Origin of the sequence: Massilia glaciei (assembly GCF_003011895.2) — a bacterium.
Classification (GTDB): Bacteria; Pseudomonadota; Gammaproteobacteria; order Burkholderiales; family Burkholderiaceae_D; genus Telluria_A; species Telluria_A glaciei.
Map to the genome: position 1 here is coordinate 1 of NZ_PXWF02000155.1, position 57533 is coordinate 57533.

General features: G+C 65.6%; 48 protein-coding genes and 1 pseudogene. 31 read left to right on the forward strand and 18 right to left on the reverse strand.

Annotated features, from left to right (window positions below):
* The 3 genes and pseudogenes from C7C56_RS28725 to C7C56_RS10310 all read left to right on the forward strand — a co-directional run.
* Positions 1-365 (forward strand): annotated as a pseudogene (locus C7C56_RS28725) (hypothetical protein); the annotation flags it as partial.
* A 117-nt stretch (positions 366-482) separates the two neighbouring features.
* The gene (locus tag C7C56_RS10305) at positions 483-2132 is read left to right on the forward strand and encodes a VRR-NUC domain-containing protein (RefSeq protein WP_106757375.1); all 1650 of its coding nucleotides are present in this window, start codon (positions 483-485) and stop codon (positions 2130-2132) included.
* Positions 2111-4408, forward strand: coding sequence for an ATP-dependent DNA helicase (locus C7C56_RS10310; RefSeq protein ID WP_106757332.1), 2298 nt, complete (start codon positions 2111-2113; stop codon positions 4406-4408). Before C7C56_RS10305 ends, C7C56_RS10310 begins: the two co-directional genes overlap by 22 nt.
* Here C7C56_RS10310 and C7C56_RS10315 read toward each other — a convergent pair.
* From C7C56_RS10315 to C7C56_RS10335, 5 genes are all read right to left on the reverse strand, one after another.
* Positions 4398-5126: a LytR/AlgR family response regulator transcription factor gene (locus C7C56_RS10315; protein ID WP_106757333.1), complete on the reverse strand. Its 729-nt coding sequence runs from the start codon at positions 5124-5126 to the stop codon at positions 4398-4400. The genes C7C56_RS10310 and C7C56_RS10315 overlap by 11 nt on opposite strands.
* Before the next feature lie 3 nt (positions 5127-5129).
* Positions 5130-6197: a sensor histidine kinase gene (locus C7C56_RS10320; RefSeq protein WP_106757334.1), complete on the reverse strand. Its 1068-nt coding sequence runs from the start codon at positions 6195-6197 to the stop codon at positions 5130-5132.
* Positions 6197-6901, reverse strand: a complete 705-nt coding sequence (locus C7C56_RS10325; RefSeq protein WP_106757335.1) for a LiaI-LiaF-like domain-containing protein — start codon at positions 6899-6901, stop codon at positions 6197-6199. The genes C7C56_RS10320 and C7C56_RS10325 overlap by 1 nt, the downstream gene beginning before the upstream one ends.
* Complete coding sequence (locus C7C56_RS10330) at positions 6891-7226, reverse strand: LiaF transmembrane domain-containing protein (protein ID WP_229458566.1); 336 nt, start codon at positions 7224-7226, stop codon at positions 6891-6893. Before C7C56_RS10330 ends, C7C56_RS10325 begins: the two co-directional genes overlap by 11 nt.
* 324 nt (positions 7227-7550) lie before the next feature.
* Complete coding sequence (locus tag C7C56_RS10335; protein ID WP_106757337.1) at positions 7551-9851, reverse strand: isoamylase; 2301 nt, start codon at positions 9849-9851, stop codon at positions 7551-7553.
* Between the two features lie 385 nt (positions 9852-10236).
* Here C7C56_RS10335 and C7C56_RS10340 point away from each other — a divergent pair, with 385 nt between their 5' ends.
* The 5 genes from C7C56_RS10340 to C7C56_RS10360 all read left to right on the forward strand — a co-directional run bounded on the left by C7C56_RS10340 (position 10237) and on the right by C7C56_RS10360 (position 14867).
* Positions 10237-12342 carry a hypothetical protein gene (locus C7C56_RS10340; RefSeq protein WP_106757338.1) on the forward strand — a complete coding sequence of 702 codons (2106 nt, stop codon included), beginning with the start codon at positions 10237-10239 and terminating at the stop codon, positions 12340-12342.
* A gap of 317 nt (positions 12343-12659) precedes the next feature.
* Positions 12660-13004: a hypothetical protein gene (locus tag C7C56_RS10345; RefSeq protein WP_106757339.1), complete on the forward strand. Its 345-nt coding sequence runs from the start codon at positions 12660-12662 to the stop codon at positions 13002-13004.
* A complete protein-coding gene (locus C7C56_RS10350) occupies positions 13001-13339 on the forward strand; it encodes a hypothetical protein (RefSeq protein ID WP_146204399.1) in 339 nt (112 codons plus the stop codon). Before C7C56_RS10345 ends, C7C56_RS10350 begins: the two co-directional genes overlap by 4 nt.
* A gap of 12 nt (positions 13340-13351) precedes the next feature.
* Complete coding sequence (locus C7C56_RS10355) at positions 13352-14155, forward strand: hypothetical protein (protein WP_106757341.1); 804 nt, start codon at positions 13352-13354, stop codon at positions 14153-14155.
* A 13-nt stretch (positions 14156-14168) separates the two neighbouring features.
* A complete protein-coding gene (locus C7C56_RS10360) occupies positions 14169-14867 on the forward strand; it encodes a hypothetical protein (RefSeq protein WP_146204400.1) in 699 nt (232 codons plus the stop codon).
* A gap of 98 nt (positions 14868-14965) precedes the next feature.
* Here the strand turns inward: C7C56_RS10360 and C7C56_RS28730 are convergent, their stop codons facing one another.
* Complete coding sequence (locus tag C7C56_RS28730; protein WP_181373109.1) at positions 14966-15133, reverse strand: hypothetical protein; 168 nt, start codon at positions 15131-15133, stop codon at positions 14966-14968.
* A gap of 252 nt (positions 15134-15385) precedes the next feature.
* The gene (locus C7C56_RS28735) at positions 15386-15544 is read right to left on the reverse strand and encodes a hypothetical protein (RefSeq protein WP_181373110.1); all 159 of its coding nucleotides are present in this window, start codon (positions 15542-15544) and stop codon (positions 15386-15388) included.
* A 377-nt stretch (positions 15545-15921) separates the two neighbouring features.
* Here C7C56_RS28735 and C7C56_RS10365 point away from each other — a divergent pair, with 377 nt between their 5' ends.
* Positions 15922-17589 carry a hypothetical protein gene (locus tag C7C56_RS10365; protein WP_146204401.1) on the forward strand — a complete coding sequence of 556 codons (1668 nt, stop codon included), beginning with the start codon at positions 15922-15924 and terminating at the stop codon, positions 17587-17589.
* A 156-nt stretch (positions 17590-17745) separates the two neighbouring features.
* Here C7C56_RS10365 and C7C56_RS10370 read toward each other — a convergent pair whose 3' ends face one another.
* On the reverse strand, positions 17746-18387 hold the full coding sequence (locus C7C56_RS10370) for a glycoside hydrolase family 19 protein (protein WP_106757344.1): 642 nt from the start codon (positions 18385-18387) through the stop codon (positions 17746-17748).
* A gap of 678 nt (positions 18388-19065) precedes the next feature.
* Between C7C56_RS10370 and C7C56_RS10375 the strand changes: the two genes are divergently transcribed.
* The 15 genes from C7C56_RS10375 to C7C56_RS10445 all read left to right on the forward strand — a co-directional run bounded on the left by C7C56_RS10375 (position 19066) and on the right by C7C56_RS10445 (position 35955).
* Positions 19066-20967 (forward strand): polysaccharide biosynthesis protein, encoded by a 1902-nt coding sequence (locus C7C56_RS10375; protein WP_229458568.1) that lies wholly within the window; start codon positions 19066-19068, stop codon positions 20965-20967.
* A 111-nt stretch (positions 20968-21078) separates the two neighbouring features.
* Complete coding sequence (locus C7C56_RS10380; RefSeq protein WP_106757345.1) at positions 21079-22407, forward strand: nucleotide sugar dehydrogenase; 1329 nt, start codon at positions 21079-21081, stop codon at positions 22405-22407.
* 89 nt (positions 22408-22496) lie between these two features.
* The gene (locus C7C56_RS10385; RefSeq protein ID WP_106757346.1) at positions 22497-23558 is read left to right on the forward strand and encodes a Gfo/Idh/MocA family protein; all 1062 of its coding nucleotides are present in this window, start codon (positions 22497-22499) and stop codon (positions 23556-23558) included.
* A 149-nt stretch (positions 23559-23707) separates the two neighbouring features.
* Entirely contained in the window at positions 23708-24304 is a 597-nt protein-coding gene (locus C7C56_RS10390) for an acyltransferase (protein WP_229458584.1), read from the forward strand.
* Positions 24305-24327: 23 nt separating this feature from the next.
* Positions 24328-25563 carry a DegT/DnrJ/EryC1/StrS family aminotransferase gene (locus C7C56_RS10395; protein ID WP_106757348.1) on the forward strand — a complete coding sequence of 412 codons (1236 nt, stop codon included), beginning with the start codon at positions 24328-24330 and terminating at the stop codon, positions 25561-25563.
* Positions 25560-26810: a lipopolysaccharide biosynthesis protein gene (locus C7C56_RS10400; protein WP_106757349.1), complete on the forward strand. Its 1251-nt coding sequence runs from the start codon at positions 25560-25562 to the stop codon at positions 26808-26810. The genes C7C56_RS10395 and C7C56_RS10400 overlap by 4 nt, the downstream gene beginning before the upstream one ends.
* 5 nt (positions 26811-26815) lie before the next feature.
* Entirely contained in the window at positions 26816-28093 is a 1278-nt protein-coding gene (locus C7C56_RS29765; protein ID WP_229458586.1) for an O-antigen ligase family protein, read from the forward strand.
* Between the two features lie 10 nt (positions 28094-28103).
* Positions 28104-29099 carry a glycosyltransferase family 4 protein gene (locus C7C56_RS10410; protein ID WP_229458570.1) on the forward strand — a complete coding sequence of 332 codons (996 nt, stop codon included), beginning with the start codon at positions 28104-28106 and terminating at the stop codon, positions 29097-29099.
* Positions 29086-29793, forward strand: a complete 708-nt coding sequence (locus tag C7C56_RS10415; protein ID WP_106757352.1) for a hypothetical protein — start codon at positions 29086-29088, stop codon at positions 29791-29793. The genes C7C56_RS10410 and C7C56_RS10415 overlap by 14 nt, the downstream gene beginning before the upstream one ends.
* 31 nt (positions 29794-29824) lie before the next feature.
* Complete coding sequence (locus tag C7C56_RS10420) at positions 29825-30517, forward strand: hypothetical protein (RefSeq protein WP_106757377.1); 693 nt, start codon at positions 29825-29827, stop codon at positions 30515-30517.
* On the forward strand, positions 30514-31299 hold the full coding sequence (locus C7C56_RS10425) for a hypothetical protein (RefSeq protein WP_106757353.1): 786 nt from the start codon (positions 30514-30516) through the stop codon (positions 31297-31299). The genes C7C56_RS10420 and C7C56_RS10425 overlap by 4 nt, the downstream gene beginning before the upstream one ends.
* A gap of 9 nt (positions 31300-31308) precedes the next feature.
* The gene (locus C7C56_RS10430; protein WP_106757354.1) at positions 31309-32538 is read left to right on the forward strand and encodes a glycosyltransferase family 4 protein; all 1230 of its coding nucleotides are present in this window, start codon (positions 31309-31311) and stop codon (positions 32536-32538) included.
* Between the two features lie 82 nt (positions 32539-32620).
* Positions 32621-34069, forward strand: a complete 1449-nt coding sequence (locus tag C7C56_RS10435) for a DegT/DnrJ/EryC1/StrS family aminotransferase (RefSeq protein WP_106757355.1) — start codon at positions 32621-32623, stop codon at positions 34067-34069.
* Positions 34066-34656 carry a sugar transferase gene (locus C7C56_RS10440; protein ID WP_106757356.1) on the forward strand — a complete coding sequence of 197 codons (591 nt, stop codon included), beginning with the start codon at positions 34066-34068 and terminating at the stop codon, positions 34654-34656. Before C7C56_RS10435 ends, C7C56_RS10440 begins: the two co-directional genes overlap by 4 nt.
* Positions 34657-34752: 96 nt before the next feature.
* The gene (locus tag C7C56_RS10445; RefSeq protein WP_106757357.1) at positions 34753-35955 is read left to right on the forward strand and encodes an acyltransferase family protein; all 1203 of its coding nucleotides are present in this window, start codon (positions 34753-34755) and stop codon (positions 35953-35955) included.
* 324 nt (positions 35956-36279) lie between these two features.
* Here the strand turns inward: C7C56_RS10445 and C7C56_RS10450 are convergent, their stop codons facing one another.
* The 4 genes from C7C56_RS10450 to C7C56_RS10465 all read right to left on the reverse strand — a co-directional run bounded on the left by C7C56_RS10450 (position 36280) and on the right by C7C56_RS10465 (position 44849).
* On the reverse strand, positions 36280-38613 hold the full coding sequence (locus C7C56_RS10450; RefSeq protein ID WP_229458572.1) for a choice-of-anchor Q domain-containing protein: 2334 nt from the start codon (positions 38611-38613) through the stop codon (positions 36280-36282).
* Positions 38614-38987: 374 nt separating this feature from the next.
* Entirely contained in the window at positions 38988-41273 is a 2286-nt protein-coding gene (locus C7C56_RS10455) for a polysaccharide biosynthesis tyrosine autokinase (RefSeq protein ID WP_106757359.1), read from the reverse strand.
* Between the two features lie 98 nt (positions 41274-41371).
* Entirely contained in the window at positions 41372-42511 is a 1140-nt protein-coding gene (locus C7C56_RS10460; RefSeq protein ID WP_106757360.1) for a polysaccharide biosynthesis/export family protein, read from the reverse strand.
* A gap of 379 nt (positions 42512-42890) precedes the next feature.
* A complete protein-coding gene (locus C7C56_RS10465) occupies positions 42891-44849 on the reverse strand; it encodes a TonB family protein (protein WP_106757361.1) in 1959 nt (652 codons plus the stop codon).
* 141 nt (positions 44850-44990) lie between these two features.
* On the opposite strand from C7C56_RS10465, the gene C7C56_RS10470 reads away from it, so the two are divergent.
* A complete protein-coding gene (locus C7C56_RS10470) occupies positions 44991-46223 on the forward strand; it encodes a metal-dependent hydrolase (RefSeq protein ID WP_106757362.1) in 1233 nt (410 codons plus the stop codon).
* A gap of 18 nt (positions 46224-46241) precedes the next feature.
* On the opposite strand, the gene C7C56_RS10475 is transcribed toward C7C56_RS10470, so the two are convergent.
* The 4 genes from C7C56_RS10475 to C7C56_RS10490 all read right to left on the reverse strand — a co-directional run bounded on the left by C7C56_RS10475 (position 46242) and on the right by C7C56_RS10490 (position 49963).
* Positions 46242-47012, reverse strand: a complete 771-nt coding sequence (locus C7C56_RS10475; protein WP_106757363.1) for a ParA family protein — start codon at positions 47010-47012, stop codon at positions 46242-46244.
* An 83-nt stretch (positions 47013-47095) separates the two neighbouring features.
* A complete protein-coding gene (locus C7C56_RS10480; RefSeq protein ID WP_106757364.1) occupies positions 47096-48277 on the reverse strand; it encodes an acyltransferase family protein in 1182 nt (393 codons plus the stop codon).
* Positions 48278-48314: 37 nt separating this feature from the next.
* On the reverse strand, positions 48315-49367 hold the full coding sequence (locus tag C7C56_RS10485; protein ID WP_106757365.1) for a hypothetical protein: 1053 nt from the start codon (positions 49365-49367) through the stop codon (positions 48315-48317).
* Complete coding sequence (locus C7C56_RS10490) at positions 49364-49963, reverse strand: sigma-70 family RNA polymerase sigma factor (RefSeq protein WP_229458582.1); 600 nt, start codon at positions 49961-49963, stop codon at positions 49364-49366. Before C7C56_RS10490 ends, C7C56_RS10485 begins: the two co-directional genes overlap by 4 nt.
* Positions 49964-50167: 204 nt before the next feature.
* Here C7C56_RS10490 and lplT point away from each other — a divergent pair, with 204 nt between their 5' ends.
* Positions 50168-51418, forward strand: a complete 1251-nt coding sequence (lplT, locus tag C7C56_RS10495) for a lysophospholipid transporter LplT (protein ID WP_106757366.1) — start codon at positions 50168-50170, stop codon at positions 51416-51418.
* Positions 51419-51457: 39 nt separating this feature from the next.
* Here lplT and C7C56_RS10500 read toward each other — a convergent pair whose 3' ends face one another.
* Complete coding sequence (locus C7C56_RS10500; protein WP_106757367.1) at positions 51458-52000, reverse strand: hypothetical protein; 543 nt, start codon at positions 51998-52000, stop codon at positions 51458-51460.
* Between the two features lie 166 nt (positions 52001-52166).
* Complete coding sequence (locus tag C7C56_RS30480) at positions 52167-53237, reverse strand: adenylate/guanylate cyclase domain-containing protein (protein WP_106757368.1); 1071 nt, start codon at positions 53235-53237, stop codon at positions 52167-52169.
* A 435-nt stretch (positions 53238-53672) separates the two neighbouring features.
* Between C7C56_RS30480 and C7C56_RS28740 the strand changes: the two genes are divergently transcribed.
* The 5 genes from C7C56_RS28740 to C7C56_RS10525 all read left to right on the forward strand — a co-directional run bounded on the left by C7C56_RS28740 (position 53673) and on the right by C7C56_RS10525 (position 57415).
* Positions 53673-54038: a hypothetical protein gene (locus C7C56_RS28740; protein ID WP_181373111.1), complete on the forward strand. Its 366-nt coding sequence runs from the start codon at positions 53673-53675 to the stop codon at positions 54036-54038.
* A 34-nt stretch (positions 54039-54072) separates the two neighbouring features.
* Positions 54073-54852, forward strand: a complete 780-nt coding sequence (locus C7C56_RS10515; protein ID WP_146204404.1) for a hypothetical protein — start codon at positions 54073-54075, stop codon at positions 54850-54852.
* A gap of 3 nt (positions 54853-54855) precedes the next feature.
* The gene (locus C7C56_RS28745) at positions 54856-55005 is read left to right on the forward strand and encodes a hypothetical protein (RefSeq protein ID WP_181373112.1); all 150 of its coding nucleotides are present in this window, start codon (positions 54856-54858) and stop codon (positions 55003-55005) included.
* Between the two features lie 28 nt (positions 55006-55033).
* Complete coding sequence (locus C7C56_RS10520) at positions 55034-55984, forward strand: TAXI family TRAP transporter solute-binding subunit (protein WP_106757371.1); 951 nt, start codon at positions 55034-55036, stop codon at positions 55982-55984.
* Positions 55985-56116: 132 nt separating this feature from the next.
* Positions 56117-57415 (forward strand): metal-dependent hydrolase family protein, encoded by a 1299-nt coding sequence (locus C7C56_RS10525; protein ID WP_106757372.1) that lies wholly within the window; start codon positions 56117-56119, stop codon positions 57413-57415.
* Positions 57416-57533 lie beyond the last annotated feature (118 nt).

A 57533-nucleotide genomic window follows, 5' to 3' on the forward strand; every position in this document is an offset into this window, starting at 1 on the left:
GCGTTATGGCGCCGGTCGCCTTGGCCGCCATCGCGCCGGCGCCGCGCCCCCCGGCAAATCCGGCCCGGGCCGCCCCGCGCGAGCTTGCCGCCTTCGCGCCGGCGCGCGCGTCGCGCACGGCCAAGGCGCACCCGCCCCGCTTCAAAAGACGCAAGGCGACGGTGGCGCCGGAACCGGTCGAAACCGACAGCGACGTGGCCCTGCTCACGGCCCTGATCGAGTTCGGCGGCAACCCCGGCCACGCCGCCACGCCCGGGGCCGACGCCGGCCCGGCCTGCGTCGGCCCCGGCGCCCACGAGCCGGGCAAGAAATGCATCACGCGCGCCGCCAAGCTGCTGCACGTGATGCGAAAAACCACAGACTGAGGCACCGCCCGCCCCGCGTCGCCCGGTTTGCCGGGTGTTTGCCATCCGAATGCGATATACTGTACAAAAGCACAGTTAAATCAATCGGCGAGGCAAGCAGGGATGTCGGGCGACACCATGATCAAAGAGCTTGAGAATCCGTTTTACTACCTCGACAATTTCGAGCGCGTACTGCACTGGATCGGCGAGCGCTACACCGATTTGCTCACAGAGCAAGAACACGCGTTCATGCGCGGCTTTGCCGGCCTGCCGCGGCCGTCGCGCGCCCTGCTCGTGCGCATGGTCATGCGCAAGGGTAAATACTTCCGCACCAGCAAGCTAAACTATGCCGAAATCGGCTGCGCGCGCGAGGCCGCCCTGCACCTGCTGCCGACCGGCTGGATCGAGAACGATCCCCATCTGACGCTCGAACAATTGTTCGAGCTCCTGTCCAAGCCCGAGATCGGAACCGTTTTCGGGCTCGCCGCGCACCAGAAAAACGCGCGCAAATCCGAGCAGCTGGCCGCGCTGCTGCCCGTCTTCGGCGACGAGCGCCCTTTCTCCGACTGGTACCGCGACGCCGGCGACAGCGTCGTCGCGATCCTCATCAAACCCCTGTGCGACCGTTTGCGGCTGATATTTTTCGGCAACTTGCGCCAGGACTGGACCGAATTCGTGCTCTCCGACCTTGGCGTCCACAACTACGAGCAGGTGGCGTTTTCGGCGTCCTCGCGCGGCTTTCGCTCGCGCGCCGACATCGACCACTACCTGGCCCTGCACAGCTGCAAAGAACGCTTCCTGGCCGACGAGCCGGCCGACGAGGTGCTGCGCGACCTGCCCGCCCCCAGCGCCGGCAACGAATGGCTCGCCGGCCGGCGCGAGCGGCTCCTGTTCGAGATCGCGCGCCGCTACGAGCGCCAGCAGAACTGGCGCAAGGCCTACGAGGCATACGCCGCGTGCCGCTTTCCGGGGGCGCGCGCGCGCGCCGTGCGCGTGCTCGAAAAAAACGGCGAGTTCGGGCCCGCCTACGCCCTGCTGCGCGAGGCCCAGGCCGATCCCGAGAGCGACGCCGAGCACCAGCAGTTGCTGCGCATCGCCCCGCGCCTGATGCGCCAACTGGGCCATGCCCGGGCGGGCCCGCGCCCGGCGGCCAGCGTGCCGCGCTTCGACCTGGCCCTGCCCATGCCGGCGCCGCCGTGGTGGGTCGAGGGCGTGGTGCGCGACCATCTGGCCAGCCCCGAAGCGCCCGTGTTTTACGTCGAGAACACCCTGATCAACGCCCTGTTCGGCCTGCTAAGCTGGGACGCGATTTTCAGCGCGATACCGGGCGCGTTCTTCCACCCGTTCCACCGCGGTCCGGCCGACCTGCACAGCGCCGACTTTTTCGCGCGACGCGAGACGCAGTTCCGGGCCTGCCTCGACCAGCTCGACAGCGGCGAATACCGCGCCACCATCACGCGCAATTTCCGGACCAAGCAGGGCATTCAGTCGCCCTTCCTGGCGTGGGATTTCATCGGCCAGGAATTGCTCGACATGGCGCTCGACTGCATCCCCGCGTCCCACCTCAAAAAGTGGTTCGGGCGCATGTTGCTCGACATCAAGGCCAACCGCAGCGGCTTTCCCGACCTGATCCAGTTCTGGCCGGCCGAGCGGCGCTACCACATGATCGAGGTCAAGGGCCCGGGCGACCGCCTGCAAGACAACCAGTTGCGCTGGCTCGCCTATTGCGCCGAACACCAGATGCCGGTCTCCGTGTGCTACCTGCAATGGGCGGAGCCGGCCCCTTGAGCTACGTCGTGGCCGTGCGCGCCCTGTGCGAATTCACCGCCCGCGAAGGCGACCTCGACTTGCGCTTCACCCCCTCGCCCAGCGCGCGCGACGGCATCGCCGGCCACGCGCTGGTGGCCGGCCGGCGCGGCCCCGGCTACGAGAGCGAGGTGAGCCTGTCGGCCGCGCATGGCGCGCTGCAGGTGCGCGGGCGCGCCGACGGCTACGACCCGTTGCAAAACCTGCTCGAGGAGGTCAAAACCCACCGCGGCGAGCTGGCCGCGATGCCCGCCAACCAGCGCCAGCTGCACTGGGCGCAGGCGCGCGTGTACGGCCACCTGCTGTGCCTGGCGCGCGGACTGGCCGAAGTCGAGCTCGCGCTGGTCTACTTCGAGCTCGGCGCCGAGACCGAAACCGTGCTGCGCGAACACTGGCGCGCCGAGGCGCTGGCCGCCTTGTTCGCGCAGCAGTGCGAGCGCTTCCTGGCCTGGGCCGGACAGGAGGCGCGCCACCGCAGCGCGCGCGACGCCGCGCTGGCCACGCTCGCCTTTCCGCACGCGGCGTTCAAACCGGGCCAGCGCGCGCTGGCCGAAACCATTTTCAAGGCCAACAGCGCCGGACGCTGCGTGCTCGCGCAGGCGCCGACCGGGATCGGCAAGACCGTCGGCGCGCTGTTTCCCACGCTTAAGGCGGCGCCACGCCACGGCCTCGACAAGGTGTTTTTTTTGGCCGCCAAGACCCCCGGACGCCAGCTCGCGCTCGACGCCCTCGCCACCATCGCCGACAGCGCGCCGGGCTTGCCGCTGCGCGTGCTCGAGCTGGTCGCGCGCGACAAGGTCTGCGAGCATCCCGACAAGGCCTGCCATGGCCAGTCCTGTCCGCTCGCCAGGGGCTTCTACGACCGCCTGCCCGCGGCGCGCGAGGCGGTCGCGGCGCAGGGCGCGTTCGCGCGCGGGCAGATGCGCGAGGTCGCGCTCGCGCACCAGGTGTGCCCGTATTACCTGGCCAGCGAAATGGCGCTCTGGAGCGATCTGGTCGTGGCCGACTACAACTATTACTTCGACCGCGGCGCGATGCTGTACGCGCTGACGGCGGCAAGGCAATGGCGCGTGAGCGTGCTGGTCGACGAGGCCCACAACCTGGTCGCGCGCGCGCGCAAGATGTATTCGGCCGAACTGGACCGCGACGCCTTGCGCGCCGCCGGGGCCGGCGCGCCGGCGCCGCTCAAAAAGGCGCTAACGCGCGTGGCGCGCGCCTGGGGCGCGCTCGAACGCGAAAGCGGCGCCGCGTACGAGGTGTTGCCGGAACCGCCGGCCAGGCTGCTGGCCGAGTTGCAGGGGGCGACGAGCACGATCACCGATTTTTTGGTCACCAATCCCGCACCGATGGAACCTGCCCTCCAACGTTTCTACTTCGACGCGCTGCAGATGGCGCGGCTGGCCGAGTCGTTCGGCCCCCATTCCCTGTTCGACATCACGCGCCCCGGGGGCGGCGGCTCGCGCCTGTGCGTCCGCAACATCGTGCCGGCGCCCTTCCTCGCGCCGCGCTTCGCGGCGGCGCACGCGAGCGCCCTGTTTTCGGCCACGCTCAGTCCGTGGCACTACTACAGTGATTCGCTCGGTCTGCCCCTTGATACCGTGTGGATCGACGTCGAGTCCCCCTTCGACGCCGGGCAACTGGCGGTGCATGTGGTCAGGGATATCTCTACCCGCTTCCAGCACCGCGACGATTCACTGGCCCCGATCGCCGACCTGATCGCGCGCCAGTACGCAAAGCAGCCGGGCAACTACCTCGCTTTTTTCAGCAGCTTCGACTACCTGGAACAGGTGGCCGCCACCTGCGCGGCGCGCCACCCGGCGCTGCCGCTGTTCCGGCAGGAGCGCGCGATGGACGAGGCGCGGCGCGCGCAGTTCCTGGCGCGCTTCACGCCCGACGGCCGCGGGGTCGGCTTCGCGGTGCTCGGAGGCGCCTTCGGCGAAGGCATCGACCTGCCCGGCGCGCGCTTGATCGGCGCCTTCATCGCCACGCTCGGACTGCCCCAGATCAACGCCGTCAACGAGCAGGTCCGGCAGCGCATGCAGGCCAGTTTCGGCGCCGGCTACGACTACACCTACCTGTATCCGGGGATCCAGAAGGTGGTGCAGGCGGCCGGGCGCGTGATCCGCACCGGGCAGGACGTGGGCGTGGTCTATTTGATCGACGACCGCTTCGCCCGCCCCGAGGTGCGCCAATTGCTGCCGCGCTGGTGGAGGCTCGACATCGATATCGATATCGATAACCCCGGCGTCACTGGATGATGCTTTTGACCTTCTGGTAACCGCTGCGGCTGATCGGAATGCGGGTGTCGTCGAGCAGGACGGCGGTGTGGCTGTCCTTGCCGCTCGGCTCGATGCGCCGGATGCAGGCGATATTGAGCAGGTACGAGCGGTGGATCCGCAGGAACACTGCGGGATCGAGCTGGCTTTCGAGTTCCGACAGCGGCTGGTTCTTCAGATACGATTTGCCGTCCGAGCGGATCTGCACATAGTCGTCCTGCGCCTCGATGTAGGCGATGCTGGCGGCCGCGATCACGTGCACCCTGGCGCCGTCGCGGATCAGCACCCGTTCGAGCGGCTTGTTGCGCAGCGCCGTTGCGCGCACCACCGCCTCGAGCGCCGAGGCGTTGCCCAGTTGCGTGCGCGCGTGCGCGAGCGCCTCGTCGAGCCGTTGCTGGCTGAACGGCTTGAGCAGGTAGTCGACCGCGTGGATCTCGAACGCCTTGATCGCATACTGGTCGAACGCGGTCACGAACACATAGCGCGTCTTGCTCCCGGCCAGTTCGACCACCTCGAAGCCGTTCAGCTTGGGCATCTGGATATCGATGAACACCAGGTCGGGGGCGAGTTCGGCGATCGCCTTGACGGCCTCGAAGCCGTTGGCGCATTCGGCCACGATACTGATGTCGGCATGGCTGCCCAGATACTCGCGCAGCACGGCGCGGGCCAGCTCCTCGTCGTCGACGATAATGACGCGCATGGTTCAGGACTCCGTCGTTTGGGCGGGCAGCGTGATGCTGACCCTATATAGTTTATCTTCGAGCGCGCAGGCGACGCTCGCCTCGTGGCCGTAGGCTGCGGCCAGGCGCTGGCGCACGTTCGCCAGGCCGATGCCGTTGCCGGGCGCGCCAGGCTGGTCGTCGTCGACATCGTTCTCGACGCTGATCCGCAGCACCGACCCGGTGCGCCTGGCGGCGACGCGCACCGCGCCGCCCGCGACCAGGTTGCCGATACCATGTTTGACCGCGTTCTCGACCAAAGGCTGCAAAATGAGGGGCGGCAGCAGGCAGGGGCCGGCGTCGTCGGCGATGTCTTGTTCGACCGTCAGGCGGGAGCCGAAGCGCACTTTTTCGATCGCCAGGAAATGGCGCGCCAGCGCGCACTCGGCCTCTAGCGTGACCTTGGTGTGCGCCTCGAGCCCGAGGCTCAGGCGGAAAAAATCGGACAACTGCAAGGTCATCTGGCGCGCGGCGGCCGGATTGCTCCCGGTCAGCGCGCTGATCGAATTGAGGCTGTTGAACAGGAAATGCGGATCGATCTGGGTGCGCAGCATGCGCAATTCGGCCTCCTGCGCGAGCAGCTTGGACTCGAGCTCGCGCCGTTCGGCCAGGCGCGCCTTGCCGAATTCGATGGCGAGGTAGTGCACCGCGGCCGACAAACCGTACAACACCACGCCGAGCCCGAAGATCATGGCTTTGAGCGGCGCCGTGATCTCGACCCCGGCCCACGCCACCTCGGCCGCCTGCAGCAGGCCGTTCCAGGCCAGGCCGATGGCCGCCAACAGGGCCGCCGACACCACGGCGCTCAGACACAGCACCGTCAGGATCGAAAACGGGGGTTTTTCGGCCAGCGGGTAGGCGCGGCACACATAATAGGCCGAAAACCCGGTCGCGAAGCAATACACCAGCGTGACCGGGATCGCGAACAACAGGCCGTTGCTCCACGCGGCGCCAACCGTGTTCACGACGAGCGCGCCCATCACCAGGCCGAGCAACAGCGAGGCGGCCAGGTAGAGGGCGGCGCCGCGGCGCGTGGAGAACGGCCCCTGCATCAGTTGCGCACTTCCACACCGCCCATGATGGCGTAGCCGGTGATGATCAGGCGCTTGTTGGCATTGGGCGGCTTGGCCGTTTTCTCCTCGAAGCCGCCGAGGATCGGGGTGCCGTGCAGGATGACGGTCCAGTCGGGCGGCGTCTTGAGCGTGATGCCGCCCAGCACCGCGACCACATTGAGCACCGCTTCGCCCTCGATCGAGGCCTCGCGCAGATCGAGCTCGCAGCCACCCATGATCGCCGTCGCTTCGCCGCCGCGGAAATTTTGGGTCGTGATGCGCCGTTCGAAGCCGCCCAGGATCGCGGTGGCGTCGATCACCGAATCGTCGGACACCGAACCGTCCGGCATGCCGGTGGCGATCCGGCTGCGCCCCTTGAGCGCCTTGTAGATGACCGAGGCGCCAAGTCCGATCAAAATGAGCGGCCACAGCGAGCGCAGGTTGAAGTAAGGCAGGCCGAGCTTCCTGAGCACCAGGAAGACCCCGATCGCGATGAGCGCGGCGCCGAACAGATAGCCGTTCGGCGCTTTGGTGTCGAACAGCTTGATCACGCCGAAGACGATCAGCGCGATCGGCAAGATCCCGACCTCGTTGCGGAAACTGATGATGCCCAGATTATCGAGCAGGTACAACACCCCCACGCCGACGACGGCGATGCCCAGCATTACCTGTCCAGGCAGGCTCTTGTTGATTTCAGTTTTCATGGTCGGACTCCGGATTTTCTGGGAAACGTGCTTTGATAAATGGTTCGAGGATCATGCCGATGCCGTAGGCGATGATCACGAAGGGCCAGCTGTTTTTCAGGGTGAGGCCGAACAGGCCTTCGAACGTGAAAAACAGCCAGACCCCGATAAACAACGTCCACAGCCCGCTGGTAAAATGGCGCGCCGTCGGGAAACCGATCATCTTGTTGACGCCGATGACGACCAGCACCAGCGGCCAGTAATGCCACAGGTCCCAAAAGTGCAAATATCCAATTATGTGGAGAAAAATGGCCGCGCCCAACCCGACCAGCAGCAGGCCCCACAAAAGTTGCCTGCGCCACGCATATGATGAACCAGTACCCACAATGCCTCCTATTAACGCGATTTACGAGCGGCGGCGCGCGCAGCGCCGCTTACAACCTTACCGCCGATCTGACGGACAGATGGAAGATACAGGGGGAGCGGCGGGGGCGGAAGCGGTTTTCGGCCAGTGGCCGATGGGAACCGGCGAATGGCGAACGATTCGGTGAAACGCGCCGTTCGGCGCCTTGCGGAGGGCAATGCGGGGTGAGGCGGGCGCGCCGGTCGGCACACCCGCCTGACTTGCTTGTTTACCTACTTTTACCTAATTACCAGCTTGCTTACGTGCCTACTTGGCGATCAGGAGCAGCGTGCCGCGTCCGCACACGCCGTAGACGGTCGACTCGCCGCCGACCGCGTCCTCGAGGCCGGGCGCGCGCACCTGGGTCGCGCCCTCGGCCCAGTTGCAGGTGTCGGTGACGCGGTACCAGCTCTTGCCGGTGCCCGGCCATGGCAACGTGAAGTTCACTTGCGCGCTCCATGCGTTGTGCGCCACGTAGATCGCCGAGGCCGTGTCGCCGAACTCGCTGCCATCGATGCGCCAGGCCAGCGCGTGGTTGTTGGCATTGCCCATGTAGGCGCCGTCGGCCACGCCGCCGTCGGGTTTAAACCAGCGCAACTGCTCCATCACATTGCCGTTGTTGTCGCTGCCGGAATAAAAATTAAGCGGGCGCAGCGCGGGATGGGCCTTGCGGAACGTCATCATGCCCTTGGCGAACGCCTGGAAGTTGCTCTCCGCGGCGCTCCAGGTCCAGTCGAGCCAGTTCGCGCTCGAATCGAGGTTGTAGGGATTGTTGTTGCAGTTGATGCCGCGCAGCGCCTCGTCGCCTCCGACGATCATCGGCACCCCGCCCGACAACATCATCAGGGCCATGCCGTTGCGCGCGGCCTTGCGCTGGTCCGCCGCGATGCCGCCCTGGTCCCAGCTGACATTGTGGTCTTCGCCGCCGTCGCTCGGGCCCATCGGCCAGGGCTGGTTGTTGTTCTTGCCGTTGCAGCTGTACAGGTCCTTGAGCGTGAAGCCGTCATGGGCGGTGATGAAATTGACCGAATGCCACGGCCGGCGGCCGTCGTCGCCATACAGGTCGCTCGATCCGGCCACCCGGCTGGCGAGCTGGCCCGGCGTGACGGCGACCGAACCGAGCCTGTTTTGCAGCGGTCGCATGGTGTCGCGGTAGGAGCCGTTCCATTCGGCCCAGCCGGCCGGAAAATTGCCGACCTGGTAGGAGTTGCCGCCGATGGCCCAGGGCTCGGCCACGTGGTCGGCGCCGGTGCCGCCCGCGGCCGGCCTGGGGGGCAATTCGCGCACGATGCGGTTGAGCGCGGTGTTGGGATCGAGCTTGTCGTAGTTGAAGCAGCCGTGCTCGCAGCTGTTGCCCAGCACCGAGGCCAGGTCGTAGCGGTAGCCGTCGACGCCGAGCGTGTTGCGCCAGTAGGCGAGCGAGTCGACGATCAGGTTCTGGGCGACCAGATTGCGCGTGTTGTAGTTGCCGCCCACGCCGGTGTTGTCCCACGAACTCTGGCGGTCGGCGGTCAGCGAGTAGTAGGTCGGGTTGTCGAGCCCGCGCATGCCATAGATGTTGTAGGTGGTCTTGTCGGCCGGATTCCACACCCCGCCCTCGCCCGTGTGGTTGTAGACCACGTCGATCAACACCTTGATGCCCTTGTCGTGGAAGGCCTTGACCATGGCCTTGAACTCCTTGGTCGGGCCGCCCGGCGCCTTGTCGTAGGCGTAGCGGCGGTCCGGCGCGAAAAAGCCCAGCGTCATGTAGCCCCAATAATTGTCGCCCGCAGTGTCGGTCGGGACCAGCTCGTTGGTGTCGTTCTGGGTTTCCTGGAGCGGCAGGAACTCGACCGCCGTCACGCCCAGGCCGGCCAGGTAGGCCGCCTTCAGGCCCGCGCCCTTGTAGGTGCCGCGGTAGGCGGCGGCGATGCTGGTGTCGTTCATGGTCAGACCGCGCACGTGCACCTCGTAAATAATGTCGTCCTTGAGCGCGCGCGTCGGCTTGGTGCCGGTCAGCACCGTGTCGGGGGCGATCACGATCGCCTTCGGCGCGACCGATCCGGTGTCCTGGTTGCGGTACAGGGCGCCGCTGGCGTACACGGTGCCGTTGCTCATGGTGGGGGTCAGCGGATCGTGGCTGAGCTCGCGCGCATACGGGTCGACCAGCAATTTGTTCGGATTGAAGCGGTTGCCGGCGGCATCGACGTCGCTGGCGAAGCCGAGCGCGCTGCCCTTGGTCCAGCCCGCGTTGTAGGGCCAGTTCGGGCCCCAGGCGCGGTAGCCGTAGTACACGGTGCCGGTCACCCCGTAGCCGCCGAGGGTGGCGACGGGAATTGTCAGGCTCCAGACGCCGCCCGTGCCCAGCGTCATGACGCGCCTGGCCTTTTCCTGGGTGCCGCTGGCGCTGCTGTATAGAAATAACTCGATCCGGCTGGCGCGGCTCGAATAGATTTTGAAGGTGACGTTGGTTTTGGTGGCGTCGTAATCGGCGCCGAGCCCGCTGGCGTTGATCGCGGCCTTGCTGGCGGGGCTGCCCAGCAGGGCGAAGGCGATCAGCGCCACGATCATAAGTCGGTGAAGTTGCATTGCATGTCTCCTGATTTTTTCCGCGCCCCCTTGTCCGCCCCCGGCGCGGGCAAGGGCATGGACGTGTTCGTCCAGCGCCGGCTTGCGCGTTCAAGATTGGGTGGGATGCGTCTCGTTTGATTGCCCCGTTTGCCGGGGTCGTGTTTAGGTGATGCGAAATATTACTACCAAATCTAGCGCGACAGCTGCGTGATGCGCATTAATTATGGAGAGCCGATTCTGCGCTTATGGAATTTTAATGTCAATAAAATAAATCGATCTCTGTATCAAAACTACCAAGTTACTTAACGGCAGCCGATAAAGTTGGTCGAAAATAAATGTATGTTTATACTTAACAAGTAGTGCTACTATAAGTTTCCCTTGTTCTTTGAATGTGGATGCCAATATGGACAGCCCCGCCAGAAATTTCCGCCCGCCCGAGCCTTGGATCATCAATTCGGTCAATATGAACGCGCGGGATTGGAGCCGATGTGCGCCGATCGGCAACAGCGAGATCAAAGACTTCCTCGAGCCGCGCTTCGCGCATCAAAAAAGCATCCTGGTTGCGCGTAAGGGCTATGGCAAGAGCTACATTTTGGTGGCAAAAGCACAACTTATGCACCAGGCGCAGCACGCTAACACCACCACCAAGATCTACCCTCCCGCTGCGCACGGCGGGCGCACCAACTGGGTTGAGAAACTTAGCCTGGCCGCCGATTGGAATACGTTTGCCCAAGCCAATTCGATATGGCGTGACGGCGACTGGTGCACGGTCTGGATGATCGCCATTGCCAGCGTCGCCATGCGTCTGCTGGTCGACCCGGAGGACCTTTGGCGCGATGGGAAGGGCGAATCGAAGGAATCGAAGGAGTTTTGGAAAGAGTTCTTCCTCGAGGAAGAAAAGCATCTGGCGGTCGATGGGCTGTCCCAACTGATCAGCACACACCTCGAACGGGTCATGGCAGTCGACCCAGACATCAGGGAAAACTGGATAGGTAAAATCCGCAGCAACTTGCTCACCCCGCTCGGCAGTCGTTTGGGGGGGCGTAACTTGGTCATTTTTTTCGACAATCCGGACGAATTCCTTCGCATGGCCGAGCAGCAGGAGCGCAAATTGGGCGGCAGGGCCGACCCCGCATCCGAATCGGACGAGACGCCGCTGACCGCCTCGCGCATCTATCCGAATGTCTGGACCTTGGCCCAGCACGGCCTGGCCGCCGCGATTGCCGAGCTTAAGCTCCATGCCCCGAGCCTATACGTGTACACGTCGATCCGCCAGGAGGCCAGCGCTAAAATCGACCCACAGCTCGAGGATTCCCTGCTCCGCCTTGACTACACCCCGGAGCATCTGCAGGCGATCTTCGAGCAAAACATCCTGTTGTGCGCCGATGATAGGTTGCGCTTCCCCCATGAAAAGGCCGGCAACCCGCTCAAGGCTTTCTTCGGGTCGAATCTGTTGCCGCACCCTAGGCTCAAGATCAATGGCGATGACTACCCGGAGCAGATCTTTCATGCGCTGTTGCGGCATAGTCTGATGTCGCCGCGCGACCTGATGTATTTCGGGAAGCGGCTGTACACATTGGCACCAGCGGCGCGTCTGGAACAAACGGCTTTCGACACGATCAAGGCGACTACATGTGAACGACTGGAGAATTTTTTCCTGTACAGCGTCCCCTTCTGGGAGGACGAAAATATGGAATTTTTGGCGAAGATTACCTCGAACCGACTCACCGGCGCGGAGATCAATGCGCTCGAAGCCACCATGCCGAGCTCCGACCGCGCACGCCTACCGGTGTCGCAATATCTGATCGCGCACGGTTTGCTGGGGACGGTCAAGTCGAATGACGGCGGCAAGAACAAATATCAAGCCTTCTCCGTGGATATGTCAATTACGCCGGAGAGCCCCTACCTGTTCGATGATGCAAAGGAGTACCTGGTCCATCCCGCGCTCGACGAATACATGATGCAACAGAAAAAAAAGGTCAAATCCAATTACCAGCCGGAAAAGCACTTGCTCGTGGGTTACGACCTGCCCTACCCGACCAAGCACTATTTCAATTTTGCAGTCAGGATTGTCGGCGGCGAATTGGTCGCCTACACCGGAAACACGCCGTTGTCGGATAAATTGAGCCGCAGAAAAACAGAATACAACTGCTTCCTGCTGCTATTGTGTTGCGTCGCGAAATACAAACAAAATACGATTTCACATGACAAACTCAAGCTCGTGGTGGAAAAACTTTCGACATTCGGTTTGACACGCGTTCACGCCGACAATTGTTGCAAAACAGAAACTTGGGTATCCGTCCGCCGCATCTTGGCGTCCTTAATGGTCACCGAGAAGGTGTTGGCGGAGGAAATGGCTTCGTCGAACGTCGTTTCCCGGGAGCGCGTTCCGATAATCAGCACCATATCGGGACCTTCACCGGAGCACGGCTCGGTCAAATTGGAGCGTTGCACGCCGCGCGACATTTGGATCGCACCGGATTTGCAAAGCCAGTTCCTCGCAGACTAGTCCTCCGGGTGGCGGCGAGCGCCGCGACCCGGCCGTATCGGCGGCCGTCCAACACCCTGCCCGGCGCCCCGCCGGGCGGCCGCGTCGCGCAGAATCCAATTGACATCAAACAACTTGCATCGACAGTCGGACCGGCGCCCGCGTCTGCGGCGGACGCGCACAACTTCCCGCCCCGACAAATAAATCCCCCCCCCGATTTTCGCCGGTAGACTTTTCCACATGGACTTCTTTCCTTCAAGACGAGGAAAGCTGGCTTACCGGGTCGATGGATCCGATCGATCCCCTCGAAACTGCAAACAGTCACCATAGGAACCACCATGAAAACGAAAATCACCAATGCACTGGTAGCACTCCTGGTAGCGGGCGCATCGGGCGGCATCGCGATGGCCCAGTCGACATCGCGCGGAGAGGTCAAGGACGCTTCGGTAAAGGTCAGCATCAAAAACAGCAACCTGACGACGATCTCCGGCCAGGGCACGGCATCGATGGTCATGCGCGGCATGCAGGCCGAGCTCGGCAAGGCCAACATCGAGGTCGGCAACATCACCGCGTGCGGCGGCTCGAAGGTGGCCAACGTCAATGTCGATGTCAAGCTCGACCAGTCGAACTTGACGGCCACCGGTTCGACCCGCATCGGCAACGTCTCTGCGGGCTGCAATTGAAGCCGGCCGCCATGTTTTGCGTGGCGGCCGTGACCTGCGCCGCGGCCGCAACGGCCGCCTCGCAGGCGCTCCCTGTCCCCGACTTCGCGCCGCCGTCCACGCTGACCCCGTCCGACCCCGTCAAAAGCCCGGGCCAAAGCGCATATGGCAACGCGCTCGCGGCCCGCCAGCAGTTGCGGGCGACACGCAACGGTACGCCAGAAGCCTGCGGCCACTACGGCACCGTGCGGCCGATGAACGCGCCGCCGTGCGCCAGCGACAACGCGGTGGGCAACGTCACACTGGGCAAGGGCAGCATGGTGTTCGCGCCGATTGTTATTTCGATCAAAAAATAGAGGGGGAAGACGATGTCGATCATCCATAACTGCAAACGCACGGCATTGCTGCTGTGCCTAGGCGCCGGCACGCAAGCGGTTCCGGCAACTGCGGCACCGCACATGCGCGCATCGGCGCCGTCGCCGCCGTTCCTGCGCACGCTCCAAAGCTGCCTGCACCAAGCGATCCAGAACCAACGCCTGGCGGGCATGATGGTCGTGGTCGGCCGCTTCACCTCCGAGGCGACGGGCGGCCAGTACATTCGCGGCTACCCCCAGCCCTACTTCGAAACCCATGCCGCCGCCGTGTTGGCCGAACTCGGTCTGATGCCCATCAAGCTGGAACAGAACGAGTCGGCCGCAGATTTCAAGGTGAAACATAGGCCGAACCTCGTCGTCAGCGGCACCCTGGTCGGCTTCGATCCGTTGACGTCGCGCGAAACGGCGTCTTCGGATGGCGGGGTCGGCTTCGGCGGCGGCCGCGGCCTCGCCAGTCTCGGTGGCGGTGCCAGCCACTCGCGGGCGAAAGGGCAGGTCACCGCCACCGTCAATATCGAGTCGCCGGTCCAACGCCTGGCGCCATCGAACGGACCTGCGGCCGCGCCGGAGCCCTTGTACGCGATCACTGCGACGGCCACCGCAAGTGCGGAATTTCAAATGGACCAGAACAACAGCCAAGGGTCAGGCAGTGTTGCGTTCGGCATCGGCGGAGGTTTTGCAAAAGAAAGGATCAGCGTGGCCGACGTCCAAAGCACCTCGCTGTCGGCTGTTCGCCTGACAATTTTGCTGGCCGTCGCCAGCGCCCTGAAATTGAGCACCCCAAGCTGCAGCAATTAAAAAGGAGAATGACATGAATACCAGTAAACGTCTCGTCTTGAAATCGACCGCACTGCTGGCCGCTCCGCGCCTGGCGTTTCCAGGCGCGGGGGGCGGCCCGGCGGTCGGCGGCCTCGCGTTGGCAGTGAGCAGTGTCCTCGTGTTGCCGCGCGCGCAAGCGAGTCCGATTGCGCTCGGCCTCTTGGTGGCCGAGTTGCTTGGCCGCGCATTCTTCAATTTTAGTCTCAGCCGCACGTTCCTCGATGCGGTGGGCGCGGCGCCGGTGCGCAAGGCGAGCCTTGACAACAGCTTCCACGACCAGTTCAGCGACCCGCTTGCGCTGGTGGTCAACGAAGCGTATCGCTTCGATCAAGGAAAACTGGTCGGCGTTGCAGGCGCGGCTTACGCCGGGCGCTCCGACATCGGCCCCAAAGCGTCTTCCTACAACCTGGCGGAACTCAAGACCATCGCACACGAATTTACACTCAAACAATACGGTGCGCTGACCCCGATCTCGGCCCGCATCGCCATCACCCCGGAGCTGCGCGAAGGTTACCGGAAGGTGCTGGCAATGACGCGGCGCGAGCGTGATGGCGACATGCCGGCTGCGGCGTACGCACGGCAATTCCGCGACCTGAAGTCGGGCGACACGGGAACTGTCGGAATCTTCGGAAAAACCAAGGACGGCGCCATCCAAGTGGCATGGGTCGACGCGGACGATATCCGCCTCTAGCCCGTCCTTTGAAACCTCCCGCCGCAGCCGGCACAAGCGGATCCGTCGAAAAAAAAGCCGCAGCGTCACCGCTGCGGCTTCTTCTTTTTCGTTCTTGCTCAGCCAGCAGCCGGCTTCGGTGCTTGTTTCTTGACCTGGTTGTGATACTTGCTGGCGGCGACGGCGCGTTTGACCGACTCGCGGGCGATGTTGTCGCGCTTGTTGGCCAATTTTTCTTCCTTGCTGCGAAGCTGGGCCTGGTCCTTGTTTCCGATACGTTTAGTCATAACAATCTCCTTGTATGGTTCCACTGCATTATCCTGGCGGGCGGGAGCGCGCACCTATAGGACCAGGCATTGCCGCCGTGTAGGACTTGACGATGTCTGTTCTTCAACTTGTGCGCGCAGGCGGGCCAGGCAAGGATTGACGGGAAGTCAGGAAGACTGGTGGGACTGGGAAAGCCCGGACGGGCAGAGGGCGGCGCGGTTCGGCGCGTGGCGTTGCGGAAATGGCGGCGCCGGGCGCGCCGCGCATGGGATTCAGGCCGGCACTGGAAGCGATTTCGATTTGGACGAGGCGATTGCCCAGCCGAGCTCGCGGCGGATGTCTTTGGGGCTTGGCGGCGGCGCGGCATCGCGCGAACGGCGCAGCAAATAGGCGCGCACCTGGTCCTTGGTCGGGTGGGTAAATACGGGCATTTTAACCTCCGCTACCAGCTTGATTCCGGCAAGCGTATGTGGCACACGCCTGGACAATAATTTGGTGCCGATACTCGAGGCGACCGGCTAACCTGTTGAGAAAAGCGACTACCTCGCGGCTTTCACCGTCCACCTTTTTGCTCACACAACTGCATCATATTTGGGACTTCGCCGCACCACTGTTCGGTGCCGCACCTTCGCCAAAAAAATTGATTCTCTGAATTTATGCATGTCGGGAAAATTGACATTGCGGCATGCGCGGGCGCCGGGCAAAGTCCCGCCTCCGCAGCCGCAGGCGGCCGGGCACGCTTCATGCGTGCCCGTTCCAAGGGCCATCGACCGCTTGGCGCCGACAGGTCCGGATCCGGGAGAGCCGCATGAAAACCACGCACCACCTCGCAGCATTGCTGTTGGCCTTGCCTGGCGGCGCCGCGTGCGCGCAGCCGCAGCCGGGGGCCATCGAATCGGTGCTGCCGCCCGCGCTGGCCAGCGCCCCGCTAAGCGAACTGGCAACGCGCGCGCGCGCCGCCGCGCCGCGCGCCCGGCGCGCCGTGTTTTACCTGCGGATGGTGCGACCGGAACCGCGCGCGCGCGCGGCACTCGCGGCGCCGACGGCCGACGCAGGCCACAACGGCGTGCCGGACAACCCCGCCGTGCCGGGCATGCCGCGCGTGAGCACCGGCGGCACCGTGCTCAACTTCGACGGCGTCGGCGCCGGGACGGCGGCCCCGGCCAACGTCAACGCCGCCGTCGGCGAGACCCAGTATGTGCAGGCGGTCAACGACCAGATCGCGGTCTACCGCAAGCGCGACGGCGCCCTGCTGCTCGGCCCGATCGACAGCAATGCCGTGTTCGCCGCGTTCGGCGGCAGCGCCGGCGCCGAAGCCTGCCGCCGCAGCGCGCAAGGCAGTCCGATCGTGCAATACGACAAGGCGGCCAGGCGCTGGATCGTGAGCCAGACGGCGGCCGGGGCCGGCGCCGTCCTTTACCAATGCATCGCCGTGTCGCGCTCGCCCGACGCGACGGGTAGCTATTGGCGCTATGCGCTCGCGCTGCGCGGCGCCGGCCAGGCCGCGCTGGCGGGCGAGGCGTTCCGGCTGGCGGTCTGGCCCGACGCCTACTACCTGAGCCTGGTCACGTTCGACCCCGCCGGCGACGCCTACCGCGGCGCGCGCGTGTGCGCGCTCGGGCGCGCCGCGCTGCTGGCGGGCGCGCGCGCGGTGGTGCGCTGCCGCGACCTCGGGCCGGCCTTCGGTCCCGCGCTCGCGGCCGACCTCGACGGCGCGGGCGCACCGCCCAGGGACAGCCCGAATTACCTGATCGCGCTCGACTTCGGCGCCGACGGCCGCGGCGAGCATCTGATCCTGTGGCGCCACTCCTTCACCCGCGACACGCTCGGCGCGCCGGTCCGGATCCCGGTCGCGCCGTTCACGATCGCCTGCCCCGGCAGCATGGGCGGGGCCTGCATCGAACAGGCCGGCGCCGAACGGCTGGGCGCGCTCGGCGACCGCCTCATGCCGCGCCTGGCCTACCGCAACTTCGGCAAGCGCGCCTCGCTCGTGGTGAACCATTCGGTGCAGCAACCCGGCGCCGCCAGGGACGGCCCGGTGGGCGTGCGCTGGTACGAGTTGCGCGACGAGGCCGGCGCGCTCGCGCTCTACCAGCAAGGCACCCACGCGCCCGACGCGAACAGCCGCTGGATGGGCAGCATCGCAATGGACAGGATGGGCAACATCGCGCTCGGCTACAGCGTCGCCGGCGGCGCCACCCCGGCCGGGGTGCGCTACACGGGACGGCTGCGCACGCAGGCGCCCGGACGGCTCGAACGCGAGGAGGTGGTCGTCAACGGCACCGGGGTGCAACATGGCGCGGCCGGACGCTGGGGCGACCAGAGCGCGATGACGCTCGATCCGGTCGACGACTGCACCTTCTGGTACACCCAGCAATACATTCCGACGACCGGCCGTTTCACCTGGCGCACCCGGATCGCCAATTTCACCTTCAACAATTGCAGGGCCGGGCCGCCGGCGCCGCCAGGCCGCTAGGAGGCTGTCGGTCCCAGCGGGTCGGAGCGGGAAAAAGGGCTGGACGAGGACGGATTTTGACGATCTCGCTGTGCCAATAGCGAACTAGCGGCCGGTAAAGCGGCGAAACTTGGACCGTCCGGCGCCGTTTGCAGACGACGATCCTACGACAGGCTGCTAGCCCCAGCTGCGCTTGGTGCGCAGCAACCAGGTGCGCACCGCGGGCACGCCGTCGGTGCCGCCGTTGATGCGCTTGGTGATGTCGGCGAGGCGGTCGGCGTCGGCTAGCGCGTTGCACTCCATCGCATGCCAGGCCGCGGCCGCCACCGCCAGGCACCAGGGGGGCTCGAGCACGGCGTCGGGCGCGGCGCAGAAATCGGGCACGCAAGGCGACGCCGCGCGCAGCTGCGCGGTGGCGCGGGCGTAATTAGCCTTGCCGGTCAGCTGCAGCAGGCCGCGCCCGCGGAACAGATAACCGTCGTCGGGCCCCTCGTTACCCATGCGCCCGCCATAGACCTCGTTGGCCAGCTTCTGCGGATTGTTCGCGTATTGCGCGGGATCAAGCGGACCTTTCGGCTGGAAGCGCGAGGGCCAGACCACCGGCAGGCGCTTGGCGCTGTAATTGAGGTTTTCGTATTGCAGTGTCAACGCGGCCGACTCGTGCAGCACCTGCGCCATGAAGTGGGCCACCCGCAGCGGCGATGCCGAGATGGCGTAGCGGTCGAACAGCGGCTGGCCCGCGCGGAAGGCGTCGCTGTAGTCCACGCGCACGCAAGGCGCGAGCGCGGCGATCTGGTCAAGCGTGACGAGGACGTGCATTGCGGCTCCTTCGCATTGTCATGAATACATCTTATTAAGCGACCGCGCGCGCGGTTCCACCCGCGTCAACAAGTGCGGCGATAAAACCACGCAATCAGCGAAAGCGCCGGCGCCACCCGCCGGCGCGAGCTGCCGCAAGCTGGCCCGATCGGATACCGCGGTGCGCAATCGCGGAACTGTCGCGATACCGCTGACTCAAACGATGGCTACTGATCCATATACTTTTTCATCTCATCACTATTTTTAAGAAGCAATAAACAAGAAAATATATACCAGAAAAAACGTTCCAATTATTGCCGCCATACATAACGTGTGTAAATAAATGTCATTCGCCAGAAATTAAAATAATTTCTCTATGAAAAATTAATATCCATGAGAATAACCAGGCCGCCACAATTGATGGCAATCAAACCAAATTCGCTCAACAACACAGATAATAAACTTAAATTTTCAGGGCCGCTCTAAGCAGCCTAAAAACTTATTTCAAAGCATAAACATAAACAATAAAAACACATCCCCAGAAAAAACATATACCGCATTTTTCACCATTCGACCCCGACGCCAGTTATTCCATGCCGATTATCTAACCTAGCTGCATATCCCGCCATGTCGACGCCAAACATCAACCTCCTGAGCCAATTCTGTGCCGATATGGTGTCCATCCATAAGCTGGCCAAAATGGCCTTAATGGTGACGGTCGACCTGTTCGCCCTGCCCGCCTGCTTCCTCGTCGCCATGCTGCTGCGCCTCGGCGACTTGTCGCTGGCCCTGCAGTACGGCCCGGCCCCGTTCGTGCTGGTGCCGCTGGCAACCATCGCCGCGTTCTCGATGTCCGACCTGTACCGCGCCGTGATCCGCTTCATCGACAAGCGCCTGCTCACCGTCACCGGCATCGCGCTGGCGCTGTCCTCGCTGTGCGTCTACACCGGCCTGCTGGCCCTGCACGGGCGCTCCTTCCCCGGCAGCGCGCTGGCCATCTACTGGTTCGTCGCGTTTTCGTACGTCGTCGCCTCGCGCATCAGCGTGCGCAACTTCCTGCGCAACCACACCAACCAGCGCCCCGCGACCGACAACACGGTGGCCATCTACGGCGCCGGCGAACCGGGCGCCCAACTGGCCCTGACCATGCGCGCCAGCCGCGAATACCGGCCGGTGTGCTTCTTCGACGAAAAACGCGCCCTCAACGCCCGCACTATCGCCGGCCTGCGCGTGTTCCACACCGACCGCCTCAGCGAAATGGTCGACAGCCTCGCGATCCGCTCGATCATCATCGCGGTGCCGTCGGTGTCGCCGGCGCGGCTGCGCTCGATCACGCGGCGCATGACCGAGGCCGGCATCACCACCCGCATCCTCAGCGGCCTGCTCGACCTGGCCGACGACACCGACAAGGCGCCCGAGCTGGCCATGCGCACGCTCAAGCTCGAAGAACTGCTCGGGCGCGCGCCGGTGCCGCCGCGCACCGACCTGTTCGCCCGCTGCGTGCGCGGCAAGACGGTGCTCGTGACGGGCGCGGGCGGCTCCATCGGCAGCGAGCTGTGCCGCCAGATCGCCACGCTCGGCCCGCTGCGCCTGCACCTGCTCGACCATTCCGAATTCGCCCTCTACACGGTCCGCCAAGAGCTGCTCGCGCGCGCCCCCGAACTGCGCATCGAGGCCCACCTGGGCTCGGTGTGCAACGGCGCCCTGGTCGAACGCATCATGCAGAAGGGGGCGATCGACACCGTCTACCACGCGGCCGCCTACAAGCATGTGCCGCTGGTCGAGGCCAACTATGTCGAGGGCCTGCGCAACAACGTGCTCGGGGCCCAGTGCATCGCCAACGCGGCCGCGCGCTTCGGCGTGGGCACCTGCGTGCTGATCTCGAGCGACAAGGCGGTGCGCCCGTCCAACATCATGGGCGCGAGCAAGCGCATCGCCGAACTGATCTTCCAGGCAGCCGCCAAGCAGCCCGCCGGCACCACCTTCTGCATGGTCCGCTTCGGCAACGTGCTCGGCTCGTCCGGCTCAGTGATCCCCCTGTTCCAGCGCCAGATCGCCCAGGGCGGCCCGGTCACGATCACCCATCCCGAGGTGGCGCGCTACTTCATGCTCATCTCCGAGGCCGCGCAACTGGTGATCCAGGCCGGCGCCATGGCCAAGGGCGGCGACGTGTTCGTGCTCGACATGGGCGAGCCGATCCGCATCGTCGACCTGGCCCGCACCATGATCGCGCTGTCGGGCCTGACCGAAAAAACCGCGCAGCGCCCGGACGGCGACATCGAGATCAAATTCGTCGGCCTGTTCCCCGGCGAAAAGCTCAACGAGGAACTGCTCACCGACGGCGAGGCCTTCCCGAGCGAGCACCCGCGCATCAAGACCATGCGCGAGCCGGCCCTGCTGGCCGGCATCCTCGACACCTACATCACCTGCCTGATGATGGCCTGCGACACCAACGACCGTCCCATGATCGAGTCGATGGTCAAGGCCATCGTGGCCGACTACACGCAGCAGAACGCGCGCGCCGCGCCGGACGCGCCCGGGCCCGAGCCGGCCGCCCCCAAGCTGCCGGTGCCGGTCCAAAAAATCGAGTACCGCAGCTAAGGCCCGCCAGGCCACCGTTACATCCGTTACACCGTACACCGCTCACCGTACACCGCACACACCCCGGCGCGCGCCGGGCCAGGTTTTTTCATGCTCGAGAAAAGGTAAGCCATGCGTGACCAACATACCCCCGACCACCTGATGCAACTCATCTCGCGGCTCGAAGACCGCAGCGCCGTGATCGGCATCGTCGGCCTCGGCTACGTCGGCCTGCCGCTGATGCTGCGTTACGCCGCGGTCGGCTTCAAGGTGCTCGGCATCGACATCGACCCGGCCAAGGTGGCCAAACTCAACAGCGCGGGCAGCTACATCGCGCACATCAAGCCGGAACAGATCGCGCGGGCGCGCGCGGCCGGCTTCGAGGCCAGCGCCGACTTCCTGCGCGCCGGCGAGTGCGACGCCCTGATCATTTGCGTGCCGACCCCGCTCAACGCCTACCGCGAGCCCGACCTGAGCTACGTGCTCGGCACCAGCGAGGCGCTGCTGCCGCACATGCGCGCCGGCCAGATCCTCTCGCTCGAGAGCACCACCTACCCCGGCACCACCGACGAGGAGCTCAGGCCGCGGCTCGAGTCGCGCGGCTTGGCCGTGGGCCGCGACGTGTTCCTCGTGTTCTCGCCCGAGCGCGAAGACCCGGGCAACCCCAACTTCGACACGCGCACCATCCCCAAGGTGTGCGGCGGCACCACCGCCGCCTGCCTGCAGGCGGGCATGGCACTGTACGGGCCGGCGATCGACCGCGTGGTCCCGGTCAGCTCGACGCGCGCGGCCGAACTGACCAAGCTGCTCGAAAACATCCACCGCGCCGTCAACATCGGCCTGGTCAACGAAATGAAAATCATCGCCGACAAGATGGACATCGACATCCACGAGGTGATCCGGGCCGCCGCCACCAAGCCGTTCGGCTTCACAGCCTACTATCCGGGCCCGGGCCTGGGCGGGCACTGCATCCCGATCGACCCGTTCTACCTGACCTGGAAGGCGCGCCAATTCGGCCTGCACACGCGCTTCATCGAACTGGCCGGCGAGATCAACTCCGACATGCCGCACTGGGTGATCGGCAAGCTGGCCGACTCCCTCAACGAGCGCCGGCAGTCGGTCAAGGGCAGCCGCGTGCTGGTGCTCGGCATCGCCTACAAAAAAGACGTCGAGGACATGCGCGAGTCGCCCTCGGTCGAACTGATGGAGATCCTGCGCGCCAAGGGCGCCGAGGTCGACTACTCCGACCCGCACGTGCCGGTGTTCCCGGCCATGCGCGAGCACCGCTTCGAGCTCTCGAGCGTGGCGCTCGACGCGGCCAGCATCGCGTCCTACGACGTGGTCCTGATCGCGACCAATCACGGCGCCTTCGACTACGCCCAGATCGCCCAGAACGCGCGCCTGATCATCGACACGCGCGGGGTCTATCTGTCGCCGCTGGCCAACGTGGTCAAGGCTTGAACCGGCGGCCGGGGCCGTCCCCGTTTTGCGAACAAGCCTGGAACAAGGCCGGAACCGGCCTGGAACAAGACCGACAACAAGGAGACAGCATGCGCAACTTCGCCCCCGCCGTGACCGATCGCAAGATCCGCTTCGCCCTGGTAGGCTGCGGCCGGATCGCGGCCAACCACTTCGGCGCCATCGCCCAGCACGCCGGGCGCTGCGAGCTCGTCGCCGTGTGCGACATCGACGCGCGCGCGGCCGCGGTGGCGGCCGACGGCACCGGCGCGCGCCAGTTCAACGACCTGGCGCGCATGCTGGCCGAGACCGAGGCCGACGCCGTCATCGTGGCCACGCCCTCGGGCATGCACTCGGAGCAGGCGATCCAGATCGCGCGCGCCGGGCGCCACGTGATCACCGAAAAACCCATGGCCACGCGCTGGGAGGACGGCAAGCGCATGGTCGCCGCCTGCGACGCGGCCGGCGTGCGCATGTTCGTGGTCAAGCAAAACCGGCGCAACGCGACCCTGCAACTGCTCAAGAACGCGGTCGAAAAAAAGCGTTTCGGCCGCATCTACATGGTCAACCTGAACGTCTTCTGGACCCGGCCCGACGCCTACTACAACAGCGCCAAATGGCGCGGCACCTGGGAGTACGACGGCGGCGCCTTCATGAACCAGGCCAGCCACTACGTCGACCTGCTCGACTGGATCGTCGGCCCGGTCGAGAGCCTGCAGGCCTACACGGCCACGCTGGCGCGCGACATCGAGGTCGAGGACACCGGGGTGCTCAGCCTGCGCTGGCGCAACGGCGCGCTCGGCTCCATGAACGTGACCATGCTGACCTATCCGCGCAACCTCGAGGGCTCGATCACGATCCTCGGCGAAAAGGGCACGGTGCGCATCGGCGGCGTGGCCGTCAACGAGGTCGAACGCTGGGACTTCGCCGAGCCCGACCCCGACGACAGCCGCGTCAAAGAGGCCAGCTACGCGACCACCTCGGTGTACGGCTTCGGCCACCCGCTCTACTACGACAACGTGATCAAGGTGCTGCGCGGCGAGGCCGAACCCGAAACCGACGGGCGCGAGGGGCTCAAGTCGCTCGAGGTGCTGGTCGCGGCCTACATGTCGGCGCGCGACGGCAAGCGCGTCGCGCTGCCGCTGGAGTACTGAGCATGGACCGCGACCTCGCAACCGCCGATTCCGCCGATTCCGCCGAAGCCACCCGCGCCGCCATCGCCGCCGACACCGGCTTGGGCGCGCGCACGGCCGCCGCGGCCGGCGCCACCATCGCGCCGGGCGCCGGCGCCAACCCCGGGGCCATCGTCGAGCCCAGCGCCATCGTCGACCCGGGCGCCGTGCTCGGCGCCGGCACCCGGGTCTGGCACTTCAGCCACGTGTGCGCGGGCGCGCGCGTGGGCGCGGCCTGCTCGCTCGGCCAGAACGTCTTCATCGGCAACGAGGTGCGCATCGGCGACCGCGTCAAGATCCAAAACAACGTGTCCGTGTACGACGCCGTGACGATCGAGGACGAGGTGTTCTGCGGCCCGAGCATGGTGTTCACCAATGTGCACAACCCGCGCGCGGCGCTGGTGCGTAAGGACCAGTACCGGCACACCCTGGTGCGGCGCGGCGCCACCATAGGCGCCAACGCCACCATCGTGTGCGGGGTCACGCTCGGGCGCCACGCCTTCATCGGCGCCGGCGCCGTGGTGCTGCGCGACGTGCCCGACTTCGCCCTGATGGCGGGGGTGCCGGCGCGCCAGATCGGCTGGATCAGCCGCTTCGGCGAGCGGCTCGCGCTGCCGCTGGCCGGCCACGCCGAGGCCGCGTGCCCGCACACGGGCGACCTGTACGCGCTGCGCGGCGGCGTGTGCGCGCTGCTGCGCGCCGGCGGAACGGCCCCCCACCCCCTCTAACAAAAACAGAAACGGACGCCACCATGCAATTCATCGACCTCAAGGCCCAATACCTCGACCTGCGCGAGGCCATCAACACGCGCATCCAGGGCGTGCTCGAGCACGGCCAGTACATCATGGGGCCCGAGGTGGCCGAGCTCGAGGCCGCGCTGGCCGCGTACACCGGGGCGCGCCACTGCGTGACGGTGTCTTCGGGCACCGAGGCGCTGCTGATCTCGCTCATGGCGCTCGACGTCAAGCCAGGCGACGAGGTCATCACGACCCCGTTCTCGTTCATCGCCACGGCCGAGGCGATCGTGCTGCTCGGGGCCCGCCCGGTGTTCGTCGACCTCGACCCGTTCACCTGCAACCTCGACCCCGCCCTCGCCGAGGCCGCCATCACGCCGGCCACCCGCGCCATCATGCCCGTCTCGCTGTACGGCCAGCCGGCCGACATGGACGAGTTCAACGCGATCGCCGCGCGCCACGGCCTGACCGTCATCGAGGACGCGGCGCAAAGCTTCGGCGCGCGCTACCGCGGCAAGGCCAGCTGCAACCTGTCGGCGATCGGCTGCACCAGCTTTTTCCCGAGCAAACCGCTCGGCTGCTACGGCGACGGCGGCGCCATCTTCACCAGCGACGACGAGCTCGCCGCGGCGATGCGCGAGATCCGGGTGCACGGCCAGTCGCGCCGCTACGTGCACACGCGGGTCGGGGTGGGCGGGCGCATGGACACGCTGCAGTGCGCGATCGTGCTGGCCAAGCTCGAGCGCTTCGACTGGGAACTGGCGCAGCGCGCCAGGGCCGGCGAACGCTACGACGCCCTGTTCGCCGGCCGCCTGCCCACGGTCGGGCGCCGCCCCGACCGCAGCAGCGTGTTCGCGCAATACACGGTGCTGGTCGACGAACGCGAGCGGGTCGCCGCCCAGCTTGCCGCGGCCGGCATCCCGACCGCGGTCCACTATCCGCTGCCGATGCACCTGCAGCCGGCCTACGCCGCGCTGTGCCGCGCGCACCCCTGCCCGGTGGCTCAGGCGATGTCGGCCAGGGTGCTCAGCCTGCCGATGGGGCCCCACCTCGACGCCGCCGACGCGCTCACCGTGGCCGAAACCCTGCTCGCGGCGTGCGCCGGCGCGCGCCCGGGGCCGGCCGCGGCCGCCGCCACCGCCTCACTGGCCGCGGCCTGCGCCACCGCTTCCCCGGGCGCGGCGGCCTGCGCTTCGATGGGCGCGGCCGGCGTCTGCGCTTCACTGGGCGGTTCCGGCGCCGCAGGCCCATGAGCGTGGCCGCGCCCGCATTCTGGCGCCACGTCGCGACGGTGCTGACCGGTTCGCTGGGGGCGCAGGCGCTGCCGCTGCTGGCCGCGCCGCTGATCACGCGCCTGTGCACGCCGGCCGAGATGGGCGCGTTCGGGGTCTGGTTCGGCCTGGTCGCGGTCACCGCGATCGGCGCCACCTTGCGCCTCGAGACCGCGATGATCCTCGACCACGACGCGCCGGCCCAGAAAACCTGCTTCGAGGTCGTGTTCTACAGCGCCACCGCGGTCGCGCTGCTGGTGACCGCGTGCACCCTGCTCGGGCGCCTGGCCGGGGTGGCGCTGTTGCAGCAGATGTCCTGGCTCGGCCTGCTCACGATCGGGGTCGGCGCCTGGCTCACGGCGGCGATGCAAACCACGCTCGCCTACGCCACCTCGCGCAACGCCTTCGGCAAGGCCGCCAAGGCCAAGGTCTGGGCCGCCGCCACCATCGTGCTGGCGCAACTGGCGATGCTGTTTTCGAGTCTGGGCGGTGCGGCGCTGCTGGCCGGACACCTGGTCGGCCTGGCCGGCGGGTTGCTCGCCGCGCGCGTGCTGCTGGTGCCGCCGCGCGCGGCGCCGGGTCTGGTGCTCAACCAGGTGCAGCGCGCCTACCTCGTCAGGCATCAAAAATTCTGGCGCTTCGCGCTGCCGTCCAATCTGCTCAACGGTCTGTGCGGGCAACTGCCACTGCTCCTGATCGGCGCGCGCCACGGCGTGCTCGCCGCCGGCCTGTTCGCGCTGACCCAGCGCGTGCTGGCCGCCCCGATCTCGCTGCTGGCCGCCTCCGTGCTCGAGGTGTTCAAGCGCCAGTCGGTGCACGACTTCGAGACCCTGGGCAACTGCAAGGCGGCCTACCAATACACCTTCAAGGCCCTGTTCCTGCTCGGCCTGGCGCCCTCGCTGGTGCTGCTGCTGTTCTCGCCGGCGCTGTTTGCCACCGTGTTCGGACCGGCGTGGCGCGAGGCGGGCGAGCTGGCGCAGATCCTCGCGCCCCTGTACTTCCTCAACTTCATCGCCAGCCCCTTGAGCTATGTGTTTTTTGTCGCCGGCAAGCAAAAAATCGAACTGCTCTGGCAATGCGCGCTGTTCGCCATGACGCTCGCCGTGTTCGTCGCGCCCGGCACCCTGCGCCAGAGCGTGGGCCACTACGCGCTCGGCTATTCGCTGCTCTACCTCGTGTACCTGCGCATGTCGTGGCAGTGCTCGCAAAACAAGATGGCGCCCGCGTGAACGCCATGCCCGACACCGCCGCGCGCGCGCCCGGCACCCTGCGCGGCGAACAGGCCTGGGCCACGGCAGCCTTCACCCTGCTGTTCCCGGGGTTCTTCTTCTACCACACGGCGCTCGGCCTCGGCCTGAGCGGCGCGTTTCTTGGCGGATTCTTCGCCATCGTCGCGCTCGTGTTCGCCCCGCCGCTATGCTTCATCTACGGCTACAAGCTCAAATTCGTGCCCAACTTCCTGCACAAGAGCGATGTGTTCTTCGGCCTTTTCCTGGCCTATTTTCTGGCCGTGGTGGCCGCCAACGCCGGCGCCGGCGCCAATCCGGCGATCGTCAACAACCACCTGCTCGGCGTGCTGTTCATGGTCATGCTGTTCGTCATCTTCAGGATCGCCGATTTCGACGCCCCGGCGATCCGCCGCGCGCTGCTCGCGTGCCTGCTAGGCATGTCCGCCGTGGTGTTCACCTATTCGGTCGACGGCGTGTTCTACCTGGGCGCGCTCGGCGTCGCGCGCGACCCGCAAAGCCTGGCCACCTACCAGGGTTTCTCGCGCTCCTACCTGGTCACCTTCATGGTGTTCATCCCCTACACGCGCGCGCTGCGCTGGCGCGCGCTGCTCTATCTGCTCGGCGCGCCGACCCTGTTTCTCAACACCGCGCGCAGCGAATTCGTCGCCATGCTGTTCCTGATCCCGATAATCGAACTTTATTATTCGAAATATAAAATGGGCGCGGTGGTGTTGTTCATTTTATTTCTGGCGGCCATCAACATTAATATCGAGGCGCTATTATCCGCGCTGCCCGACAACCGCATGCTCGAATTATTTGACCTTTCGCAATCGAGCTCAGCGAACAAACGGCATCATTTAAATGTCCTCGGAATGCAGACGATTGCCGCGAATCCGATCTGGGGCGACTATGGCAGTTACGCGCCGGGGCATTATGCCCACAATGTTTTCTCAGCATGGGTCGACCTCGGCATATTCGGTTTCTTTTTTTTACTCGCGGTATTAATCATTCCGACCATCGGTCTGGTGTTGAAAGGATATTTCCAGCACCAGACCTCGGGCGATTTCCTATTGGTGTTCGGTTTGACCTGCAGCACGCTGCTGCTCTTGTTCACCTCGCATTACTTCACCGACATGATGATCGGCGCAACGCTCGGGGCTTATTCTAAATACAGGCTTGGAAGGAAATATGTACCGGATAGCGCACCTGACTTCGGCCCACCCCCGCTACGACACCCGGATTTTCGTCAAACAGTGTCGCAGCCTGGCGGCCCACGGTCATGAGGTAACGCTCGTGGTCGCCGACGACGGCGGCGACGCCGAACGCGACGGCGTGCGCATCGTCGACGTCGGGCGCCTGCACGGGCGCGTCAACCGCATGCTCCGGACCACCCGCAGGGTGTTCGACCAGGCGCTCGCGCTCGACGCCGAGGTCTACCACCTGCACGACCCCGAGCTCATCCCCACCGGCCTCAAACTCAAGCGCCTGGGCAAAAAGGTCGTCTTCGACGCCCACGAGGACGTCCCGAGCCAGTTGCTGGCCAAGCCGTATCTGGGGCGCTGGTCGCGCCAGGTCGCCGCCAGCAGCTTCTCGGTGTTCGAGCGCTACGCCTGTTGCCGCTTCGACGGCATCGTCGCCGCCACGCCCTTCATCCGCGACAAGTTCCTGCCCATCAACGCACGCACGGTCGACATCAACAACTTCCCTGTCATCGGCGAATTCGACGCGGCCGCCCCCTGGAGCGCAAAATCGCCGCAGGTCTGCTATGTCGGCAGCATCGCGGCCATCCGCGGCATCCGCGAGCTGCTCGGGGCCTGCACGCTGCTGCGCTCGCCCACCCGGTTGGCCCTGGCCGGCGCCTTTTCCGAGTCCGCGCTCGAGTCCGAAATGCACGCCCATCCGGGCTGGGTGCGCATCGACGCGCTCGGCCACCTCGACCGCGACGGCGTCGGCACCGTCATGGCCGCCTCGGTCGCCGGCCTCGTCACGCTCCATCCGGTGGTCAACTACCTCGACGCCCTGCCCGTCAAAATGTTCGAGTACATGGCCGCCGGGATCCCCGTGATCGCCTCCGATTTCCCCGTGTGGCGCGCCATCATCGAGCACAGCGGCTGCGGCGTGTGCGTCGACCCGGCCGACCCGCGGGCGATCGCGGCCGCCATCGATTACTTCATCGCCAATCCGGGCGTCGCCGAGCGCATGGGTCAAAACGGCCGGCGTGCCGTCACCGCCGAATACAACTGGCAATGCCAGTCAAGCAAACTGATCTCCTTTTATGACGCTCTTTAATCCCCGCGAATTAATACGCCTGCTAAAGCTCGGCCTCACGGTCGCGCAATTGCCGCTGGCCCGCCTGCGTTTCAAGAAACAAATAAATCCCGATCTTATCAACAACACTTATTCGACATTCACCAAGCCGCATGCGCGTTTTAAATTCATAAGCAACAAAACGCTCGGCATCGCACTGGTCGATTTGAGCCAATTCAAAACGAGCGATGTGTATCTCGATACAGTGAAACAACGCGATTACGGCGCCTTCCACCGCAAGCGCGCGAAGTCGCGCGGATACACGATCAAAAAGATTAACCGCAACGATTTCATCGACGAGATTCACGCGATAAACACCTCGACCGCGATCCGGCAGGGGCGCCCCATGGACGAAACCTATCTTATAAAAAAAACAGATTACCCCGAGCAAGACGGCGCCGTCTGCATCGGCGCGCTGGACCGGGAGGGCCGGCTGGTCGCTTATTGCAATTACCTTGTTTTGGGGAATTTCGCATCGACCGACCAATTGCTTGGATATAAAAACGGCGACGGCGTCATGCATTACCTGCTGGTTGAAATCATTTGCCGCCTGATCGACGACGGGGGGCTCGACTACTTCATGTACGACACCTATCTGGGGGCCCAGCCGGGCTTGCAGGACTTTAAACGACGGATCGGTTTCAAACCGCACCGTGCCCGCTACTCAATGCACTGAGATGGACCGACACGCCACGCCGCCAATGACCATGAACCTGCTCCGCCGCCCCTATGCCCTGCTCGTGCAAATCGCGCGATTGCCCGTCGCGCGGCTGCAATTCCACAAGCACATCAACCCGCAAAACATCGAGCCGGCGTTCCGCTATTTCACCAAGCGCCACCCGAAATACAAGATCATCGGCAACAAGACGCTGGGCGCGGCCCTGATCGAACTGGGCCGGTTCACGTCGGGCGAGCAGTATCTCGACAGCATCAAGGGCAAGAACCTCGGCGGCCACCATGCCAGGCGCGCCAAGGCGCGCGGCTACCGCTTCGTCGAGATCGACCGCAACGACTACATCGACGACATCCACGCGATCAACACCTCGGTCGACACGCGCCAGGGCCGCCCGATGGATGCGCAGTACCTCGAAAGAACCGACCGCTTCTCCCCGATCGACAACTTCCGCTACTACGGCGTGCTCGACAACGGGGGCCAGCTGCGCGCCTATTGCAATTACGGGCACTACGGCAATTTCGGCGCCTTCTCCCAGCTCATGGGGTACCGCAACAACGACGGCGTCATGCACCTCATGCTCGTCGAGATCATTTGCAAGCTGATCGACGAGCGCAGCGTCGACTACATCATGTACGACACGTTTTTCGGGGCCCAGCCGGGCTTGCAGCAGTTTAAAAAAATCCTCGGCTTCGCGCCCTACCGCGCCAAGTACACGCTCCAATGAACACCGTCCTCAACCGCCTCTACAGCGACTACCTCATGCCCTCGCGCCTGGCCGGCTACGGGCGCCTGCTCGCGCGCGCCAACGACGAGGGTTACCGCCAGTTGTCGGTGCGCGCCTTCGGCGCCGCGGTCGCGGCGGGCGCGGACGGCGCCGCGCCCGGGCGCTGCCTGGTGCACCGGCACGACATCGACAGCGACCTGCGCACGGCCGCCAAGATGTTCGCGCTCGAGCAAAAGCACGGGGTCGCCGCGAGCTACTACTTCCGCCTGTCGACGCTCGACTTCGGCCTCATGCGCGAGATCGAGGCGGCCGGCGGCGAGGCCAGCTACCACTACGAAGAGGTCGCCGATTTCGCCAAGGAGCACCACCTGCACGACCCCGTCGAGGTGCGCCGGCGCCTGCCGGAAATCCGCAAACGCTTCCTCGAGAACTACACCTGGATCGAAAGCCGGCTCGGCCGTTCGATGCCGACCGTGGCCAGCCATGGCGACTTCGTCAACCGCCGGCTCCAGGTGTTCAACCACGAAATCCTCAACGACCACGCCCTGCGGGCGCGCTGTGGCATCGCCTGGGAGACCTACGACGCGGCGCTGTTGAACCATTTCGACGCCTACATCAGCGACCGGCCCCATCCCGTCTATTTCCACCCGTTCAGCCCGCAGTCGGCGCTCGGGCGCCACGCGCGCATCTGCCTGCTGACCCATCCGGTGCAATGGGAAACCAACTGGCGCGAAAGCACGCGCTGCAACGTGCGCCGGCTGCGCGAACAACTGGCGTGGTGAGACTCCCCCATGAACATCCTGCTCATCAACCACTACGCCGGCTCGCTGCGCCACGGCATGGAATACCGCCCCTACTACCTGGCGCGCGAGTGGACCCGGCTCGGCCACCGGGTGCGCATCCTCGCCTCCGACCAGTCGCACATCCGGGCCGAGGCGCCGCGCCTGCTGGGCCGCGCGCGCCTCGACGAGACCATCGACGGCATCGAATACACCTGGTTCGCCACCCCCGCCTACCGCGGCAACGGCGTGGGCCGGGTGCGCAACATGGGCGCCTTCGTGCTGCGCCTGCTGCGCGAGGCGCGCGCGCTCGCGGCCGGCTTCGCGCCCGATCTCGTGATCGCCTCGAGCACCTACCCGGCCGACATCTGGCCGGCGCACCGCATCGCGCGCCTGGCCGGGGGGCGCCTGCTGTTCGAGGTGCACGACCTGTGGCCGCTGTCGCCGATGGAGCTGGGCGGTTTTTCCAAATGGCACCCGTTCATCATGCTGCTGCAGGCGGCCGAAAACTACGCCTGCCGCAACGCCGACGCGGTCGTCTCGATCCTGCCCAAGGTGCGCGCCCACCTCGAGGCGCACGGCATGGCCGAGCACAAGCTGCACATCGTGCCCAATGGCATTGATCCGGCCGAATGGCTGGCGCAGGCGCTGGCCACGCGCCCGCCGTGCTGCGCCCCGATCGACGCGCTGCGCGCGCGCGGCCTGTTCGTGCTCGGCTACGCCGGCACCCACGGGGTCGCCAACGCGCTCGACACCCTGCTCGACGCGGCGCGCCTGATGCGCGGCGAGCCGCTCGCCATCGTGCTCGTCGGAGGCGGCCCCGACAAGGCGCGCCTGCAGCAGCGCGCCCGGGCCGAGCAGCTTGGCAACATCCACTTCTTCGACCCGGTGCCCAAGACGGACGTGCCGGCCCTGTTGGCCGCCTTCGACGCCGCCTACATCGGCTGGAAGCGCCAACCGCTGTACCGCTTCGGCATCTCGCCCAACAAGCTGATCGACTACATGATGGCCGCGCGCCCCGTGCTGCACGCGGTCGAGGCGGGCAACGACCCGGTCGCCGAGGCCGGGTGCGGCCTGACGGTGGCGCCCGAGGACGCGCCCGCGCTCGCCGGCGGACTGCGCGCGCTGGCGGCCCTGCCGGCGCCGGCGCGCGCGGCCATGGGCCAGCGCGGCCGCGACTTCGTGCTGGCCAACCTGAGCTACGAGGTGCTCGGACAACGCTTCCTCGAGGCCTCCCAATGACGCCCGCGCCGCCCGACCGAGCGCTCCCCAGCCCACGTCCTGATTCACCCTGCGCCTAAAGCGCAGCCACCAAGGAACCGCCATGGCCGCAGACATCGACACACCGCAAACCGGCTCGCCCGCAGCAAACGCCGCAAGCGCAGCGATCGCCGCAAACGCCGCGATCGGGGCGATCGGGGCAAGCGCAACAAGCGCGCCAAGCGCCGCCAGCGCAACAGTGCTGGGAGAGGCCGCGGCGATCACAGTAGAAAGCACGGGAGAAAGCACAGCGAAGAGCGAAAGCGCAGGCAGCGCGAGCGTCACGTTCGGAACGCCCGCCGGCGGCGCGGCCGTCGCGGCCGGGGCAAGCGGCGCAAGCGGCGCGGCCGCCGTGGTGGCCGAGGCGCCGTTCCTGCCGTTCGCCGTGCCCGACCTCGGCGACGAGGAAGTCGCCGAGGTGCTCGATTGCCTGCGCTCGGGCTGGATCACGACCGGGCCGCGCAGCAAGCGCTTCGAGGCCGATTTCGCCGCCTACCTCGGCGGCGGACTCGAGGCCATCGCGGTCAACTCGGCCACGGCCGGCCTGCACCTGGCGCTCGAGGCGCTCGGGATCGGCCCCGGCGACGAGGTCATCGTGCCGACCCTGACCTTCACCGCCACGGCCGAAGTGGTGCGCTACCTGGGCGGGCATCCGGTGCTGGTCGACGTCGCCCCCGACACCCTCAACATCGACGTGGCCGCGGTCGCGGCGGCCATCACGGCGCGCACCAAGGCGATCATCCCGGTCCACTTCGCCGGCCTGGCCTGCGACATGGACCCGCTGCTGGCGCTGGCCGCCCGGCACAATCTGCACGTGGTCGAAGACGCCGCGCACGCCTTCCCGACCGCCTACAAGGGCGCGCTGGTGGGCACGCTCGCGAGCGTGATCACCGTGTTCAGCTTTTACGCCAACAAGACCATGACCACCGGCGAGGGCGGCATGGTCGTCACGCGCGACCCTCAGCTGGCCGCGCGCATCCGCCTCATGCGCCTGCACGGCATCAGCCAGGACGCGTTCGCGCGCTACGTCTCGCGCACCCCGGCCTGGTTCTACGAGGTCGTCGCGCCCGGTTTCAAGTACAACCTGACCGACATCGCCGCCGCGATCGGCATCCAGCAGCTGCGCAAGATCGACCGATTCTTCGCGCGCCGCCAGGCGCTCGCGCAGACCTATTCGCGCGCGCTGGCAGACCTGCCGCTGCGCCTGCCGGCGGCCCCCGGACCCGGCGCCAGCCACGCCTGGCACCTGTACGTGGTGCGCCTGACGGCGCAGGCGCGGCTCGGGCGCGACGAGCTGATCGCAAAACTGTCCGAGCGCGGGATCGGCACCAGCGTCCATTTCATCCCGCTGCACAGGCACCCGTTCTGGCGCGACAGCTACGCGCTCGCGCCGGCCCAGTTTCCGGTGGCCGAGGCGAGCTACCAGGCGATGCTGACGCTGCCGCTCTACACCAAGATGGGCGACGCCGACCAGCAGCGCGTGATCGACGCCATGCAGGCGCTGCTGTCATGAGCAAGCGATTGTTCGACCTCGCCTGCGCGCTGGCCGGCCTGCTGCTGCTGGCGCCGCTGCTGCTGGTCGCCGCGCTGGCGATCCGGCTCGACTCGCGCGGGCCGGTCATGTTCCGCCAGCAGCGCGTGGGGCGCGCCGGCGCACTCTTCAACATCTACAAGTTCCGCACCATGGCGCAAGACAGCGAGGGGGCCGGCCAACTCACGGTCGGCCCCGACCGCCGCATCACGCGGGTCGGCGCCTTCCTGCGCCACTACAAGCTCGACGAACTGCCGCAGTTGATCAACGTGCTGCGCGGCGAGATGAGCCTGGTCGGGCCGCGCCCCGAGGTGCCGCGCTACGTGGCCTGCTATCCGGCGGGCGTGCGCGCGATCGTGTTGTCGGTCGCGCCCGGCATCACCGACTGGGCCTCGATCCGCTACAAGGACGAAAACGCCATCCTCGGGCGCGCGCGCGACCCCGAGCTGGCCTACCGCGAGATCATCCTGCCCGCCAAGCTCGACTACTACGTGCGCTACGTGCGCGAACGCACGTTCTGGACCGACCTGCGCATCATCGGCAGCACCCTGGCCGCGCTGGTGCGCTAGGAGGCTGTCGGTCTTAGGGATCCTAAGTCCGACAGACTCCCAGGTCCGACAGCCACCGTGCCGTGCCGCTTCGCGCCGTTTCAACCTGGAGCCAACGTGAACACCCACAAAGTCGCCAAATTTACCCTGCTCAAACACAGCGCGCTCGAGCAGGACAGCATGCACAGCCTGCTCATCTCCCTGCTGCGCGGCCTGGCCGCGCTGCAAGTGGCTGCCGCCCACCTCCGGGCCGAAATATTCCCGGGCTTTAAAACCGTGGCCGACCCGTCGCTGTGGTACCAGGTGCTGGCGCTGGCGACCGGCTTCGCGCACCAGGCCGTCGTGGTGTTTTTCCTCATCAGCGGCTGGCTCGTCGGCGGCAGCCTGCTCAATAAAATCGGCCAGCCCGACGCGCTCAAATTGTATGCGGTCGACCGGGTCACGCGGCTGTGGACGGTGCTCATCCCCACCTTCGGCCTGATCGTCCTGATCGGCATGGTCACGAACACGGTCGACCCGGGCCGGCCCGACCTCGGCTCGGCCGGCGCGTATTCACTGCTCAGTTTTGCGGGCAACCTGTTCGGCCTGCAAACGATCGCCGTGCCCAACTTCGGCGGCAACTACGTGCTGTGGAGCCTCGCCAACGAGAGCTGGTACTACCTGATGTTTCCGCTTTTGCTCATCGGTTTCACCAGCAAGGCGCGCGGCAAACGCGCTCTGGCGGCAGCCGCGTTCGCGCTCGCGGCCGCGTTCGTCACCTTCCCCATCCTGATCTACCTGGCCGTCTGGCTGCTGGGCACGGCCTTCTCGCGCATCAAGATCGACTGTTCGAACACGCTGCGCGTGCTCGTGTTCGCGGTGCTGGCCATGCTCTCGCTCTACTACAGGGTCAAGGGCAGCAACGACGACCTCGTGCCCGCCTCGTTCGTCCAAGACATGATCTTAAGCATCGTGTTCTTGATGCTGCTTTCGAGCATGCAATTCAAGGCCGACAGCTCGAGCAGGTTGTTAGCGCGCGTCAAAAAGGGCGCCAACTTTTTCTCCGACTTCTCGTTCACACTGTACGTGGTCCATGTGCCTGTGATCGGCCTGCTGACCTATTACGGCCTCGCATGGTTCGGCACCAGGCGACTCGCGCCCGCCGATCCGGCCAGCGCACTGATCTACGCCGGTGTGCTCGCCGGGATCGTCGCCTTCGCCTACCTGTTCTACCTTGCCTTCGAAGCCCACACGCCGCGGGTGCGCCGTCTGGTCAAGGCCCGCCTGCTGCAGGCAAAAAACAAGGGCGCGCAGGGCAGTTCGATGCCGGCCGGATCCTGAGCGGGCGGCCCGGGCTGGCAGCCCAAGCTGTCGGCCCAAGCTGGCAGACCAAGCTGTCGGCCCCGAGCGTGTTGGTCTCAACCGTGAAGGTTTCAGGCTTGGCGGTCTAAAACGTGGCGGCAAAAGAAAGCCGGGCGACACGCATGCGTGCCGCCCGGCCGGGTCCTGCTTGCTGCTTGCTGCTGCTTGCGGCTGCTTGCGGCTGCTTGCGGCTTGCGGCTTGCTGCTTGCTGCTTGCTGCTTGCTGCTTGCTGCTTGCTGCTTGCTGCTTGCTGCTTGCTGCTGCTTGCTACCTGCTACTTGATGCTTGCTACTTGCTGCCGATTAGTACTCGAACGCCCCGATATCGATGCCAGGGGTGGTCGAACGCAGCTTGCCGTCGAAGTCGGTGGCAGGCGCGTCCGTCGAGGTGCCCTTCGCGATCGCCGGCGAGATGCTGTTGAGATGGAAGTTTGGCGTCCCGGTGCGGGTGTAGCTGACGAACTGCGGTGCAGCGCTGACCGTGCCGCTGTGGGTCAGACCGTTTTTCAGGCTGAAGTTGTAGCTCGAGTTCTGGTACACCAGGTTGTTGCGGTAGGTGTTGCTGGTACCGGTCTTGCCCTGCTCCGAGATACCGTACACATTGTCGTACACGATGTTGTTGTGCACATGGGTGTAATTGGCGCCGCCCGAGGTGTGGTAGAAGTCACCGCCGCCAACAATGATGCCCGTGTGCGAGTTCGAGACCGTGTTGTTGGTGATGATGACATTGGTCGCATCGTGCCACAAGTGGATCGCGGCCTCGGCCACGCGGTACACGACATTGTTCTTCACGCTGCCCGAGGTGCTGATGTAGATGCCCTGGATGTAGCGGCAGCCGGCAGGGCCGATGTCATGCACGAGGTTGCCGATCACATCGGTCTTGACGCCGCGGTAGTAGCTGTCGACGCCGATCGCCGAACCGCCGGCGCTGGTGCAAGTGACTTTGGTGCCAATTTGGCGCACGCGGTTGTTCTTGATCATGCCGTAAGAGCCGCCCGTGTAGATGCCGTGCAACCATTTGGTGCCCGCGCCCGAGGTCGTGCCATCAATGTCGAAACCGACGATGTCGACATAGTTGCCACGGTTATCCCAAGCATAGCTGTTGCTTGAACTGGAGGGCGGGACGATGCGCGCGCCCCACTTGACCGTCGACACGTAGTAGATGCGTCCTGCGGCCGTGCCACTGACCGTGGTCTTGAAGCCGCCCGGATAGGTGCCCGCCGCGACGTGGATGGTCGTGCTCGGCTGTGCGCCGCTCGCGGCCCGGGTGATGGTCTTGAACGGCGCCGCCGCCGTGCCCGGATTGGTGTCCGAACCGGTTGGCGAGACGTAGCGGTGGTAGGTCGTGGCCGGGGTCGGCGATGGTGCCGGTGCCGGTGCAGGAGCCGGTGCGGGCGCGGGCACGGGCGCGGGCGCGGGAGCCGGCGCCGGGGCTGGAGCAGGGGCCGGGGCTGGAGCAGGGGCCGGGGCTGGAGCAGGCGCCGGGGCTGGAGCCGGCGCCGGGGCTGGAGCCGGCGCTGGCGCTGGCGCGGTTCCCGTGTGCTGGTAGGCGCCGATGTCGAAGCCCACCGTCGCATTGCGCGCAACACCGTCGAGGTCGGTTGCCGGCGCATCCTGCGCCATGGCCTGTCCGACCGCCGGCGAGGTGTTGGCGATATGGTAGTCGCCCCCGCCCGCCTTCAGGTAGTTGATGAACTGCGGCTCGGCCGCGACCGTGGCGACCGCCCGCAAGCCATTGTTGAGCAAGAACGGATAGCTGCCGTTCCGGTAGATCAGGTTGAAGCCGTACACATTGTGCGTGCCCGTCAGGCCCGACTCCTGCACGCCATGCTTGACGTTGTCGTAAAGGATGTTGTTGGTCACGCGGGTGTAGTCGTTGGCCACGGCGCTCTGGTAGCCGTTGCCGCCGCTGACCAGCACCCCCGTGTAGGTGTTGAACACGGTGTTGTTGGACACGATCGCGCGGTTGGCGTCGCGCGCCAGCCGGATGCCGACGTTGCTGATGTTATAGACCAGGTTGTTGCTGACCTTTCCACCGGCGGAGTTGACGTAGATGCCCAGGAAATAGGCGCAGCCGGCCGGCCCGACGTCATGCACGATATTGCCAAGGACATCGTTGTGCGCGCCCTTGTAGTAGCTGTCCGATCCGATGCCGCCGCCCCCGCCCGCGCACGTCACGGTCTTGGCGATATGGTGGACATAGTTGCCCCTGATGGCGTTGAAGGAACCCGCCGTGTAGATGCCGTTGGCCCATTTTGTTCCGCTTTGTACGGCAGTGCCGTTCACCTCGAAATCGTCGATGTCGACATAGCTGCCGCGGTTGTCCCACGCGGTTGGGCTCGTCGAGCTCGCTGGAGGCACGATCTTGGCGCCGCGCTTGGTCGTCGACACATAGCGAATGCGGGCCTCGGCCGTGCCGCTTGTTAAAGTCTTGAATCCGCCGGCATAGGTGCCCGGCAATACCCTGATGGTGACGCCCGGATTGGCCACTTGCGAGGCCTTCAGGATGGTTTTAAATGGCGCAAGCTGCGTGCCGGCATTGGTGTCGGAGCCGGTGGCCGACACATAGATGTCGGCGGGCGCCACGAGACCGTTGTAGGCAATGGCCGCGAATTGCGGCGCCTGGTTTGCAGGCATTGGCTGTGCGTTATCTACCGCGCTGCCGCCGCATCCCGACAACAATACCGCTGCGCTGCTGCAAAGCAATGCGCCCGCACGTTTTTCGGCTGCAAAATTGGCAAACTTAATCATGAATAGTTCCTCGCTCTTTCGGGATGAATGAGCAAGGTTTGAGCTAAATCAAATGATTAGGTTCAACATTTTCGAAAATAAATTTTCTTGGTGCATTAATGACTACGTTCAATTATGCACTTCAGAAAATTATTTAAGCGGACTGATCAATTTATTCCGGGGCACCTCCCAAGTCTGACCACGTTTAGTTTAAAGCAAGCTATTTGCCATATGGATCCGTTCAATGACGGTGGATCCAGATTTATATCCCTCCAATATACTCAGCCCGCATAGCCGAGCTGGCGCTCCGCCCCATAACCATACGGATAGCCGTAGCCGCCCAGGCGCAGCGCGAGGTCATTGAACAACAGGCCCTGCGGCGAAATGCCGGCATGGTTGAGCCGCTTGATCGATTCGTTGATTTCGCCCTCGGTGGTCACGCCGGCGCGCGCGACGATGAACACGGCGCCCGCGTGCACCCCGATGATGAGCGCGTCGGCCACGGCCAGCAGCGGCGCCGAATCGACCAGCACCAGGTCGTAGTTGCCGCTCACCGTTTCGAGCAGGCTTTCGAGGTTCAGGTGCAGCAGCACCTCGGCGCGGTTTTGCGGCAGCCCCCCGGTCGGGATGAAATCGAGGTTGTCGGCCACGCCGCGGTGGATGATGTGTTCGAGCGGCAGCATGCCCGCGATCGCCTTCGACAGGCCCTGCTCGCGGCTCACCCCAAAATAGCGGTGCAGATTGCCGTTGCGAAGATCGGCGTCGATGAGAAGCACGCGCTTGCCGCTGGCCGCAATCACGGCCGCCAGGTTGGCCGACACGAACGATTTGCCCAGGTTGCCCGCCGGCCCGGTGAGCATGACGATGTTGTTCCTGAAGTGGGGCATCGAGTACTGCAGCGCCGCGCGGAAGCTGCGCAGGCTTTCGATCGCCACGTCCTCGGGCTTGACCAGCGCCAGCAGCGGCATGCGCCCCTCGTTGCGCCGGGCCTGGCGCACCAGCCGGTCCTGGTTGGCGCTGTGCGGGATCGAGGCGTAGACCACGCGCGCGCCGAGCATGCGTTCGATTTTTTCGGGGTCGTCGATGCCCCCGCTCATGGCCTGGCGCGCGAACGCGAGCAGCGCGCCGAGGAACACGCCCGACAGCGCGGCGAGCACGACGATGAGCGGGCGGTTCGGCTTGAGCGGCGTCTCGGGCGCCATCGGCGCGTCGATCAAGCGCACATTGCTCACGCGCCCCACCGAGATCAGGCGCAGTTGCTGCGCCGTGGTCGACAGCGCCGTATACAAGTCGGTGTTGACCTTGATTTCGCGCGTCAGGCGCGCCTCGTCCTGCTCGAGCACCGGCAAGGCCTTGATGCGCCGCGCCACGTCCTCGATGTCGGCCTCGGCCTCGAGCCGTTGCCGGTTCACGCCCTGGACGATCGGATGGTCGTTGGTGAAATGGGCCAGCAGCTCGCTTTTTTTCTGGATCAGCTCGATGCGCCGGGTGCGCGCCTCGGCCGCCTGCTGCAGGCTGATGCGGGCCTCCTCGCGCAGGTCGATGGTGCTGTGGGTGTTGCGGAACTGGTTGTAGCGCTCCTCGGACTGGTCGAGCTTTTGCTTGAGGATGGGCAGTTGCTGGTTCAGGAAGGCGAGCGATTTCTCGGCCTCCTCGGTCTTGCGCGCCAGGTTCTGGCGCATGTATTCGCGCCCGATCTCGGCCAGCACGCTGTTGACCCGCTGCGCGTCGGCGCCCTGCAGCTTGACCTCGATCACGCCCGACTGCTTGCCCTGCTCGGAAATGAGCAGGCCCCGCTGGATCGCCTCGATCGCGCCCAGGCGCGAGGTGCGGCGCAGGCGGAACTGGGCGCCCTCGTTGGCGGCGAGGCGGTCGACCTGCAATTCGACATTGCCGGCGCGGGTGCTCGCGCGCAGCAGGACCCCGACCTTGCCGTCGAGCTTGAAGCGGCCGCTGCTGTCGGTCACGCGGTAGCGGTCCTTGCCCAGCGCCGTGACCAGGAACACCCGGTTGTGCCAGGCCTCGGGCACCTCGAAGATCGAGACGTCGGCGCGCTCGGCCCCCCACACATAGCCGAAGTGGCCGAAGATGCCGGGCGTGGACAGGCGCGCCGTGCCGCGGCCGGCGAACCAGAAGCCGACAATCGGGAAATACTTGGGCTGCACGTCGATGTACAGGCGCAGGTTGTCGACCGCGTGCGAGATGACCATGCGCGAGCGCAGCAGTTCGATTTCGGCGATCGCCGCCTTTTTGGTCTCGAACAGCGCCGACGCCTCGCTGAGGATGTTTTTGGACGCGTTCGGGCTCTCCTCCTCGACGTGGATCACCATGTTGGCCTGGTACACGGGCTGGGCCACGAGCGCGTAGACCAGCGCGAGCAGCGTGACGAACACGGTCACGGAGGCGATCAGCCAGCGGTTCTCGAGCAGGATGTTGAACCACGCCTTGAGGTCGATCTCGTGCGCGCCCGGCGCCTGCTCGGGCGCGCGCGGCTCGACCAGGTGGCCGGACACGGGCAGGCCGTGCGGCAGGTGGGCGACAGGATGCTGGTTGGCGCGCTGGTTCATGGCAGTGTGGCTCCGGTTGGCTCCGCGGCCGCCAACGGGGGGCGCGGATGGGGCGCGCGGACCCGCAGGACCGGCCGCCCCGCTGTTGCGTTAAAAGTTCAGGGCCGGGCGACCCCGACCGCCGAGGTCAGCGCGCCCGGGAACAACATGCTCAGCTTGCGGTGCCAGTTGGCCAGCGGCGAGGCAGCCACATAGACCAGGTCGCGCGGATAGAGCTCGAACTGTTCGGCCATGGCGAGCGCGCCCGGGCGCCGCGCGTCGAGCTGGTAGACGCGCACCCCGTCGGGCCGCTTGCGCACGATGTAGACCTGGCGCGCGTCGCCCGTGAGCGGACTGATGCCGCCCGATTCGCCGAGCGCCTCGTTGAGCGTGAGGCGCCCGTTGTGCATGGTCAGCGCCTTCGGCGTGACCACCTCGCCCGAGACGAACACCTTGCCCTCGTCGCGCGAATGGACGCGCACGACGTCGCCGTGCAGCAGCATGATGTTGCCGGGGCTGACGCGCTTTTGCACCAGTTCGCGCATGTCGATGGTGTAGCGCCGGTCGCCACGGTCGAGCGCGATCTGGCTCTGGTCGGCCGTCGGCAGCAGGCCGCCGGCGCGGTTGATGGCCTCGAGCAAGGTCATGGGAATGTCGTTGATGGCCTGCAGGCCCGGGGTCTTGACCTCGCCGTCGACATAGATGCGCTTGCTGCGGTAGGCCTGCACCCGCAGCGTCACCTTGGGCTGGTTGATGTACTTGGACAGTTTGCCGGCGAGCAGTTGGCGCGCCTGCTCCTCGGTCAGGCCGGCCAGTTTGATGTCGCCGGCGAACGGGAACTGCACCCGCCCCTCGTGGTCGACCACGAAGCCGGCGGCCGGCAATCCGGCCACGCCGGGCTGGGCCAGCGCCTCGCCGGTGGCCGGCGGCGCGACCGCGCCGGCGAGCTCGGGGTGGTCCCAGACCACGATCGAGAGCACGTCGCCGCTGTCGATCGTGTACGGCGGCGGGTTGGGCACGACCAGATGGCCGATGTTCTGTTCGGAGCGCTTGGCGCGCTCAATTTTTTCGGCCCGGATGAGCTCGTCGGTGATGAGCTGCGTGGGCGGACCGGCGACCTCGGGGGCGCTGGCGGAGATGTCGACCGCGCCCACCGGATTACCCGAGGCGCAGGCCGCCAGGGCCAGCACCGCCGCCAGGGCGCACCAGCGGTGCGGCGCGGCGATGGCGCGTGCGGTGTTTGAAGTTGATAGTTTCATGGCGTCCACCCGGTTCGAACAGATCGTCGCAACGTCCAGCGAAGGGGCGTGTCACGGCCCTCCGACTGGCTGCCTGATCAGGGTAGTTGAGCCCAACGGGCCGGGGTTTGCCACACATCAAATGGGTAGGCGCCCCACCCCGGCGCGGCACAAGCGCAGGCCGGGGTTGCATTGCGGACGGGCACGAACGCGGCGAATTGAATCGACGCGGAAACCTGCTTAGGGCTCGTAAGACAATAAGTTGGATTTTTAGCGGCCGCAGCCGGATGCAATGCAAGGCGCCTGTCGCGCCGCAGTGCGAGCACTGCAAGCGGCCGGCAACGCCGCAGTGCGCCGGCTTCGGCCAGCTAAAAAGTCCAATTTATTGTGTTATGAGTCCTTAGCGCACTTCCTCGATCAGCGTGAGCGTCTCGTCGAAGCGCCAGACGCGGCGCAGCTCGATCACGTCGTAGCGACTGGAAATGTTTGATGGAAACGCGGAGTAGCGCGCGTTCACGCGCACGATGCGGATCACGGCCGCATCCATGTCGGCGCGCCCGGTCGAGCGCACCAGCGTGATGTCCTCGACGCTGCCGTCGCTGCGGATCGCCACGCTCACGAGCGCCTCGCCGGCGACCGGGTTTTGCGAGGACTGCCGGTAGTTGAGGGCGCCGTTGCGTTCGATCTTGTGGCGCCAGCTTTCGGCATACATGCGCAGCGACACGTCGCGTTCGCCGGCGCCGACGTAGGCGCGGCGCCCTCCGCGCTCGTCGTTGCCGCCCGCGCGCGGGGGCGCGCCGGTCAGGATGTCGAGCCCGCGCGGGAGCTGGCGCGCGCGGTTGGCGGCCGCGCTGCTGAAGAAATCGTTCGGCACCACCGCCTTGTTGCCCGACCCGTCCGGGCTGCCCAAGGGGCCGTCGCTGGCGGCGCGGCCGGCACCGCGGCCGGCGGCGGTGCCGCGCTCCTGCTCGCGCTGCGCGGCGAGCTGGTCGGCTTTTTGCTGCGCCGCCTTTTGCGCGGCCTGTTGCTGCGCGGCCTGCTCGGCCGCTTGCGCCAGCTTTTGCGCGGCCTCTTGCTGCGCAAGTTTTTGGGCGGCCTCTTGCTGCGCGAGTTTTTGGGCCGCCTCTTGCTGCGCGAGTTTTTGGGCCGCCTGTTGCGGCGCTTGTTGCGCCGCTTGTTGCGCCGCTTGTTGCGCCGCCTGTTGCGCCGCTTGTTGTTCGGCCAGTTGTTGGGCCGCCAACTGATCGGCCTTTTGCCGGGCCGCCGATTCGTCGGCCTGCTGCTTTGCCGCCAGTGCCTCGCGCTGTTGGCGCAGGGAGGCTTGGCGCGCCGCGTCTTCCACTGCCAGCTTGCGCGCGTCCGCCTCATGCGCGAGCTGGCGCTCCTTGCGTTGCTGCTCCTCGCGTTCTTGTTGCTCCGCCTGCACCCGCAGGCTCGTCTCCCGGCGCATCCGCTCGGCCTGCAGTTCGGCAGCTTGTTGCGCGGCGATCTGTTTCTCGGCGATCTGTTTCTCGGCGATCCGTTCGGCCGCCGCCTGCTCGGCCAGCTTGGTGTCGGCCTCGGCGCGCTCGATGGCAGCCTGCCGATCGCGCACTTCGCGCGCCTCTGTCTCGCGCTGTGCCTGCGCCGCGGCGAGCTGTTGCACGCGCTCCGCGTCGGCGGCCCGGGCCTCGAGCAACTTGCGTTCCTCTTCCTCGCGCAGCTTCGCTTGCGCCAAGTCCTCGGCGCGCGCCGCCTCGGCCCGTTCCTGCTCGTCGGCAACGGCACTGGCGGAGTCGGCCCCCTCGTCGGTGCCGAGCTGCGCATCCTGCGGATCGAGCGACTTCTCGAGCGCCTCTTCCGGCTGCGCCACCGGCACCACGAAATCGTCGTTGATCACCTCGTTTTGGGCGATCACGCGGGTCGACGGCTCGGCCAGTTCGTGGGCCTGCAACGGGGTGCTGACGCGCTTCGACTGGCGCGCCTTTTTCTTGCGCGCGGGCGGACGCGGCGGCGGCGCCGGCACCGGTTCGGGCTGCACGACGGGATCGACCAGGGTCATGCCCGGTGCGACCGGTGACGTCGGCGTCGGCTCCGGCGCGGGCAGAGCAAGTGGCGCAACGGGCGTGGGCAACGGCGCGGGCATCGGAACCGCGGCCGGCGTCGGCGCGGCCGCCTTGGCCGGATCCGGCGGCGTCGCCACATTGGCGATGCGCACGGTCAACGGCGGACTCGGATCGGGCACGCCCAGACCGGGGATGCCGAACTGCAAAATCAACAGGAAACCGTGGAACAGCAGCGACAACACGATCGCCACGACCAGGCGTCGTTTGACGGGATCGGGCGAAGGCGCGCGTTGCGTTTCGGTGGCAATACTCATGCGGCTTGACGGGTTCCGATTGCGTTCGCCACCGCAGGGTGGCGAGTTTGATTGGGCGTCAGCATATCGCGTTCTCATCTGCAAAGCGAGCACGATGGGCTTCAGGCAAGCAATCGCGGCAAAATGCCGTAAGATCCGGGCATGGATAATCTGAGCCACTCCGTGGTCGGCCTCGCTGCCGGCGAACTGATCCACCACAGCCTGCCGCAGGAAACCGACCCCGCCCTGCAGCGCGTGCGGCGCCGCCTGCTGCTGTCCTCCACCTGGGCGGCAAGCAATTTCCCCGACCTCGACCTGGTGTTGACGCCGCTGCTGCCCGCGCCGCTCGGCTACCTGCTGCACCACCGCGGCCACACGCACACCCTGCTCTACGCCGTGCCGCAGGCGATCTTGCTGTGCGCGCTCATCTGGCTGTGCTGGCCGGGCGCGCGGCGCCTGCTAGGGGGCAGCGCGGCCGCGCGCCGGGGCTTGTTGCTCAGCGTGGGCGCCGGCTTCCTGCTGCACCTCTTGATGGACTCACTCAATTCCTACGGCATCCATCCGTTCCACCCGGTCGACTCGCGCTGGTTCTACGGCGACATGGTGTTCATCATCGAGCCCCTGTTCTGGGTCGCGTTCGGGGTGCCGCTGGCCTTGCGCCTGCAAAACCGCTTCGTGAAATTCACCCTGCTGGCGTTGCTGACAGGCGCGCCGCTGCTGTTCGCCAGGCTCGGCTTCCTGCACCCGGTCTCGCTTGCGATCCTGCTGCTCGCCGCCGCGGCGGTGGCATGGGGCCAGTTGCGCGGCCAAGGCGGCGGGCGCGCCGTGCTGGCCGGCGCCTTCGGGATCGCGCTGGGATTCATCGCGCTCCAGGGGGGCACCACGGGCGAGGCCAGGCGGCAGCTCGCGCAGGCCCTGCATGCGGTCGAGGCTGGCAGCCGCGTGGCCGACTCGGCGTTGTCAGCCTTCCCCAGCAATCCCTTGTGCTGGCGCTTCGCCTCGATCCAGAGCGACGAGGCGGCGGGCAGCTATACGCTGAGCGAGGGTGTGCTTAGCATTGCGCCGGCGCTGCTGCCGGCCGCCGCCTGCCCGGGCGGCTTCGGCCGCGCGCCGCTGGGCCCCGACGCCAATGTGGCTGTCGCCTTTGCCAAGCACCATCACGGTTCCCTGCGGGCGCTGCGCGCGCTCAGGAACACGAACTGCCATGCCGACGCCTGGCTGCGCTTCGCGCGCATCCCGCGCGTCGAGGGCGACACCGCATGGGACTCGCGCTTCGGCGCGGGTGGCGACGGCAATTTTTCGACCATCCGGCTGGACCGCTTCAAAGACCAGCCCTGCCCGCGCAACGTGCCGCAATGGGAGCACCCGCGCGCCGACCTGCTCACGGCGCCTTGACCGGCGGCGCCGGCAACATCAGGCGGCGTCGATCTCCTGGTACAGGGCCAACAGTTCGAGGCTCAGCTTGTGGCGCGCATCGAGATGGATCATCGGCAGGTTGCGGTCGTGCGACTCGCGGATCCGGATCGAACTCGACAGCTTGCTCGCCAGCACCGGCAAGCCCTCCTCGATCAATTCGTCGACCAGGCGCTGGGGCAGGTTCGCGCGCGGCTGGAACTGGTTGACCACGATGCCCTCGATTTCGAGCGCGGGGTTGTGGTCGGCCTTGATCTCGGCGATATTGTTCATCACTGTATACAGAGCCTGGCGCGAAAAATCGTCGCAGTCGAATGGGATCAGGCAGCGGTCGGCGGCGATCAGCGCCGATTGCGTGAAGAAATTATAGGCCGGCGGGGTGTCGACGAAGATCTCGTCGAAGTCGTCCGACAGCTCATTGAGCGTGTCGCGCAGCTTGTAGATCTTGTGGCGCGATTCGAGCTTCGATTGCAGCTCGCCGATCTCGGGATGGGCCACCATGATCGACAGGTTCTCGAACGGCGTCGGGTGCACATAGCTTGACGACGGCTTGGCGAAGATGGCAAAGCTGAGCATCTGCTCGAAATACGCCGCCATGGTCGGCGCGACCTCGGCGGCCTGGGCGCCGAGCAGGTAGCGGCTCGAATTGCATTGCGGGTCGAGGTCGATCAGGAGGGTGCGCTTGCCCTGCTGGGCGGCGATGGCGGCAAGATTGACGGCGATGGTCGATTTTCCGACGCCGCCTTTTTGGTTGAAGATCACGCGTTTCATGGCATTCCGGGGAGTTGGCAGATAGGCCACTATAGCAGAATGCTGCGACGCAACAAGAAAAGCATGTGCTTGCTTGCCCGGGTTCAAGCTGGCACGGCCGCCGGCATGGCCCTTTCCGTGTGGCGCCGCCCGTTGAGCAGGACCCCGACGACCGTGTTGCGGACGAAGAAATGATAGCTGCCCAGGCAGGCGAGCGTCGTGAGCGCGATGTTGATCCCCATCTTGGCGGGCGCGCCTAGCGCAGCGTTGTAGAGCAATACGCCAAAACCGATGGTCCCTACCATGTGCACCAGGAAAACCCAGTACGAACTTTCCGAGACATAGCGCAGCAGGCGGTTCTGGCGGGGCAGATAGCGCAGGAACAGGCCGATCATGCCGAAACTGAGCAGCCAGCCCGCCAGGTTGTAGTTGAACGCCATCAACGCGTCCATATAGGGAAACCGGCCCGGATCGACGGCGAACATACTGAACAACTTGAGCGAAAAGAAGAACACGATGCCGCCGGCCGCCGTATACCACCAACATTGCTTGGAATAATGCGGCAACAGCGTTTCCTGGTGACGATGAAGGGTCCATCCGAACACAAAGAACAGCCCGTTGTGGAGCAGTTCGGGCGGGTTCGGAATGAAAGAGCCGTCGAGCACGAGCATGCCGCCCGGATAGGCCGCGCCGATGAGCGCCAGCGGCGCCGTGAGCACGAAGACGCCCCACCAGCTGCGCGCCGAACCATGCATGGCGGCATCGAAGGCGTCCTTGAACCAGGCTGGCATCCGCTGCGCGGCGCCGCCGATCAAAGCGCTGAGCAGGCAAAACAGGAACAGGTAATACAGGAACCACATGTGCATGGTGTGCGGCGTGCCGTTGCCAAAGCCGTGTTTCGGCAGCAGGGAGGGATCGAACCCGATGGTCCCGCGCGCCATCAGGTGATTGAAGGCGATCACGAGCGCGCCCATCATGACGAGCAGCACCGGCCAGAAAATCACAAAGGGCAAAGCGATCCTGCGCACGCGGTTTTTCACCATGCCGCCAAGGCCGCGGCGCTCGACCAGCAAGGCGACGAAGTAGCCCGCCAGGATGAAAAAGACCGGCATCCTGAACGCGTGGATCGAGATCATGAGCAGGCCGGCCACCGGCGACGTGTCGGCGTCGCGCCAGGGCAGGGGCGATTGCGCCACGTGGTTGACTGCCACGTGCAGGACAATACCGAGCCACATCATCACTGCGCGCAGATTGTCGAGTGCGTGGAGACGGCCGGCTTGATTCATCGGTTTTTACTTTTCGATCTGCGGAACCGGCGGGCGGTCACTCTTCAAGACGTTTGATACGCGCAAGGAATGCGTCGCTGACGGGATGGTACGGGTTGGCCGCGCGGAACTTGGTCCATTCCTCAAGTGCACGCCTGTGCTCGCCCGACTCGATCAAGCCATCAATCGTGACAAGCCATTGGTTTGCGGGTCCGTTCGCGGGCGGGGAAGCAACGGCTGACGGCTGGAGCGAAGGCTTGGTGGCGGCCTCGCCTTTCTTGTCCCAATCATACGAGGGTGGCATTGCCGCATCCCGTGGCCGGCGCGCAGCAGGTTCTTGGCGCGAAAACTCCCTGACCGGCGATGCGGCTTCGGCGTCCGAGCGCCGCACGCGCGATCCCGTCACCTCGACCCGCGCTGCACTTGGCGGCGGTGGGGCGGCCGCGACCTCCTGGACCGGGGCCGGCGGCGGCGGGGCCGGCGCTGGCGAAGGCATGGGTGCCGGCGCTGGCGAAGGCATGGGTGCCGGCATTGGCACCGGCATTGGTTCCAACACTGGCACTGGCACTGGCGCCGGCGCCGCAGCCTTGGGCACCGGCGGGCGCGCGGACGCGGACGGGCGCGCGGCGACGACGCTGCGCTCTTTCGGTGCGGCGCGCGGCACCGATGGCGCCGCCTCGACCGAGGCAGGCGCGCCGACGGCCGCATCGGCAAGCGGCGGCGCCGGCGGCGCGGCGACCTCGACCGGCTCCTGCCCGAACGCCTGCTCGGTCGCCGCCTGCTCGGTCGCCGCCTGCCGCGCCAGGTCGCCCTCCCATTGGCGCACCCCGACCACGGCGAAGAGCACGCTCGCGGCGAGCGCGACCGGCACGCGCCAGCGCGCGCTGAACGACTTGGTCAGCCTCGGCTGAACTTGCTCGCCGGGATCGTTTGCCGCCGGCGCGCCGCGCGCGTCCCCGGCCAGCCCGGCCATCACGCGCTGCAGGATCGCGTCGTCGAGCGCGGCCGGCGACTGCGGCTGCGGCATCGACTTGAGCTCGTGGGAAAGCGCGTGCTCCCCCTTGAGGAAGGCGTCGAACTCGGCGTCGTCGATCCATTGCTTGTCGCTCATGGACGCCCCCCCTGCGCCAGTTGCGCCGGCGACAGGCACTGCCGCATCTTGTGCATGGCGTAACGCAAACGGCTTTTCACCGTCTCGGCCGGCGCGCCGACCACGAGCGAGATCTCATCCAGGCTCATGCCATCGAATTGTTGCAGAATCAGGGCCTCCTTTTGTTCGCTGGGCAGCGATGCGAGCGCGGCGTGAAGGCCGGCGATCTGTTGCTTGCCCTCAAGCCTGGCCTCGGGTGTCGGCACATCTTGCGCCGCATCGGCATAGGCGTCAAACACGTCCTGTCCGGCAACATCGACGCCCATGTCGGTGGCCAACACCAGTTGGTGCTGGCGCAACACGTCCAACAGGCGGTTGCGGGCGATCTGGTAAAGGAAGGTGCGGAACTTGGCGTCGGGCCGGTAGCGCGCGCGCGCCTGGTGCAGATTGCCCCAGCTATCCTGGACGATCTCGTCGACCCATTCGGCGCGCGGCGAGCGCCACGCGACGAAGCGGTACAAGCCGCCGCTGTGGCGAGCGTACAGTTCTTTAAAGGCGAGCAAGTCCCCTTCGCCGTAGCGCAGCATCAACAGTTCATCGGGAATATGGGAGAGCATCTCGGCCAATTGTAGGGCGTCCCGCGCCATGCCGCAATAGCCGGGAATGACATTTTACCAACTGAAACATTTGGCCAGGGGCGCAGCAGCCGGGGGAAGCCGTCACGTTGACCGCCGAAGCCTACGGGTTGTCGTTCTGGCGCTTGGGAAAGCCTATGCTTTCGTGGTATAAAGCGGGCCAGACTCGTTTTATGACATATTTAGATGAACCGTGGATTCTACACAATCATGGCAGCGCAGTTTTTCTCCTCGCTGGCAGATAACGCCCTGTTGTTCGTAGCAATCGACATGCTCATCCGGATGGGCAGCTCGGAATTCCTGTCGCCGATGCTCAAGCAATCGTTCGTCGTGTTTTACATCCTGCTGGCCGCGTTCGTCGGCGCCTTCGCCGACTCGATGCCCAAGGGGCGGGTCATGTTCGTCGCCAACCTGATCAAGATCACCGGCTGCGGCATGCTGTTCGTCGGCGTCCCCCCCCTGCTCGCCTATGGCTTGGTCGGCTTCGGCGCGGCCGTGTATTCGCCCGCCAAGTACGGCATCCTGACCGAATTGCTGCCGCCCGAAAAGCTGGTGCCGGCCAATGCCTGGATCGAGGGCCTGACCGTGATGTCGATCATCCTCGGCACCGTCATGGGCGGCGCCATGGTCAGCGACCAGGCCTCGGCGCTCCTGCTCGGGCTGGACGCGCCATTCGTGACGACGGGCATCGAAACGCCGACCCAGGCCGCGCTCAGCGTCACCATGGGCATCTACGCGCTGGCGTCGATCTTCAATCTGTTCATTCCCGACACCGGTGCGCGCTATCCGAACCAGAAGCACAGCCCGAGCAAACTGATCGCCGAGTTCGCCGAATGCGTCAGCGTCCTGTGGCGCGACAAGCTCGGCCAGATTTCGCTGGCGGTCACAACCCTGTTCTGGGGCGCGGGCGCGACCTTGCAGTTCATCGTCCTCAAGTGGGCCGAAAAGACGCTCAAGATTCCGTTCGACAGCGCCACCGGCCTGCTCGGCGTGGTCGCGATCGGCATGGCGCTCGGCGCGATCTTGTCGGCGCGCCTGATCACGCTCAAAAATTCGCTGACGGTGCTGCCGCTGGGCATCGTTATGGGGCTCATCGTGGCAGTCATGCCGTGGGTCACCTCGGTGCACGTGGCCTATCCCCTGCTGATCATCATCGGCGGGGTGTCGGGCTTCTTCGTGGTGCCGATGAACGCCCTGCTCCAGCATCGCGGCCACATACTCATGAGCGCGGGCCACTCGATCGCGGTGCAGAACTTCAATGAGAACCTGTCGATCCTGACCATGCTGGCCGTCTACGCCCTCATGCTCACGCTCAACATGAACCTCGATGTGATCATCGTGCTGTTCGGCATGTCGATCGCCGGCATCATGTACATGATCATACGCAAGCACGCGGCCAACCAGCGCGAGGTCAATTCGCTCGCGCTGATCGCGTAGCGGCGGAGCCACTTCGGGCGGGTCTTGCCGACGCGGTGGTCAGAAATCGCGCGCGAGCGCCTGAAGGAAGAGCTCGAGGCGTGGTTCCGGACCGGGACCGAGGTTCCGGTTCTGGCCGTCCCGCTCGACGAAGCGGAGCACGGTGCCGGGGCCCAACGAGGCCTGGCCGAGCACGAAAAAGCGCACGGCGTCGCGGCCTTCCTCGATGATGGCCGCCGAGAAGAAAGGCGCGATGACCATCTCGCCCGACTGGATCGCCTTTATCGAGTCCGAAAAGGACTGGCCGGAACCGCCCGTCGGCTTCGGCTGCGGATATTCAAGCACCAGGCAGCGGCGCGTCGCGTCGAGTGCGACCTGGTGGAGCCGGTACTTGCCGGCGTCGATGTCGAGGCCGCGGATCGCCCTGCCCACACACGCGGCGAAATAGAAAACCTTGCCGACGTTCGCGGGATCGGACGCCACCATCGCGAGCAACTCGGGCATCTTATGATGCGTATGATGGGGGAAAATCTGATAGGCGACGTCGTAGGATAGCTGCTCCAACGACACGCGCGGTTTCTTGAACCAGTCGAAAATTCCCATGCTCGCGTTCCAAACCTAGTTGTGAGGTGCAGATGATACTGGTTTTGAGCCACGGGAACATGATCGGCGAAACGTTTGGCAGCGCGCCAACACTGTCGCATTGATTAATCAATCAGCTGTTCGTGACGATAACCTCGGGATTTTTTGAGGAAGCTGGCTGCGCGCGCTAGTTCGAGGCTGACTTGACAAAGTACATGTCGAGCAAGCCCTTGCCCTTGGCGTTGACCTTGCCCCGGTACTCGCAATCGAAGTCGTCGCGGACCTGGTCGTAGGTGTAGGCCGAGATGTTGACCTTACCGATCTGGCCCGACATCTCCATGCGGCACGCGACATTGACGGTGTCGCCCCAGACGTCGAAGGCGAACTTGCGCTTGCCGACGACGCCCGAGATGACCGGCCCCGTGTGGATGCCGACGCGCAGGGGCCACTTGAACGGAGCGTCGACGTTGCGCTCGTTGAGGAACTGGTGCATGCGCAAGCCCGCGCGCACGCAGCGCGACGCATGGTCGGCGCACGGCCTGGGCAGGCCCGCCGCCGCCATGTAGGCGTCGCCGATGGTCTTGATTTTCTCGACGCCGAGCTCGTCGCAGATGTCGTCGAACGCAGCGAAAATCTCGTTGAGCTCCGACACCATGTAGCTTGCCGGCATGGTGGCCGCGATGTGTGTGAAGCCGCTGAAGTCGGTGAACAGGATCGACGCCGACTCGTGCCGCACGGGCAGCACCTGGCCCGAGGATGACAACTCATCGGCGATTTCGATCGGGAAGATGTTGTACAGCAGATTCTGCACACGCAGGTTCGATTGTTCCGACAATTCGATCTGGGCACGCAGCGCGTCGTGCGTCGCCTTGAGCGCAAGCTGGCTGCGCACGCGCGCGAGCACGATCGAACGGCTGATCGGCTTGGTCAGGTAGTCGACGGCGCCGAGCGCCAGGCCGATCTCCTCGTTCTGCATGCCGGTCGCCGCCGTCAGGAATATCACCGGGATGTCTTTGCACTCCGGCATGGCCTTGAGCTGCCGGCAAACCTCGTACCCATCCATCCCCGGCATCATTATGTCGAGCAAGATCAGGTCGGGCGGCGTGGTTTTGGCGATGTCGAGCCCTTCCGCGCCCGAGGCGGCCAGCTTGACCGTGTAATACGGCCCCAGCAGGTCGCGCATCAGCGTCAAATTATGCTTCGTGTCATCGACCACGAGGATGACAGAAGACGCCGTCAAATTTGTCACCTCTGCCATGCCTATCCTCTGGTTCAATTTGTTGCACACAGCATTTGTGAGCGGAAGTCCCCCGATAATTATAATCGTGTTGCATCTATGCAAGTGTGAATTATCTGGACTTGCTAGCGCTTCTTTTTTGTCATCAAGCCGTCATATTCCGGTCATATATTGACGCCATAAAAACAAAAAAGGAGATGGCAGTATGATCGGCAGACTACTTGGAGGCATCAACAATTTCCGCGCCGGGCGGGCATGCGAGAATTCCCGCCACCGGCGCGCAATGTCGGACATCCCCCCACCTTGTGCGCGTGCTCGAAACGCACGGCGCGACACGAATTCAAAGGCATCCCATCGGATGCCTTTTTTTTCGCCCGCGCGACCGAGGGCCACTTCTGCCGCCGCCACTTCGGCGGCAACATCCCACACACCGAAGCGGGCGCCACGCGCCCGGGCATGGACCAGGCGCTCGCCAACCGCCTGGTCATGGCGCGCAGGTTCGACGGATTGCCGGCGGCCGGGACCGGACTGCCTCGCTTGTTTGCGCTTGATCGCATGCTGCGCATGCCGGGCGGATATGCTTACTCGATAGCAACGGGGCAAGTCGGTTTCCGGCGCATCGACCCGAGCGGCGCCGAACAGGGCAAGCCCCACTTCCCGCGCGCGCTGGCGCCCGTCGCGCTGCTCGAGGCCGGACTGATCCCGCTTGAAGAGTACTGCGTAGTGCACAAAAAAGCCCATGCAAACGACAGCGGATGCGGTGCCGGCAGCACAGCATGGTGCGGCGCGGGCGACGCCGGCGGCGGGTGCGGTGGCGACTGATTTTCGACAACTTCTAAACGGACGGGAGACACAAGTGAACAACTTCGATGCACAGAAGCATTCAAGCGCGGCACAACGGGTATGGGCCGTGCGTATCGCGGCGGCACTATTCGGCGTGTGCGCGCTGGCCGCCCTCGCCCCGCTGGTCTGGGGCGCGGTGGCTGGCGGACTCGGGCTGCTCGCGCTGGCACTCATCGGCGCGGCCGGGGTGGGCTTGTTCCAGACTTTGCCGCTGCTGGGGCAGAAGCTCGAAAACCGGGTGCTGGCGGCGCGCAAGGCCGAAGCGCGCGCCAACCCGATCGACCAGTTGCAGAACTTTCTGCTGCAAAAGCGCCAGCGCGTGGTGTCATTCAAGCAGGCGGTGGTCGGGATCGGCGCCCAGATCAAGAGCATGGGCGACATGATCGAAGAGCGCAAACGCCAAAAACCGGGCTACGACGCCTCGCGCCAGGAGAACGCGCTCAAGGCCATGAAGGAAGCGCACGCGCTCTTGGTCGCCAAGCACAAAAACGCCGAATTGGCCCTGATGCAACTCAATGATGTCGTGGAGGACAAGAAGTTCGAATGGAAGTTCGGCCAGGCCGGCCAGGCGGCGCTCCAGAACCTGAACGCCACCAGCGGCCAGGAACTGCTCAACCAGATGCTCGCCGACGAGGCCTTCGACAGCGTGCGCGACAATTTCAACCAGGTGTTCTCGGAACTTGAAATGGAGGCGGAGAAACTAAGCAGCGCAAAGGAGCTGTCGTTCGACGACGGCTTGTCGATCGACCTGGCGTCGATCCGGATCGCAAGCTACGACCAAGCAAGGAGGTAGAACATGTTTTGGAGAGTCATACGCTGGGGCGGCACGGTGATCGTCATGCTCTTGGTGCTCGCGGCGATATTCGCCGCCCCCCGTCCCGACGACAGCGCGCCGGTCCGGCACGACGACCCGGCCCAGCAGTCAAGCAAGAACTTCAACCTGTAAGCCTGACAACAAAAAAAGGAAAAACACCATGAAAAACCACTTGCTGATTGGACTGATCTGCGCCCTGGCCATCCCGGCGGCGCACGCGGCCAGAATGGACGGCGCGCCGCCGGCCGCTTGCGACGGCCTGAAAGTGGCGACCGGGCCGGCCGGAAAAGGCTACTCGAAACTGTTCGCCGACATGCTCAGGGTGTCGAAACATGCGATGCCGCTGTGCGAGGTGCATACCGATGGCGGACTCGACAACCTGACCACGCTGTCGGTCAAAAAGGCCGACGTCGGCATCGTGCCGATCGACGCGCTGACCAAAATGGCCGAAGGCGATGCCAGCGTCGCCGGCCTGCTGGTCGTCGCTTCGCTCAACAGCAACTACCTGCACATCGTCACCTCCGCCAATGGCTTCAGCCTCGAAGGGCCGAAAAAATTCGGTGTGCTCAAGGGTGATACGCGGACCTTCCGCATCGCGAAAATGTCGGAGTTGCGCGGCGCCCCGGTCGCCCTGGTCGGTTCGGCCCAGTTGATGGTGCGCCAGCTCGACAAGGTGCTCGGCTACAACATGCGCTACATCGACGTCGACAGCGACGAGGCCGCGTTCAAAAAAGTGCTCGCGGGCCATGCCTACGCGGCCTTCACGATCGCCGGCTGGCCGCACGGACAGGTCAGCCGCCTGACGCAGGGCAGCGGGTTGACCCTGGCCAACTTCGACGTGCCGATCAGCAGCCCCTACAGCGTGCGCCCGTTCAGCTACAAGAACATCGGCGTCTACAACGTGCAGGCGCTGGCCGTGCAAAACGTGCTCGTGACGCGCCCTTTCAGCGGCAGCAAGACCGGCGAGGTCGCCGCGCTCAGGCAGATGCTCGAGCGCGAACTGCCCGAACTGAAGGATGGCGACTACGAACCGGGCTGGAACGAAATCAATTCCTTCGACAGGGAGGTCAAGTGGGCGCGCTTCGCCCGTGTTGCCCCAAAGAGGAAATAGGCGTCAACGGGGGCCGGCCGCGTCTTTCATCCTTGAGCAGAAAGCCCGCCCGTCGCGGGCTTTTTTCCGGCTCGATGTTCAAGCACTGCGCGCCGTGCTACTCTCTGCGGCATTACTTTCTAGGAATAAACAATGACCGTATTTAAGCAAGCCGTATTGACAACCGCCCTGGCCCTCTGCGCGCAAGGCGCGGCCGCGGTCACGCTGGTCCAGGCCGGATCCCTGCTCGACCGTCCGGGCCAGCCCCCGCGCGGCGCCTCGACCATCGTCGTCGACGGCGGCACCATCAGCGCCGTGCTCGACGGTTTCGTCGGCGCCGACAAGTATCCAGGCGCGACGGTGATCGACTTGCGCCAGAAGTTCGTGCTGCCCGGCCTGATCGACAGCCATGTGCACCTCACCACCGACCGCGCCGGCGCCGAACAGAGCGCCGCCGCGATGAGCACCAACCCGGCCGACTGGGCCTACGAGGCGGGCATGAACGCCAACAAGACCTTGCAGGCCGGCTTCACCACGGTGCGCAACCTTGGCGACGGCAGCGACGGCTTCACGCTGTCGCTGCGCGACGCCATCGCCAAAGGTTGGGTCCAGGGACCGCGCATCCTCGACGCCGGCACCCCGATCTCGGCGACCGCCGGCCACATGGACGGGCGCAACGGCGCCGCCGACTGGGTGCGCAAGGAGTCCGACGTCACCAATGTCTGCGACAGCGTCGAAAGTTGCCGGCGCGCGGTGCGGCTGCAGGTCGGGCGCGGCGCCGACGTGATCAAGATGGCGACCACGGGCGGCGTCAACAGCAAAATCGGCGTCGGCCTCGGCAAGCAAATGTTCGACGACGAGATCAAGGCGGTGATCGACACGGCCCACATGTACGGCAAAAAGGTCGCCGTGCACGCCCACGGCAACGACGGGGTCGACGCCGCGCTGGCCGCCGGGGCCGACTCGATCGAGCACGGCACCATGCTCGACGAGGCCAGCGTCAAACTGTTCCTCAAGTCCGGCGCCTACTATGTGCCGACGCTCTCGACCGTGCTCGGTTACCGCGCGCGCCTGGCCAAGGATCCCAACGCCTACCGGCCCGACGTGCTCAAGAAGATACAGTGGCGCCTGGGCGTGACCGGCAAGTCGCTCAAGCTGGCGCACGCGCGCGGGGTCAAGATCGCCTTCGGCACGGACGCGGGCGTTTCCAAGCACGGCGACAACGCCAAGGAGTTTGCGATGATGGTCGAATTCGGCATGACGCCAGCCGAGGCGATCAAGGCGGCCACCGTCAACGCCGCCGACCTGCTCGGCATTTCGGCCATCGCCGGCTCGATCGAGGCCGGCAAGAGCGCCGACATCATCGCCGTCGCGGGCAGTCCCCTGCAAGACGTCGGCCAACTCGGCATTGTCGGCTTTGTAATGACGCAGGGCAAGGTCGTCAAGCAATAGGCGCCGGCCCGCGCCGCGCAGGCCCGCCGAGCGCGGGCTTGTTGATGTTCGCGCGACGGGCCATCCATTTTTGCATCACCATCGGCCTTGCTATTCAGAAATGCATAGCGGGCGGCGG

What these genes read in the sequence shown, in the direction of transcription:
- C7C56_RS10465 (WP_106757361.1), bottom strand. Translation starts at nt 44,849, where the DNA reads ATGAGTATTGCCACCGAAACGCAACGCGCGCCTTCGCCCGATCCCGTC.
- C7C56_RS10470 (WP_106757362.1), top strand. Translation starts at nt 44,991, where the DNA reads ATGGATAATCTGAGCCACTCCGTGGTCGGCCTCGCTGCCGGCGAACTG.
- C7C56_RS10305 (WP_106757375.1), top strand. Translation starts at nt 483, where the DNA reads ATGATCAAAGAGCTTGAGAATCCGTTTTACTACCTCGACAATTTCGAG.
- C7C56_RS28730 (WP_181373109.1), bottom strand. Translation starts at nt 15,133, where the DNA reads ATGACTAAACGTATCGGAAACAAGGACCAGGCCCAGCTTCGCAGCAAG.
- C7C56_RS10485 (WP_106757365.1), bottom strand. Translation starts at nt 49,367, where the DNA reads ATGAGCGACAAGCAATGGATCGACGACGCCGAGTTCGACGCCTTCCTC.
- C7C56_RS10340 (WP_106757338.1), top strand. Translation starts at nt 10,237, where the DNA reads ATGGACAGCCCCGCCAGAAATTTCCGCCCGCCCGAGCCTTGGATCATC.
- C7C56_RS10455 (WP_106757359.1), bottom strand. Translation starts at nt 41,273, where the DNA reads ATGAACCAGCGCGCCAACCAGCATCCTGTCGCCCACCTGCCGCACGGC.
- C7C56_RS30480 (WP_106757368.1), bottom strand. Translation starts at nt 53,237, where the DNA reads ATGGCAGAGGTGACAAATTTGACGGCGTCTTCTGTCATCCTCGTGGTC.
- C7C56_RS10500 (WP_106757367.1), bottom strand. Translation starts at nt 52,000, where the DNA reads ATGGGAATTTTCGACTGGTTCAAGAAACCGCGCGTGTCGTTGGAGCAG.
- C7C56_RS29765 (WP_229458586.1), top strand. Translation starts at nt 26,816, where the DNA reads ATGCCCGACACCGCCGCGCGCGCGCCCGGCACCCTGCGCGGCGAACAG.
- C7C56_RS10440 (WP_106757356.1), top strand. Translation starts at nt 34,066, where the DNA reads ATGAGCAAGCGATTGTTCGACCTCGCCTGCGCGCTGGCCGGCCTGCTG.
- C7C56_RS10415 (WP_106757352.1), top strand. Translation starts at nt 29,086, where the DNA reads ATGACGCTCTTTAATCCCCGCGAATTAATACGCCTGCTAAAGCTCGGC.
- C7C56_RS10360 (WP_146204400.1), top strand. Translation starts at nt 14,169, where the DNA reads ATGAATACCAGTAAACGTCTCGTCTTGAAATCGACCGCACTGCTGGCC.
- C7C56_RS10400 (WP_106757349.1), top strand. Translation starts at nt 25,560, where the DNA reads ATGAGCGTGGCCGCGCCCGCATTCTGGCGCCACGTCGCGACGGTGCTG.
- C7C56_RS28740 (WP_181373111.1), top strand. Translation starts at nt 53,673, where the DNA reads ATGGACCAGGCGCTCGCCAACCGCCTGGTCATGGCGCGCAGGTTCGAC.
- C7C56_RS10525 (WP_106757372.1), top strand. Translation starts at nt 56,117, where the DNA reads ATGACCGTATTTAAGCAAGCCGTATTGACAACCGCCCTGGCCCTCTGC.
- C7C56_RS10355 (WP_106757341.1), top strand. Translation starts at nt 13,352, where the DNA reads ATGTCGATCATCCATAACTGCAAACGCACGGCATTGCTGCTGTGCCTA.
- C7C56_RS10490 (WP_229458582.1), bottom strand. Translation starts at nt 49,963, where the DNA reads ATGCTCTCCCATATTCCCGATGAACTGTTGATGCTGCGCTACGGCGAA.
- C7C56_RS10365 (WP_146204401.1), top strand. Translation starts at nt 15,922, where the DNA reads ATGAAAACCACGCACCACCTCGCAGCATTGCTGTTGGCCTTGCCTGGC.
- C7C56_RS28745 (WP_181373112.1), top strand. Translation starts at nt 54,856, where the DNA reads ATGTTTTGGAGAGTCATACGCTGGGGCGGCACGGTGATCGTCATGCTC.
- C7C56_RS10480 (WP_106757364.1), bottom strand. Translation starts at nt 48,277, where the DNA reads ATGAATCAAGCCGGCCGTCTCCACGCACTCGACAATCTGCGCGCAGTG.
- C7C56_RS10380 (WP_106757345.1), top strand. Translation starts at nt 21,079, where the DNA reads ATGCGTGACCAACATACCCCCGACCACCTGATGCAACTCATCTCGCGG.
- C7C56_RS10520 (WP_106757371.1), top strand. Translation starts at nt 55,034, where the DNA reads ATGAAAAACCACTTGCTGATTGGACTGATCTGCGCCCTGGCCATCCCG.
- lplT (WP_106757366.1), top strand. Translation starts at nt 50,168, where the DNA reads ATGAACCGTGGATTCTACACAATCATGGCAGCGCAGTTTTTCTCCTCG.
- C7C56_RS28735 (WP_181373110.1), bottom strand. Translation starts at nt 15,544, where the DNA reads ATGCCCGTATTTACCCACCCGACCAAGGACCAGGTGCGCGCCTATTTG.
- C7C56_RS10475 (WP_106757363.1), bottom strand. Translation starts at nt 47,012, where the DNA reads ATGAAACGCGTGATCTTCAACCAAAAAGGCGGCGTCGGAAAATCGACC.
- C7C56_RS10335 (WP_106757337.1), bottom strand. Translation starts at nt 9,851, where the DNA reads ATGCAACTTCACCGACTTATGATCGTGGCGCTGATCGCCTTCGCCCTG.
- C7C56_RS10345 (WP_106757339.1), top strand. Translation starts at nt 12,660, where the DNA reads ATGAAAACGAAAATCACCAATGCACTGGTAGCACTCCTGGTAGCGGGC.
- C7C56_RS10385 (WP_106757346.1), top strand. Translation starts at nt 22,497, where the DNA reads ATGCGCAACTTCGCCCCCGCCGTGACCGATCGCAAGATCCGCTTCGCC.
- C7C56_RS10435 (WP_106757355.1), top strand. Translation starts at nt 32,621, where the DNA reads ATGGCCGCAGACATCGACACACCGCAAACCGGCTCGCCCGCAGCAAAC.
- C7C56_RS10460 (WP_106757360.1), bottom strand. Translation starts at nt 42,511, where the DNA reads ATGAAACTATCAACTTCAAACACCGCACGCGCCATCGCCGCGCCGCAC.
- C7C56_RS10370 (WP_106757344.1), bottom strand. Translation starts at nt 18,387, where the DNA reads ATGCACGTCCTCGTCACGCTTGACCAGATCGCCGCGCTCGCGCCTTGC.
- C7C56_RS10450 (WP_229458572.1), bottom strand. Translation starts at nt 38,613, where the DNA reads ATGCCTGCAAACCAGGCGCCGCAATTCGCGGCCATTGCCTACAACGGT.
- C7C56_RS10420 (WP_106757377.1), top strand. Translation starts at nt 29,825, where the DNA reads ATGAACCTGCTCCGCCGCCCCTATGCCCTGCTCGTGCAAATCGCGCGA.
- C7C56_RS10320 (WP_106757334.1), bottom strand. Translation starts at nt 6,197, where the DNA reads ATGCAGGGGCCGTTCTCCACGCGCCGCGGCGCCGCCCTCTACCTGGCC.
- C7C56_RS10375 (WP_229458568.1), top strand. Translation starts at nt 19,066, where the DNA reads ATGGCCTTAATGGTGACGGTCGACCTGTTCGCCCTGCCCGCCTGCTTC.
- C7C56_RS10395 (WP_106757348.1), top strand. Translation starts at nt 24,328, where the DNA reads ATGCAATTCATCGACCTCAAGGCCCAATACCTCGACCTGCGCGAGGCC.
- C7C56_RS10310 (WP_106757332.1), top strand. Translation starts at nt 2,111, where the DNA reads ATGGGCGGAGCCGGCCCCTTGAGCTACGTCGTGGCCGTGCGCGCCCTG.
- C7C56_RS10425 (WP_106757353.1), top strand. Translation starts at nt 30,514, where the DNA reads ATGAACACCGTCCTCAACCGCCTCTACAGCGACTACCTCATGCCCTCG.
- C7C56_RS10315 (WP_106757333.1), bottom strand. Translation starts at nt 5,126, where the DNA reads ATGCGCGTCATTATCGTCGACGACGAGGAGCTGGCCCGCGCCGTGCTG.
- C7C56_RS10325 (WP_106757335.1), bottom strand. Translation starts at nt 6,901, where the DNA reads ATGAAAACTGAAATCAACAAGAGCCTGCCTGGACAGGTAATGCTGGGC.
- C7C56_RS10430 (WP_106757354.1), top strand. Translation starts at nt 31,309, where the DNA reads ATGAACATCCTGCTCATCAACCACTACGCCGGCTCGCTGCGCCACGGC.